Source organism: Actinokineospora sp. NBRC 105648 (assembly GCF_030269645.1).
GTDB lineage: Bacteria > Actinomycetota > Actinomycetes > Mycobacteriales > Pseudonocardiaceae > Actinokineospora.
Genome location: NZ_BSTR01000063.1, coordinates 1 through 41,683, shown reverse-complemented (window position 1 = coordinate 41,683; position 41,683 = coordinate 1). Strand labels below are relative to the sequence as shown.

The window sequence follows — 41,683 nt, the reverse complement described above, 5'->3', positions numbered from 1 at the left end:
ACTGGGTGAACTGGCGACGCACCCACCAAGCACGCTCACGCTGGTTCCACAAACGCACCAGACTCGCCCGCGACATCGAGAACACCCAGGTCAGCTAACAAATGGCGGCTGCCGTACTAGGCGACCGCGTGGGGAAAAAGCGTGGGGAGAAGGGCATCCCCACCACAGGTCAAGTTTAGCGGTCGCCTCCCCCCACGCGAAGGCAGTCCACCCAATCGAGCATGTCCGTAGCGGGTGTTGCGTTCCAGCGGGCTTGGGATTTAGGGATTTCGAGATTAGGGATTAGGAGATTGTGGCCGGGAGCCGGGAGCCGGGAGCCGGGAGCCGGGAGCCGGGAGCCGGGAATGGAATTGGGGCAGCGGGCCGGGACTGGAGTTGGGGCAGGGGAGGGGGCCGGGGCGGGGACTGGAGTTGGGGCTAGGGCTGGAGTGGGAGTTGGGGCTGGTGCTGGGTTCGGTGTCCGTCGGAGCCGATGTCAGCCGACTGTGCGGCGGGTGGTGGCTTCTGTTTCGGCTACGCCTGCTCGGATGCCTTCCAGCTGGTCCGCGAGCGCGGTGATCAGGTCGTTGTCGTCTTCGGGGAACTGGTCCGCTGTCGTGGAGAGCTCCACGACTCGGGCGACTAGGCCTTCCAGGCCGAGGGCGCCGGATTCCAGTTGTGCCAGGAGTTTTCCGTGTGCGCTGGAGAGTCGTCGGTGTACGTCGAGTTGGGCGCGGACTGACTCCAGGGATCGGTCCAGTTCTTCGTGCAAGTCTGGGTCGGCTGTCTCGCGGACCTTGGTGAGTCGGCGTTCGTCGCGTTCCAGCGTGGTCGAGTCGACTCGGGCGGTGGCTCGGCCGGTCATGGTTGCGCGGCCTGCGAGGCGGTGGAGGGTTCGGACGGTCTCGTTGATGCCGTCGGCCATGCCGGAGACCTGTTCGGCCAGGGGGCCCGCTACGAGGGAGCCGGCGATCGCGTCGAAGTCGGACTCGGCGGCGGTGGCTCGGGTGAACCAGGTGGCCTCGGGGGTGCCGGGGTCGACGGTGATCTTCGTGGCGGTGCTGGTGTTGGGCTCTTCGTCGCCGCGGGTGAGGCCGCCGACCAGGGCGCGGGCGGCCAGCACGACCACGCCGACGCCGACGGTGGCCGCCACCGGCAGGTGGATCGCCCAGGCGACCCCGGCGGAGCTGGCCGCCAGCAGCAGACCCCACGGATCCGCCAGTTCTCTCGCGTAGCCCATGCCATCTCTCAGAAGCCGCGGTAGTCGTGTCCGCAAATCCTAGGCGTTCCCGCGACGCCCGTGGGCGTACTGAGGACTGGTGTTGCTGTTCGGATACTCGGGCGTGCTGCCGAGGGCGGGGCGGGCGCGGCTCTGGGTGGCGGTTGATCACTGCTCGACCACTGGCTGCTCCCTGGCAGACCACGGCAGCCTGGGGGACGGCGGTAGCGTGCCGGTGTCTTTCGATCGACCTCGCGGAGCGCCTTCCGAATGTCCGACCGGCACACGATCATCGACGTGCACGTCCTCCTCGTCCGCCGAGGGCAGGTGCTGCTCACGCAGCGCCGTGGTGGCTACGGCGGCGGTATGTGGCACCTGCCCTCGGGCAAGCTCGACGCCGGTGAGTCAGTGCTCGCCGCGGCCGCCCGCGAGGCGTTCGAGGAGGTCGGCGTGATCATCGACCCGGTCGACCTGCGGCACGTGCACACCGTGCACGTCGCGGACTCGGGTCCGGTGCCACGGTTGGGCCTGTTCTTCGAAACCCCGCTGTGGCGTGGTGAGCCGGAGAACCGCGAACCGGGTAAGTGCTCGGCAGTCGAGTGGTTCGCCCTCTCCGCGCTCCCGGACGAGGTGATCCCGTATCCGCTCGCGGGCATCCGCGGCTACTTGGACGGGACTTCGTTCCACGCCACCGGGTGGTGACATCCACCCGCTCGCGTCCGCGGTGTCCAACTGGCGAGACACGAACAGCCGCCGCCGCACGGCGCCGACTGCGCCGGTGGGCAAGCGGGGATCACTGGTAGGTGGTCAACGCGGTCCTGCGGATGGGTGCGCCTTGGCGTGGCTCGCCGGGGCGGTGTGGGTCGTGGAAGGCGGCGCGTGAGCGGTCGCGGCTGTGTCCTGCGGTCTGCTCACCGAGGTTGTCTCGCGGCGGACGCCGCCGACCCAGCCTGCCCGACCCAGCCTGCCCGACCCAGGGCGACCCGCCGCGGGGCCGCGGCGGATCAAGGCAGGGGGTGGGGCCGGGCGCCGGTACCCGGTCGGGCGAGGCGTTCGCCGACCCGAAGGTCGCCGAGCTGCAGCGCACCGCCACCGACGTGCAGCGGGAGCTCGCCGACCTGTCCGACCGGGTCCGCGCCGTCGAGGATGAGCTGGCCCCGGTCGCGTGGCCGGGTGTACGAGCGCCGCGGGTGCCACCGGGGTGCTGCGGGTGCACCGTGCTGGGCCGGGGTTGGGTCAGAAGTTGGAGATGACGGCGGTGAAGACCTGGTCGATGGTGTCGGGTTTGGAGGAGTCGTAGGCGGCTGCGTTGGTGGACTCGGCGATGCGCTTGAGGACCGACAGGTCCGCGTCGCCGCCGTAGGCGATGGTGAAGAGGCGGACCGACGCGGTGGCGTCCTCGGACTGGAGCTTGGCCAGGAGGTTGTCGATGTCCAGGCCACCAGCGTCCTCGTTCTTGCCGTCGGTGAGGACGACGACGGCGTTGATGGCGTTGGGGTCGAGGTTGCGCTTGAGGTACTCGTGCGCGGCCAGGGACGTGTCGTACAGGCCGGTGCCCGCGGTGGGGACCAAGCCGTCCAGGCGGCTGCGCAGCGGTTCGCGGTTGGTGGTCATCGGGCCGACCGGGACCAGTTGCAGGTAGTCCTCCTGGCCGTTGAGCTTGGTGGAGAACATCCAGAGCCCGACCTTGTCGGTGTCGGCGAACTGGCCCAGTGAGCTGATCGCGGCCTGTTTCGCCAGGTCGAGGCGGGTCTTGCCGGTGCCCTCCACCGCGCCGCCCATCGAGCCGGACACGTCGACCACGAGCAGCACGTTCGCGGGTTTGCGCAGCTGGGCCCACGAGGTCAGCAGCTTGTCCAGCACCGGGGGAGCGGGCGGGGTGAGCGCGTTGAGGGTGACCTCGGGCAGGGCGCCGTTGTCCTTGGTGACCTGCCCGGACGCCTTGCCGTCGAAGGAGCGGAAGCCCTGGTCGGCGAAGCGCTTCTGCGCCTCGGCGCCGCGCAGGTAGCCCAGGAAGTCGGCGGCCACCTGCTTCTTCACCTCGTCGGCCCAGGCCAGCACGGTGAACGGGTGGTCGGAGACCAGGGTGCCGTCGCTGGGGTAGATGGCGGCCAGCGGCACCTTCGGCTTGCCGTGCTGGCCGAGCGTGGTCGGGTTGCCGGTGGGGTTGCCCTGGTTGTAGGCGACCAGCGAGTTCTCCTCGACCGCGACCGCCGAGATGTAGGACAGGGCCGCGCCCCGGTCGTCGGCGCGCTGCAGGTTCGACAGGAACGTCAGCGTCGTGTCGCCGTAGTGCACGATCGACTGCTCGACCCCGCGCACGAACGACTGCACCTCGGGCTTGGCCAGCACCGCCTCGGTCAGGTCGGACGAGGTGCCGGTGGCGGCGAAGTAGGCGCCGATGGTGGCGTTGAGGCCGGAGGTGGACAGGTTCGGGTTGGTCTTGCCCAGCCGGAACGCGCCCCACTCCGGGTGGCCGTACTTGGCCCAGCCCGCCGGGTCGGTGGCCAGCGCGGCCAGGTCGCGCCAGCCCAGCGGCTTGTCCGGCCAGCCCAGTGCCTCGGCCATCGGCTTGGGCATGGCGATCACCAGCGGCGCGGTGACGATCGAGGCGGGCTTGTCGGCGGTGAGCACCCCGGACTTGTCGCTGGCGGTGAGCCGCTGCTGCAGCAGGGTGACCCAGCCGGAGGCGGCCGGGGTCCACACGTCCGGGCGCGGGCCGTCGACCGACTCGTCCCAGCCCTTGGCCAGCGCCTGCATGGCCGCGCCCGAGCTCTTGGACTTGACCAGCACGTCGACGCACTTGCCCGCCACCGTGCGGCCGCTGTAGTCCTTGGCCAGCTGCTCGACCAGGCCCACCTTCTCCGGCGAGGACGCGACCCGCAGCTGCACCGCGTTCTCGGTGCACTTGACCTGCTCGGCCCCGTCCTCGTCGGAGGACGAGGTGATCGCGCGCAGCCCGAGGATCAGCCCCAGCGCGACGGCCGCGGCCACCACGAAGGAGATGATCTTCCCTCGGTTCGAGCTTGCCATGTGGTCCTCCCCTGCTCGACCGCCATTATGGGCTGGCCGCGATCAAGCGCGGGGGGAGTTGTCCACATGTGGTCCGTCAGGACCAGTCCGGGCCCCGCTTGCTCCACGACCAGGCGTAGCGCGGGTCCTCGCTGTCGGCGGCGGCCTCGCCCAGGTCGAGCGGGCGGAAGGTGTCGACCATGACCGCGGTCTCGTCGAAGTAGTCCGCGCCGATCGAGGCCTCGGCCGCGCCGGGCTGCGGGCCGTGGGTGAACCCGGACGGGTGCAGCGACAGCGAGCCGACGGCGATGCCGGAACCCTTGCGCGCCTCGTAGTCGCCGCCGACGTAGAACATCAGCTCGTCGGAGTCGACGTTGGCGTGGCTGTAGGGCACCGGGATCGAGTCCGGGTGGTAGTCGACCTTGCGCGGCATGAACGAGCACACCACGAAGTTCGGGCCCTCGAAGGTCTGGTGCACCGGCGGCGGCTGGTGGATCCGGCCGGTGATCGGCTCGAAGTCGGTGATGTGCATCGCCCACGGGTACAGGCAGCCGTCCCAGCCCACTACGTCGAACGGGTGGTTCGCGTAGGTGAACCTCGTCAGCCCGGCGCGGTGGCGGACCAGGACCTCGACGTCCTCGCCCTCGACCAGCAGCGGCTCGGTGGGGCCGCGCTGGTCGCGCTCGCAGTAGGGCGAGTGCTCGAGGAACTGCCCCTTGGCCGAGAGGTACCGCTTGGGCGGTCCGATGTGCCCGGCCGCCTCGACGATGTAGAGCCGGAGCTCACCGTCGGGCACCACGCGGTAGGTGGTCGAGGTGGGGATCACCAGGTAGTCGCCGTCGGAGACGCGCAGCGCGCCGTAGATGGTCTCCACCGTCCCGCTGCCGCCCTGGACGTAGAAGAGCTCGTCGCCCACCGCGTTGCGGTAGAGCGGGCTCGGGGTGTCCGCGACCACGAAGGCGATCACCACGTCGGCGTTGCCCAGGAGGGTCCGCCGGTTGGTGACCGCGTTGGCCCCGGCGGACCACTTGAGGGCCTGGGAGCGGAAGTGCCGCGGCTTGAGCGGGTGGTTGGGCACCAGCGGGCCGCGGAAGTCGGGTACGACCTCCGCGTCGACGATCGCGGTGGGAAGGTGGCGGTGGTAGAGCAGAGCCGAGTCGGAGGAGAAGCCCTCGACGCCCATCAGCTCTTCGGCGTAGAGCTTGCCCTCCGGCGACCGGAACTGGGTGTGCCTCTTGCGGGGGATCGCCCCGACGCTGCGGTAGTGCGGCATTACTCCTCCGAGAAAATGTCCGTCTAGCGGACATCTTTGTTCAGTTGGCGGTACGCTACTAGCGTGTCAGCCGTGTCAAGCGCAGCTCCTCTCCCAGCGCCCGGTCCTCGAGGCATCCCGCCGCTCTTCGCGCGGCTGGTCGACGACGCCGCCCTCTTCCCCCCAGGCAACGCGACCATGCCCGACGCGGTGCGCCTGCACCTCGCGGGCCGCGAGGGCGACCACGCGGGCGTGATGGGCCTGTTCCTGTGTCAGGCGTCCCGCCTGCCCGAGCTGATCACCGAGTTGGTGAAGGCGAAGCCCACCAAGCCGGTGGCGCTCTCGCTGGTGATCGACACCGGGCTGGGCGGCGTGCCCAAGGCGCTCTCCATCGTCGAGTCGCGGGCCGAGCTGCTCGCGCTGCGGATGGTCGAGATGCCCGCCCCGGCCGACGTCGACGACGTCTGGCTGGAGCGGGTGAGCGAGTTCGTGCCCGAGGACGTCATCCGGGTCGTCGAACCGCGCCGGGGCGGTGTCGAGTGGCTGGAGGGCATCCGCCGGGTCGTCGCGCACGGCAGCTGGCCCAAGATCCGCTGCGGCGGGCTGAGCCGGGAGACCTTCCCCAGCATCGACGAGGTGGCCGACTTCCTGGCGGTGATCAGCGCGGGCGAGGCCTCGTTCAAGGCGACCGCCGGGCTGCACAACGCCGTGCGGCACACCGACGCCGAGACCGGGTTCGTCCACCACGGGTTCCTCAACCTGCTGGTGGCCACCGCCCGGCTGCTCTCCGGCGGCGACGTGCGCGCCGCGCTGGCCGAGACCGACGGCGCCAAGCTCGCCGAGGAGGCCGCGGCGCTCTCCGACCAGGCCGCGCACGCCGTGCGCGCGGTCTTCGGCTCGTACGGGTCGTGCTCGCTCAGCGAGCCGGTGGCGGATCTGGAAGGGCTGGGCCTGCTGTGAGCTGGATCGACGACCCCGCGTTCGCCGCCGACAAGCCGTTCGGGCCGCAGACGCTGCCCTACGGCGTGGTGGAGACCGCCGACGGACCCGCCGTCGCCGTGCGCGTGGGTGACCACGCGTTACCGCTGCGCCCGATCGCCGACGAGTTCAGCCAGGAGCTGGCCGAGCTGGTGTCGGCCGACTCGCTCGACCCGCTGCTGGCCGCGGGCCGCCCGGCCTGGTCGGCGCTGCGGGCCCGGCTGCACGAGCTGGTGACCGCCACCGCGGCTCCCGACGGCGCCGAGCTGCTGCCGCTGGCCGAGACCCGCACCCGCCTGCCGTTCACGGTGGGCGACTACGTCGACTTCTACTCCTCGCGCAACCACGCGGAGAACGTCGGCAAGATGTTCCGCCCGGACGGCGACCCGATCCTGCCCAACTGGTCGCACCTGCCGGTCGGCTACCACGGCCGCTCCGGCACCGTCGTGGTCACCGGCACCGACGTCGAGCGCCCGTCCGGCCAGCGCAAGGGCGACGACGGCCCGGTGTTCGGCCCGAGTGTCCGGCTCGACATCGAGGCCGAGATCGGCTTCGTCTGCGGCGGTCCGGTGGCCCGCCGGGTGTCCACCTCGAACGCGGCCGACCACGTCTTCGGCGTGGTCACCGTCAACGACTGGTCCGCCCGCGACATCCAGGCCTGGGAGTACGTGCCGCTCGGCCCGCACCTGGGCAAGTCGTTCGCCACCTCGGTCGGCGCCTGGATCACCCCGTTGGAGGCCTTCGCGGCCGCCCGCGTGCCGGTGCCCGACCCGGGCCACCCGCGGCTGGACTACCTGGTCGAGGACTCCTCGTGGGGCCTGGACATCGACCTGGAGGTCCGCTGGAACGGCACCGTGGTGTCGCGCCCGCCGTTCGCCGGGATGGCGTTCTCCTTCGCCCAGCAGCTGGCGCACATGACCGTCAACGGCGCCACCGTGCGCCCGGGCGACCTGTTCGCCTCCGGCACCGTCTCCGGCCCGGAGAAGCGCCAGCGCGGCTCGTTCCTGGAGCTGAGCTGGGGCGGCAAGGAGCCGCTCACCCTCGACGACGGCAGTGAGCGCACCTTCCTCCAGGACGGCGACACCGTCGTGATCACCGCGACCGCCCCCGGCCCGGACGGTTCGGTGATCGGCCTGTCCGAGGTCGCCGGGACGATCGTGGGGGCCTGAGGTGCCTGGCATACGGTCCACGGGGCCGGTCACCAGGGCCGCGACCCCGGTGGCCAAGGAGAGCTCGCTGACCCTCGACCGGGGGCTGGCGCTGCTGCAGGCGGTGGCCGACTCCGACACCGAGGCACCGACGATAAGCGACCTCGCCGCCTCGATCGGGGCGAGCCGCGCCGCGGTGTACCGGCTGCTCGTGCCGCTGCAGGCCCGCGGGCTGGTGCGGCGCGAGGGCTCGAAGGTCCGGCTGGGCCTCGGGCTGCTGCAACTGGCGGCGAAGGTGGCCCCTCAGCTGCGGGTGGCGGCGCTGCCCGCGCTGCGGGAACTGGCCGAGGCCGTCGGGGCGACCGCGCACCTGACCGTCGCCGACGGCGACGAGGCGCAAGCCGTCGCGGTGGTCGAGCCGTCGTGGACGGCCTACCACGTCGCCTACCGGGTGGGCACCCGGCACGCGTTGCACAAGGGCGCGGCGGGCAAGGCGATCACGTTGCGCGCTGATGATCCCGGCTGGATCGGGACGCTCGGGGAACTGCAGCCCGGCGCCTACGGGATCGCGGCGCCGGTGCGCGGAGTGCCGGGGTTGCGGGCGAGTGTGGGCGTGGTGACGTTCGAGCCGTTGGAGGGGGCGGTGGTGGGGCCGAAGGTGGTCACCGCCGCTGCCCTGATCGCTGATTCCTTGCGTTGAGCGCGTTGGCTCGGCTTTCTTTCTTTGAGGTGGCACCCGTGTGTGCCCACAAGTAAGAGGTGGGCTCGATCTGGTGGACTGCCTTTGCGTGGGGCCCCTAGGGACCCTGCGTGGGGAAAAAGGGAGGGGTGAAGGGATCCCCACGCCACAGCGAGTTTGCAGGGTCCCCCACCCCACACAAAGGCAGTCCACCAGATCGAGCAGAGAACGTCGGGGGCCGCCGGTACCAGCGGGGTCGGCTTTCTTCAAGAAAAAGGCCAAAGGGTTCCTAGCCCCAGATGGCCTCGTACAGGGCTAGTAGGGCGAAGGCGGCGAAGACCACTCCTGCGACGCGTTGGATCAGGTGGGGCTTGATCCTTGCGGCGATCTTGCTGCCGACCAGTACCGCGATGCCCGCCACGGTGACCAGTGCCAGCCAGGCGCCCAGGCCCACCCAGATGGGTTCGGCGTATTTCGCCGTGAGGCCTGCCGTCGCGATTTGGGAAGCGTCGCCCCATTCCGCCGCGAACAGGACGCCGAACGAGGTCAGGGCGGCGCGGCGGAAGCTGACTGTCGGGTTTGCCGCCGTGTCCTCGGTTTCGTCTTCTTCTTGCTTGGAGAAGCCCTCTTTCAGCAGGAAGAAAGCGCCCAGGGCGAAGAGGAGCGCTACTACGGCGGCGACTACCTGGTCCGGTAGCAGCGTCAGTACGCCGCCGAAGGCTGCCGCGATCACGCATTGGACCGCGAAGGCCGCGCTCACGCCCAGGAACACCGGCCAGGGGCGGTAGCGGGTGGTGAGGATGAGCGTGGCCACCAGGGTCTTGTCCGGCAGTTCCACGGCTAGTACCAGCGCGAACGCGCTGGCGAAGGCGATCAGGGCGGTTCCCACATCAGTCCTCTGCGTCCGGGCCCGGACGGAGGAAGGCGAGTCTTCTCCGACCGGGCATGTCTCAACCCGGCCGGAGGTCTCGTTCGCCCGCGCTGGACGCGGGTGAGGCACCGGACTCTCGCGAGTCAGTATGTCGATGTCCTCGCCGGGCCGCAGGATCACGGCCGCGGGAACTACTCCCCTCAGGCCCGACGATCCTAACCCGGTTCGTGCCCGGTGGGCACGTGGGTCCGCTCACGGGACCTACGTCCCGTTCGGACAGGACCGGGGCACCTGCCGCGCTGGTCGGGATCGGCGGATCGTTCCCGGTGTGGACGTACTAGACCTCGCGCGGTGGCAGTTCGGGATCACCACCGTGTACCACTTCCTGATGGTCCCGCTGACCATCGGGCTGTCCGTGCTGGTGGCGGGCATGCAGACGGCGTGGGTGCGGACCGGGGACGTCAAGTACCTGCGGATGACGAAGTTCTGGGGGAAGTTGCTGCTGGTCAACTTCGCGATGGGCGTGGTGACCGGGATCGTGCAGGAGTTCCAGTTCGGGATGAGCTGGAGCGAGTACTCGCGGTTCGTGGGCGACGTGTTCGGGGCGCCGCTGGCGATGGAGGGGCTGGTCGCCTTCTTCGTGGAGTCGACCTTCCTGGGGTTGTGGATCTTCGGCTGGGACCGGCTGCCGAAGCGGGTGCACCTGGCGTGCGCGTGGGCGTTCAGCCTGGCCACGGTGGCCTCGGCGTACTTCATCCTGGCGGCGAACTCGTGGATGCAGCACCCGGTCGGGGTGGAGCTGGTCGACGGGCGGCCGCGGCTGACCTCGATCTGGGCGGTGCTGGGCAACAACACCGCGCTCACCGCCGTCCCGCACACCGTGGCGGGCTGCTTCGCGGTGGCGGGGGCGTTCCTGGTGGGGGTCGGGGCCTGGCACCTGTGCCGTCGGCGCGATGACGACGGTCCGGTGTGGCGCGCGTCGGTGAAGCTGGGCGGGTGGGTCGGTGCGGTGGCGTTCTCGGCACTGGCGATCACCGGGGACGCGCAGGGCAAGCTGATGTTCGAGCAGCAGCCGATGAAGATGGCGGCCGCGGAGGCGTTGTGCCACAGCGAGTCGCCCGCCGGGTTCTCGATCTTCGCGATCGGCGACGTGGGCAGGCCGGACTGCGAGAACGTCAAGTCGATCACGCTGCCCGCGCTGCTGTCCTTCCTGGCGCACAACGACTTCAGCACCGAGGTGCGCGGGATCCAGGACCTGGTCCCGCAGTACCAGGCGGAGTACGGCACCAACTACCCGGTGGACGAGCGGCTCGGCGAGCTCTCCGGCCAGCCGATCGACTACGTGCCCAACCTGCCGGTGACCTACTGGGGGTTCCGCCTGATGATCGGGTTCGGCGCGCTGTCCGCGTTGGGCGCGGCCGGGGTGCTGTGGCTGACCAGGGGCGGACGGGTGCCGCGGGGGAAGTGGTTCCCGCGCTTGGCGTTGGCGGGCATCGCGACGCCGTTCCTGGCCAACAGCTTCGGGTGGATCTTCACCGAGATGGGTAGGCAGCCGTTCGTGGTGGCGCCCAACCCGTCCGGTGTGGACGGTGTGTGGCTGTTCACCGCGCGCGGGGTGTCCGGGTTGTCCGTCGGTGAGGTGTGGACGTCGCTGGTGGCGCTGACGCTGGTCTACGCCGTGCTCGCCGCGGTCGAGGTGTTCCTCATCGTGCGCTACACCCGGGCGGGGGTGGCCGGGGTGCTGCCGCCCGACAAGCCCGACTCTGGCGCTGGCTCCGGCGCTGACTCTGGCTCTGGCTCTGGCTCCGACTCTGGTTCCGACTCGGACGAGCGTCCGCTCGCCTTCGCCTACTGAGGAGGTCGTCGTGGATCTCGCCGTCGTCTGGTTCTGCGTGATCGCCCTGCTGTGGCTGGGCTACCTGTTCCTGGAGGGGTTCGACTTCGGTGTCGGCATGCTGCTGCCGGTGCTGGCGGCGGACGACACCGAGCGGCGCGTCCTGGTCAACACCATCGGGCCGGTGTGGGACGGCAACGAGGTGTGGCTGATCGTCGCGGTCGGGGCGACCTTCGCCGCGTTCCCCGGCTGGTACGCGGCGCTGCTGAGCGCGATGTACCTGCCGGTCCTGCTGGTGCTGCTGGGACTCATCGGACGCGGGGTCGCGTTCGAGTACCGGGGGAAGGTCGACTCCGAGCGCTGGCGGCGCACCTGGGACCGGGTGATCGTCGCCGGTTCCCTGCTGCCCGCGCTCGGGGTCGGCCTGCTGGTGTCCACGACGGTGTTCGGCCTGCCGCTGGACGCGGCGGGCAACCGGGTCGGCTCGCCGTTCGCGGCGATCAGCGGCGCGGGGGTGCTGGGGGCGGTCGCGCTGGTGGGGTTCGCGCTGGTGCACGGGGCGGTGTTCGTCGCGCTGAAGACCGACGGCGACATCCGGCACCGGGCGCGGGCGCTGGCCGGGCGGTTCGGGCCGTGGGCGCTGGTCCCGCTGGGGGCGTTGCTGGTGCTGGCGCAGCTGGCGTCCGGGTCGGGGTGGACCTGGGGCGCGGTGGGGGTGGCACTGGCGGCGGCGGTGGTCGCGTTCGCCCGGCTGGGGGTCGGGCGAGAGGGGCAGGCGTTCGCCGCGCTGGGGGTGCTGGTCGCGGCGTCGGTGGTGGCGTTGTTCGGGGCGCTCTACCCGGACGTTCTGCCGTCCACTGTAGACCCGGCGTACTCGCTCACGGTGGCGGGTAGCGCTTCGAGCCCGTACACGCTGACGGTGATGAGTTGGGTGGCCCTGTTCGGGACGCCCGCGGTGCTCATCTACCAGGGGTGGACGTACTGGGTGTTCCGCAAGCGGGTCAGCACCGCGCACATCCCGCCGGTGCGCGTGCCGTGAGCACACCGCAGATGAGCTCTCCCGGGCGGTCACGACCCGCCAGTCGGCCCGGGAGGGGCCCGCTCGGCGCGCTGCCGGGGTTGTCCCCGTCGGCGCGCCGAGCGCTGGTCCTCTGTGGAGTGTTGGCGGTCGGCACGGCCGTGGCGCTGGTGGTGCAGGCGTGGGCGCTCGCGGTGGCGTTGACCGAGGGCCGGCTGGTGGCGGTGTTCGCCGGGGCGGTCGTCGTCCGGGCGCTGCTGGGGTGGGCGACGCGGGTGGTCGCGGCCCGGGCGGCGGCCGGGGCGAAGGCTGAGCTCCGGGCGGTGCTGCTGGACCGGGCACTGGCGCAGGGGCCGGAGTGGATCGAGGAGCGGGGGCCTGGGGAGCTCACCGCCCTGGCGACGCGCGGTCTTGACGCACTCGACGCGTACTTCGGCGTGTACCTGCCCGCGCTGGTCACAGCGGCGGTGACGCCGCTGGGCGTCGGGGCGGTGCTGCTCGCCGTGGACTGGCCGTCGGCGGTGGTGGTGGCGTTGACGGTGCCCCTGATCCCGCTGTTCGCGATCATCATCGGGCGCTACACCGAGGACCGGGTCGGGCCCGCCGCAGCGGCGGTCGAGCGGCTTTCGGGGAGCCTGTTGGAGCTGGTCAGGGCATTGCCGGTGCTCACGGCGTTCCGTCGGGCGGCTGCTCAAGGGGAGACGGTGCGGGCTGTGTCGCAGGCGCACCGGCGCAGCACGCTCGGGGTGCTGCGGGTGGCGTTCTCGTCGGCGTTCGCGCTGGAGTTGGTGGCGACCCTCTCGGTGGCCCTGGTGGCGGTGGTGATCGGACTGCGGCTGGTGTCGGGGGACCTGTCGTTGGCAGTGGGGCTGTTCGTGCTGATCGTGGTGCCGGAGTGCTACTTGCCGTTGCGGGCGGCGGGGGCCGCGCACCACGCGAGTGAGGAGGGGCTGGAGGCGGTTCGGCGGGTGGCCGAGGTGCCCGTCGCCGAGCCTGCCAGTGGTCTCGCGGTGGCGGACTTCGCCGAGCTGAAGATCGAGAACCTGCGGGTGCGGCGTCGGGACCGGTACGCCCCGGACGGCCTTTCGCTCACGGTCCGCCCGGGCGAGATCGTTCGACTGGACTCCCCCAGCGGCAGCGGCAAGTCCACCCTCTTCTCGGTCCTGCTCGGCTTCGTCTCCCCCGCGGCGGGCTCTGTGTCGGTCAACGGAATCCCCCTATCAAATATCGATATAACGTCATGGCGACAAATGGTGGCCTGGCTCCCCCAGCGGCCGACTTTCGCTTCCGCGACGGTCGCTGAGGAGATCGAATCGTCGGATAGTTCACTCGTTCACCTGTCTAACCTTTCACTTGTTCACTTATTGAATAGTAGGATCGTTGAACAATCGGTCGGCGAACAGCAGCGAGTGGCGCTGCTGCGGGCGCTGGCGCGGTCGGGCACCCGGCTGCTGCTGCTCGACGAGCCCACCGCGCACCTGGACCCGGTCACCGCCAGGCGGGTGATGGCGACGATCCAGCGGGTCGCCGACAGCGGGGTCGCGGTGATCATGGCGACGCACCGCGAGGTCGAACCGGTTGTCCAGCAGGTTCCGGTGGGTGAGGTCGTGGCGGTCGGCGAGGCGCAGTACGCGCCTGGTTCGGGGCTGCGCGGACTGGTCAGCGGTCGGACGGTCGCCGGGGCGGCGCTGGGGGCGGCGGCGCTGATGTGCGGGGTGCTGTTGACGGCGCTGTCCGCGTGGCTGATCGCGAAAGCGGCACAGCAACCGCCGATCCTGGTGCTCTCGGTCGCCGTCGTCGGGGTGCGCGCGTTCGGCCTCGGGCGCGCCGCACTGCGCTACGTCGAGCGGTTGGCATCGCACGACGCCGCCTTCCGCACGGCCACCGACCTGCGGGTCCGGTTGTGGGACGCACTGGTCCGGCTGGGCCCGGCGCGCACCTTGGCGCTGCGCCGGGGCGAGGGTTTGCGCAGGCTGGTGGACGATGTTGACACCGTCCGCGACCTCACGCCCCGGGTGATCGCGCCGCCGTTGGTGGCCTTGGGCGCCTGCGTCGCCGCCGTCGCCGTGGAGACGGTGATCTTGCCCGCCGCTGGTGCCGTGCTTGCGGTGGCGGTCGTCCTGGCGGGGGTCGGCGCGCCACTGCTGACCATCGCCGCCGAGCGGCGGGCCGCCGTCGCGCTCGCTGAGGGCAGGCGGACCGTTGCCACGACCGTGCTCACCTTGCTGACGGGCGCCGCGGACCTGATCGCGTTCGGCAGGCACACGTCCTACCGCGCCGCCGTCGCCGCGGCCGACGCAGACCTGACCGCCCAGGGCAGGCGCGAGGCGTTCGGTGCGGGGGCGGGCCAAGCCCTGGTCACGCTGCTGCTCGGTTTGGCGGCCGCAGGCAGCGTGCTCTGCGCCACGGGCCTGGACCCGGTGCTCGTCCCGATCGTCGCCTTGGTCCCGCTCGCCCTCGGCGAGGCGCTGGCACTGCTACCACCCGCCGCCACCCACCTCGCCGTGCTCCGGGCCGCGTACGGCCGACTCACCGCCGTGTGGGACCAGGACGCGTCACCGGAGCAGGAACCCACGCGCAGCGATCACCTGCGGCTGAACGGCGTGACCGTCCGCTGGCCAGGAGCGGCGCGGCCCGCGTTGTCCGATGTGGACATCGACATCGCACCCGGCACCCACCTCGCCGTCGTCGGGCCGTCGGGTGCGGGCAAGTCGACTCTTTTGGCCCTGTTGCTGGGATTCCTGACGCCAGAGCGAGGCACGGTGGCCCGGCCGCCGACCGTCGCCTGGTGCCCGCAAGATCCGATGCTGGTCTCCACCAGCGTCCGCGAGAACCTCCGCTTGGCCGCCCCCACCGCGACCGACGACGACCTGCGGGCCGCCCTGGTCCGCGCGGGCCTGCCCGGCTTCGACCTCGACGCCCGCGCCACCGCCGTCTCCGGCGGGGAAGCCCAGCGGATCGCACTGGCCAGGGCACTGCTCGCCGACGCCGACGTGGTCCTGCTCGACGAACCCACCGCGCACCTCGACGCGCCCACCGCCGAGAAGGTCCTCGCCGACCTGCGCCGAACGCTCGCGGGCCGCATCGTGGTGCACGTGACCCACCGCCCCGAGGAAGCCGCTGCCGCCGACGTCGTGCTGGAGGTCTCCGGCCGGACCGTGCGACGGCGTGAACCGGTCGGGGCCTAACCTGGGATGCACCTCATGGACCCCACCCTGGCCGCGCGGACCCTCACCGCGTCCACCGAAATCGCCACAGCGGCGCTGTCCGGCCAAGACCCGGACGCGGTGCTGCACCTGGTCGTGCGCGCCGCCGCCGAACTGGCCGAGGCCGACCTTGGCCTGGTCATGGCAGGCGCAGGCGAAGGCTCGCTGACCGTCGAGGCCGCACACGGCGCCCGCGACTTCGACCCGGTCGGCCTGGTCCTGTCCCAGCGCTCCTCCGCGGCCCGGGTGGCCCGCAACGGCATCCCGATCGTGGCCGACGACGTGATCACCGATCCGCGCACCGCGCCTTACGTGCCGCAGGAACTGCGCGGGTACGGCCCCTTCGCGGCGGCCCCGTTCGGCACGCGCGAGAGCCGACTCGGCGCACTCACCGTCTACCGGCGTCGGAACGGGAAACCCTTCACCAGCACGACTGTGGACGTGCTCACCGCCTTCGCCGCACAAGCGGGACTGGTGCTGGCCCTGGCCGAGGGCACCGCGGCCAGGGCCCGCCTCGGCGTCTACGAGGAACGCGAGCGCATCGCCCGAGATCTACACGATGTGATCGTCCAACGCCTCTACGCGGCAGGGATGCAACTGGACCTCCTCGCCCGAAGGCCCACCAAGAAGCTCGCCAAACCCGACGCCACCCGCCTCGGCGAAGCCGTGGACCAGCTGGACGCGGCCATCGCCGATGTCCGCTCCGTCGTCCGCACCCTGCGCAACCCAGACCCGGTACAACCCACCGACCTCGCCGAATCCGCCCGGGCCGAGGTCGCCACGGCCCGAGAACTCCTCGGCTTCCAACCAACCTTCGAGATCATCGGCGACCTCACCGACCTCCCGGTAGCGGTCGCCGACCACCTCCGCGCGGCCCTGCGCGAGGCACTGTCCAATGTGGTCCGACACGCAGGCGCAGGCCGAGTCGCCGTCCGCCTCCGCCGCGACCCGGACCGAGTCCGCCTGACAGTCGCCGACGACGGTTGTGGAATTCCGCAGGGCGTCACCCAACGCGGCCTCAAGAACCTCCGAGAACGCGCGGAACACAGCGGCGGACATTGCGAAGTGAAGTCATCACCACGCAGCGGAACAACAGTAAGCTGGGAAGTCCCAACCTGATGAAGGCTCATTTGACCTGGCGCTAGATGGCCTTTCCTCAGCTCTCCTTCTGCGCTCTACCTCTGTCTCCCTCTGTCTTTCCCTGTCCACCCATCAAACCGCAGCGGTGAGGCCGACCCGGCTGGAAAGCAAGTCCCGTTACGGATGCTCGATCTAGTGGACTCGCTTCGTGTGGGGGGAGAGCGCCGCTAAACTTGCCGTGGGTGGGGATGCCCTTACCCTGCCCTTTGCTCTCCACCGCGGTGCTCTAGGGGCCCCGCACGAAGCGAGTTCACTAGATCGAGCCCCTATCTTTTCCTCGGGCAACCCAAGCGACGAGCCACCGTAGAAGGTCGACCGTAGGTCGGCGTGCGGCACACCCCACGAGCTGCCCGAGTAAGAGCGGGGCTCGATTGGCTGGACTACCCTCGCGCGGGGCCCCTAGAGCACCGCGGTGGTGAAAAAAGGGCGGGTGAAGGGCATCCCCACCACACGGCAAGTTTAGCGGTGCTCTCCCCCCACACGAAGGCAGTCCACCCAATCGAGCACAAACGTAACGGGTGTTGCGTACCAGCGGGCTCGGCATTTAGAGATTTCAAGATAAAGTCGTAGATTGAGCCTGGGGGCTCGGGTTGGGCTTCAGGTTGGGGATTGAGGTTGAGATTGGGACTGCGGTTGGCGGGGGGAGGGGGCGGTGATTGTGGGCTAGCCGAGTTCCCTTTTCTGCTTAGGGTTTTCTGCGTGCGTACCAAGCGACTGCCTGGGTTCTGCGTTCCATGCCCAGTTTCGCCAGCACCGACGTCACGTAGTTCTTCACCGTCTTCTCCGCCAGGAACAGTCGTTCCGCTATCTCCCGGTTGGACATGCCCTCGCCCACCAGTTCCAGCACTGATCGTTCGCGGTCGGTCAGTGTGGACAGTTCGTCGGTCTCGGCTGTGCGGCGCATGCGGTCCAGGACTCGGGCCGTTGTGATCGGGTCGAGTAGTGAGTGGCCTGCCGCTACTTCTCGTACCGCGTTGACCAGGTCTTGGCCGCGTACCTGTTTGAGCAGGTAGCCCGCTGCGCCGGCCATGATTGCCTCGACCATGGCTTGTTCGTCGTCGAACGCCGTCAGCACCAGGCAGGCGGGTGGGGTGGGTAGGGCGCGCAGGGAGCGGCACAGTGAAACCCCGTCGCCGTCCGGGAGGCGGATGTCGATGACGGCCACGTCGATGTCGGTCGCCCGGACCAGGGCCTCGGCGACGCTGCCCGCCTGTGCGATGACCGCTATGCCTTCCTCGCCGTCCAGCAGATCGCGCAGGCCGCGTCGGACGACCTCGTGGTCGTCTACCAGCAGTACCCGGATCACGGGGTCAGAGCTTACGGAGTCGGACGCGCGTGATCCGGTGGTCCGGGCCCTTGCGCAGGACCAGGGTCGCCCGGGGGCGGGTGGGCAGGATGTTGGTGACCAGGTTCGGCTCGTTGATCTGCTTCCACAGCCGGGTCGCCTCGGTCTGGGCCTCCTCGTCGGTCAGGCCCGCGTAGTGGTGGAAGTGCGATGCCGGGTCGGCGAAGGCCGTGTGCCGCAGGGCCAGGAAGCGGTCGATGTACCAGCGTTCGATGTCGTCGGAGTGGGCGTCGACGTAGATCGAGAAGTCGAACAGGTCCGAGACCGCCAGCCGGGCCCCGGGCTGGAGCACGTTGAGGCCCTCGACGATCAGGATGTCCGGCCTGCGGACCACCTGCTCCTCACCGGGCACGATGTCGTAGGCCAGGTGCGAGTAGACCGGCGCGCGCACCTCCTCGGCGCCGGACTTCACCTCCGAGACGAACCGGAGCAGCGCTCGGCGGTCGTAGCTCTCCGGGAAGCCCTTGCGGCCCATCAGGTCGCGGCGGGTCAGTTCGGCCTTGGGGAACAGGAACCCGTCAGTGGTGACCAGGTCGACGTGCGGGTGGTCCGGCCAGCGGGCGAGCAGGGTGCGCAGCAGGCGGGCCGTGGTGGACTTGCCGACCGCGACGCTGCCCGCGACGCCGATGACGAAGGGGACCTTGTCGGCGGCCTTCACGTCCTCGCCGAGGAACTCGATCGTGGAGGCGTAGAGCCGCTGCCGGGCGGCCACCTGCAGCGAGATGAGCCGGGACAGCGGCAGGTAGACGTCGACGACCTCCTCGAGGTCCACCGGGTCGCGCAGACCGCGCAGCCGCACCAGTTCCTCGAGGGTCAGCGGGAGCGGGGTGGACTTGCGCAGTTCCCGCCACTGCTCGCGGCGCAGTTCCACGTACGGGCTGAGCTCGCGCACCCGCGCCATGTGCGGACTCCTCGCGCCGGGGTGTGGTGGGCGTACCTGCGTCAACGTAGGTGCTCCGAGGGGTTTCGCGCTGTGACCGAATGCACCGATCGGGGGACAACAGGTGTGGCGCACATGACGTCGCGTTGAACGCCGTACCCGTGAAACAGTGTCTGACCTGCTCAGACGCCGAAGACCTCGTCCCACGCCGCCGCCAGCTGGCGGGCGCACACCTGCGGCGGGACCTGCCCGATCCCGGTGCCCAGGCCCGGCATGGCGACTGTGGTGACCACCGACCGGACCGGCCTGCCGTCGTCGAGCACGCCGTGGCGCCACAGCCGGAACACGGCGCGCGCGGCGAGGTAGGGGTGGACGGTCTCCGGCGCGAGCGTCTCGCTCGGTTCGCGCATCGTCGGCGCGGTGATCAACCAGGCGGGCTCGGCCACCTCGGTGGGCACGATCAGGGCCTCGCCCACCGGGAGCTCGCCGCCGTGGAAGGCGAGCACCGCGCTGCGCACCCGCTGTTCGATGGCCGGGAAGGAATCCGCGTAGACCGCGTCGACGCCGCCGCGCATCCAGCCGTAGGAGTTCGCCGGGGAAACAACGGCTTGCGCGCGAACGTCCAGTACGGAACCGCGGTGGACCCGCAGCTCCGGTCGGCCCGCCGCCGCGCTGTCCCAGGCGGTCGCCAGCGGCTCGGATACCGCGCACAGGACCAGTTCGAGCGCGCCGGATGCCCGACGGGGCGCCGCCGCCGTCCCGGTTTCCGAATCCGCGGTCACCGTCCCAGCATGGCATCTTGAGGACACTCGGGGTAACCGCCGTTTGGTAACCGCCGCCACATCCGGGGGGCTCGCCGGGCGGTGCGTACTGTGGGCCGGGTGCCGAGAATCGCCTACTTCGGGCCCAGGGGAACGTTCACCGAGCAGGCCGCCAGGGCACTGCTGCCCACCGCCGAGTTCGTCGCGGTGCCCACGATCCCCGAGGCCGTCGCCCAGGTGCGCGGGGCGCGCGCCGAACTGGCCTGCGTGCCGATCGAGAACTCGGTGGAGGGCGCGGTGTCGGCCGCCATGGACACCCTCGCCGCCGACGACGTGCCGGTGCTGGCGATCGCCGAGCACCTGCTGCCGATCCGGTTCTCCGTCCTGGTGCGGCCCGGCCTGACCGCCGCCGACGTGCGCACCGTGGCCAGCCACCCGCACGCGCTCGCCCAGGTGCGCCGCTGGGTCGAGGAGAACCTGCCGAACGCGGTCACCCGGGTGTCCGACTCCACCGCGAGCGCGGCGGTCGGTGTGCTGGAGGGGACCTTCGACGCCGCGGTCACCGCGCCGGTCGCCGTCGAGCACTACCCGCTGGAGGTGCTGGCCACCGGGATCGCCGACGAGCCGGACGCGATCACCCGCTTCCTGCTGCTGGCCCGCCCCGACCAGCTGCCCGCGCCCACCGGCGCCGACCGCACGTCGGTGATCGTCGTGGTGTCGCACCGGCCGGGCGAGCTGGCCGCGATCCTGACCGAGCTGGCCACCCGCGGGATCAACCTGACCCGGATCGAGTCGCGCCCGCTGCGCAACCGGTTCGGCGAGTACCGGTTCTACCTCGACTTCGACGGCCACGTCGCCGAGCGCCGGGTCGGCGAGGCGCTGAGCGCGCTGCGCAGGCGCAGCCAGCGGGTCGTGTTCCTGGGCTCCTACCCCAAGGCGGAGGGCGTGGTCTCCCCGGTCACCGCGCCCAACCGGGACGCCGACTACGCCGAGTCCGCCGAGTGGCTGGCCGCCATCCACCGCGGGGAGGACGTGTGACCGCGCGGCTGATCCTCGCCCGGCACGGTGAGACCCCCGCCAACGTGCGGCACGAGCTCGACTCCCGGCCACCCGGCCCACCGCTGACCGAGATGGGCCGCAGGCAGGCCGACGCGCTCGCCGAGCGGCTCGCGGGCGAACCGGTGGTGGGCGTCTACGCCAGCGTCGCCGTCCGCGCCCAGGAGACCGCCGAGCCGGTGGCCAAGCGGCACGGCCTGTCCGTCGAGGTCGTCGAGGGCATCCACGAGATCCAGTGCGGCGACCTCGAGGGCCGCTCCGACGCCGACGCCCTGCGCGCTTTCGGCGAGGTGTACACGAGGTGGACCGAAGGCGACCTCGCGGCGACGATTCCCGGTGGTGACAACGGAGAACTCCTCCGGGCGCGCTACCTTCCCGCGATTGAGCGAATTCTGGCGTGCCACGACGACGGGCTGGTCGTGGTCGTCAGCCACGGTGGGGTGATCCGGTTGGCCGCGGAGTGGATGGCCGACAACGTCGGTCCGCAACTGGCCTACGCCCAGCTGTTGCCCAACACCGGCCATGTGCTGCTGGAGAACCGGGGCGGCGGCTGGCACGCGCTGGAGTGGACCGGAGTCGATCTCTGAGTCACCGCCCCCGGTTGTCGATCCACCATCCGGGGGACGGTCCGCTTTGCGAAAATCGCACCGGGTTGTCACCCGTCGGGTCTACCCTGCGAGGCCGTACTCATTCGGACTATGCCAGGGAGGGCACATGCCCCCGCCCGCGTCCTCGATCGCCGTGCGCGCGGAAGCGTTGGTCAAGACCTTCGGGTCCACCCGCGCGCTCGACGGTGTCGACCTCGAGATCCCCGCAGGCACGGTGCTAGGTCTGCTCGGCCCCAACGGGGCAGGCAAGACGACCACCGTCCGCATCCTCACCACCCTGCTGCGCCCGGACTCCGGGCGCGCCTTCGTCGCAGGCCACGACGTGATCGCCGACCCGGACGCGGTGCGCCGCTCGATCGGGCTCTCCGGTCAGTACGCGGCTGTCGACGAGCACCTCACCGGCTACGAGAACCTCTACATGGTCGGGCGGCTGTACGGGAAGAACCGCACCGACGCCACCGCGCGCGCCCGGGAACTGCTCAGCCGCTTCCGGCTGCAGGACGCCGCGGACCGGCCCGCCAAGACCTACTCCGGCGGCATGCGCCGCAGGCTCGACCTCGCGGGCGCGCTCGTCGCCGAGCCCGCGGTCGTGGTGCTCGACGAGCCGACCACGGGTCTCGACCCGCGCGGGCGGCTCGACACCTGGGAGGTCATCGGCGAGCTCGTCGCCGACGGCGCCACGGTCCTGCTCACCACCCAGTACCTCGAAGAGGCCGACCAGCTGGCCAACACCATCCTGGTGATCGACCACGGCAAGGTCATCGCCAGCGGCACCGCCGACCAGCTCAAGGGCCAGGTCGGCGGCGAGCGGCTGGAGATCGTCGTCGGCGAGCCCGCCGAGCTGGCCGCGGTGTCCCGGGTGCTCGCCGAGGTCGGCTCGGACGAGCCGACCACCGACGAGCAGCACCGGCGCGTCCAGGTGAAGGTCGACACCGGCCCCAAGGCGCTGGTCGAGGCGCTGCGCAGGCTGGACCAGGAGAGCGTCGCGGTGCTCGACGTCGCCCTGCACCGGCCGACGCTCGACGACGTGTTCCTCTCGCTCACCGGCCACGCGGCCGAGGACGAGCCGGAGGTCGAAACCGAAGGCAAGCGCAAGGGCAGGAAGGCGAAGTCCCGATGAGCGTCATCACGGCAGGCACCCGCGACAGCGGCGTGGTCACCTGGCGCAACCTGATGAACGTGCGCAGGCAGCCCGATCTGCTGCTCGGCGCCACCCTGCAGCCGATCATGTTCGTGCTGCTGTTCGCGTTCGTCTTCGGCAACAGCATCGGCGACGACCCGGGCGCCTACCGGGAGTTCCTGATGGGCGGCATCTTCGCCCAGACGGTGGCGTTCAACTCCGCGTACACCACCATCGGCATGGCCGCCGACCTGGAGAAGGGCGTGATCGACCGGTTCCGCTCGCTGCCCATGTCGCGGGCGGCCGTGCTGATCGGGCGCACCACCTCCGACCTCGTCGTCAGCGCGCTGGGTCTGCTGGTCATGTCGGTCTGCGGGCTGCTGGTCGGCTGGCGGATCCGGGGCAGCGTGCTGGACGCCGTGTTCGGCTACGGCGTGCTGCTGCTGTTCTCGTTCGCGGTGTCCTGGGTGGGCGCCTGGGTCGGCATGGTCTCCGGCAGCGTCCAGGTCGCGCAGAGCGCGGGCTTCATCTGGATGTTCCCGGTCACCTTCATCTCCTCGGCGTTCGTCTCCGCCTCCAGCATGCCGGGCCCGCTCAAGGCGTTCGCCGAGTGGAACCCGGTGACCGCGGTGGCCGACGCGGCGCGCGAGCTGTTCGGCAACAAGCGCGCGGGCGTGCTCGGCCAGTCCGACGCGTGGCCCGCCCAGCACTCGGTGCTCTACGCGACCCTGTCGTGCGTGGTGCTGCTGGTCGTCTTCACGCCGATCGCGGTGGCCAAGTACCGCAAGGTCGCCAGCAAGTAGCCGATCGAGCTCCAAGGGGCGGTGCCGGGTTCCGGTGCCGCCCCTGCCTTTTGCGCCTCCCCTTACGCCGCGGTGGCGCTCTCGCCCGCGATCGGCTCGACGACGGGCTCGTCCAGGGTGTCGATCTCGTCGTGGTGCCGGGCCAGCGCCACCCACACCCACCCGGCCAGGGCCAGCTGGATGCCCGCCGACAGCGCGAACACGGCCCGGGTGCTCAGCCACGCCGCCAGCACGCCGCCGAGCAGGGCGCCGATCGGGATCGCGCCCCACACCGCGGTGCGCCACACGCCCAGCACGCGGCCGAAGAGGTGCTCGGGGACCAGGGCGTGCCGCAGCGACCCGACGATCACGTTGATCGAGACCACCGAGGCGGCGAACAACCCGAACAGCAGGCTCGCCGCGACCGGGTCGGTCACCGCGCTCATCCCGCCGAAGCCCGCCGCGCAGCCCACGACCGACCAGGTCAGCACGTTCCGGCGGGACATCAGCCGGGTGAGCCGGGGCGCCACCGCCGCGCCGAGCAGCCCACCCGCGCCGCCGACCAGCGCGAACACGCCGAACGCGGCCTCACTCAGGCCCAGGTCCTGCAACGCGTAGAGCACCAGCAGCGCCTGGGCCAGCTCCGAGGCCAGCGCCAGGGACGCGGCGAACACCACCAGCTGCACCATCAGCGGCCGCCGCCGCACCCAGCGCAGGCCCTCGGCCAGCTGGACCCGCAGCCGCGGCGGCGGGCCTGCCACCCGCTTCGGCCGGTACTTCCCGCGCAGCGCCAGCAGCAGCGCCGCGGCGATGGCGAAGCCGACCGAGTTGAGCAGGAACGGCAGCGCCGCGAACGCCGCGAACGCGAGGCTGCCCAGCGGTCCGCCGAGGAAGGTCTGCCCGACGATCTCGGCCGACTGGAGCTTGCCGTTGGCCGACTCCAGCCCGGCCCGGTCGACCACCGCGGGTACCAGGGCCTGCGCGGCGCTGTCGGCCACCGTCTCGACCGTGCCGATCAGCAGGGCCGCGAGGTAGAGCAGCCAGATGCTCGCCGCGTCGAGGAGCACCAGCACCGACAGGCCGCCGACGATCACCGCGCGGGAGGCGTTGGCCACCAGCACCGCCCGCCGCCGGTCGACCCGGTCCACCAGCGCGCCGCTGAGGAGGGCGAAGAGCAGCCACGGCAGGAACGCGGTCGCGGACAGGCCCGCGATGAGCACCGGGTCGCGGGTGAGGCTCGCGCCCAGTAGCGGGACGGCCACCTTGCCGATGCCGTCGCCGAGGTTGGACAGCGCGCTGGAGCCGAGCAGCCAGCCCAGCCGTCGGTCGGTCCCGGTGCTCACGCCGCGACCTCCGTGGGCGCGTCGGGTAATCGTGCCCCCGTCATGCCCGCGACGCTACTTCCGCTCCGGAGGGGCCTCTAGCCCCGAACGGGCGGCAATTCTTCCCAGGTCACCCCTATCGTGTGAACCACCAGCGGTAGCCCGCCGGGCCGTGTACGGCCACCCGGTACCGGCCGCCGACGATGGGCAGTCGCTCCTCGTGCGTGCCGAGCACGTCGACGTGCACCGGGGGAGTGCGGTCACCGCCGTACCGGTGAATCGCGAAATGCGACCCCCGGGCGCCGTTGTCACGCAGGGTGATGATCAGCTCGTGGCCGCGCACCTTGGCGGTCGCCGTCGGCCGGTGCGGGAGCGGCCTGCTCGGCCGGGTGCCCGGCTCCTGCCGCGGCCGCTCGCCCACCGCGGGCGGCTGCGCTCGCCAGCGCGGCACGGCCGCGGGCACCGGGGCGGGCGTGGTGAGCGCGGGCCGGGTGGCGGGCCTGCGGAAGTCGAACGCTGACAGCAGGTCGCCGGACACGGTGCGCCGCCACGGGCTGATGTTGGGCTCGCGCACCCCGGTCCAGCGCTCCAGGAACCGGACGACCGAGGTGTGGTCGAAGGTCTCCGAGGAGACGTAGCCGCCGATGCTCCACGGCGAGATCACCGTCATCGGCACCCGGAAGCCCAGGCCGAGCGGCTTGCCCTCGTAGAACTCCTCGGTGCGCGAGCGCGGCGGCACCGGCGGGGCGACGTGGTCGAAGTAGCCGTCGTACTCGTCGTAGGTCAGGAACACCGCGGTGCGCGCCCACACCTGCGGGCTGCTCGCCAAGGCGTCGAGCACGTCGTAGACGAGGGCCGCGCTGGCCGCGGGCGAAGAGGCCGACGGGTGCTCGGAGTCCACAGCGGACGGAACGAGGTAAGAGACCTTCGGTAGGCGCCCCGCTTCAACATCCGCGCGGAAGCTGGACGCGAGCGTGCCAGGCGGTGTGCGGCGAAGACCCCGTCGGTAGAGCTGCCGTTCGGCCAAGGGGAGTGTCTTAACGCCGTTGTCCAGCTCTGCCAGCAACTTCTCCCGTTCGGCGGGTTCGGCAGCGCCAACGGCCTCGTAGAACGAAGTGAGGCTCTTGAACTTACCGCCGAGGGCTTTGCGAGCGATCGCCTTGAACGAGGCGAAGAACTCGATGCCGTTGTCCTGGTAGTTGTCCCACTCCTGGTAGGTCTGCCAGGACACCCCCGCGCGTTCGAGCCGCTCAGGGTAAGAGGTCCAGGTATATCCGGGGTGGTTGTCCTCGTCGTAGGCGTCGTTGCCGACAACCCGCCTGCCGTCGGCCTCGAAGCCGACGTTCCCGCTCCACAGGTAGAGCCGGTTCGGGTTGGTGGGGCCGAACATCGAGCAGTGGTAGGCGTCGCACAGGGTGAACGTGTCCGCCAGCTCGTACTGGAACGGGATGTCCCGGCGGTCGTAGTAGGCCATGGTGGCCGCCGACTTCGCCGCGATCCAGCCGTCGTTCCAGCCGCCCGCCCAGGCCTGCTGGCCGTCGGTCCAGCCGTGCGGCAGCGACCCGAGGTACTGGATGTCCGACCCGGGCCGGTTCGCCTGGGCGGCGGCCGCCCGCGCCGAGAACGGCAGGATTGTCTTGTCCCCGTTGGGTTGCGCGAACACCGGCTGCCCGTTCGGCAGCTCCAGCGCCGACCGGTCGCCGAAGCCGCGCACACCGCGCAGGCTGCCGTAGTAGGTGTCGAAAGACCGGTTCTCCTGCATGAGGATCACCACGTGCTCGATGGCGTGCAGGCCACCGGGGCGCGCGGGCTCGGCGACGGCCGCGAGCACCGACGGTGGTAACAGGGAAGAGGCGGCCACACCACCCGCGGTCGCGGCGGTCAGACTGAGCAGGCGGCGGCGGGACAGTTCGCTCACGAACGGCAAGGCTGCCTCCCGCGCGGCCCGGATCACAACCGATCCGGCGTGTACCGCAGGCGAACGTTGGGAACCACACCGGGTGGCGTCTAGTTGGCGATTAGCCCATTGTTGACCAAGAACGTGGATTCTTGACGAGTGGAGGTCATCATGCGCAAGGCAGTCATCGCGGGCGGGTTCGCGCTGGTAGCGCTGGTGGCGGGCTGCGCGGGCAAGGACACCGCTACGCCGCTCGCGTCGTCGCTACCACCCTCGTCCGCCACGGTGGGATCGCCGACCACGACCGATCCCAGCGCCGTGCCGACGACCAGCCCGACCGCGGTCCCCGAACAGCCCGCGACCACCCAGCCCGAAGACGGGGTGGGTAGCGCCAACGACTGCAAGGCGGCTGAACTCAAACTGTCCATCCGCGACGGTGACGGCGCAGCGGGAACGGTCTACCGCAAACTGGTCTTCACCAACGCCGGTACGCGTACCTGCGTGATCCAGGGCTTCCCCGGGATCTCTTACGTCGCAGGCGAAGACGGCCACCAGGTTGGCCCGGCCGCCTTCCGCGTGGGCACCAAGGGCGCACCCGTCACCCTCGCGCCCGGCGCGTCGGCGAGCACGGACGTCGGGTTCGTCAATGTGCAGAACTTCGACCCGGCCGTGTGCAAGCCGACTGATGTGCGCGGCCTGCGCGTGTACCCGCCGCACGACACCGCGTCGATGTTCGTCGCGGTGACCGGCCAGGGCTGCGCGGGCACCCCGCCGGGCAACCAGCTCACCGTGAAGACGGTCGTCTAGGAAAGACCGGGAAGACTGGGAAGTAGGAAGACTGGCAAGACAGCGCCTAGCCCACGTCGGCCATCAGCCCGGTCCGCCACGCCCACGCGGCGATCTCCACCCGGTTCCGCGCGCCGACCTTGGCCTGCACGGCGGCGAGGTGCGTCTTCACCGTCGAGAGCGACAGGAACAGCTCCGTGCCGATCTCGGTGTTGGTGAGCCCCCGAGCCGCCGCCCGCACCACGTCGGTCTCGCGTTCGGTCAGGTTGTGCCGCACCGGCCGCGGTGCCGACCCGGCCGCGAAGTGCTTGAGCAGCCGCACGGTGATCTGCGGCGAGACCAGCGCGTCGCCCCGGGCCGCCGCGCGGACGGCCTCCATCAGCAGCGCTGGGCCCGCGTCCTTGAGCAGAAACCCGCTGGCGCCGTTGGCCAGCGCGGTGTGCACGTACTCGTCGAGGTCGAAGGTGGTCACCACGACCACCCTGAGCGGGTCGGCGACCTCCGGGCCCGCCAGCGCGCGGGTGACCGCGAGACCGTCCATGCCGGGCATCCGGATGTCCAGCAGGCACACGTCCGGGCGCAGCTCGCGGGCCTTGGCGACCGCGCTGACCCCGTCGGCGACGTCGGCGACCACCGCCATGTCCGGCTGGGTCTCCAGGATCATCCGGAAGCCCGCGCGCACCATCTCCTGGTCGTCGGCGATCAGGACGCGGATCACGGTTCATCCCTTCGCAGCGGCAGTCGGGCGTCGACGACCCAGCCCGCCACCACGCCGGGCCCGGCCTGGAACCGGCCGCCGAGCAGTTCCACCCGCTCGCGCATGCCGACCAGACCGTAGCCGCCCGCGGCGGCGGGCGGCCGGACCTCGGGCGCCGGGGCGTCGTCGGCGACCCACACGTGCAGCTCGTCGCCCGCTGGCTCGATGGTGATCCGCACCGCCTCCGCCCCGGGGGCGTGCTTGCCGATGTTGGTCAACGACTCCTGCACCACCCGCAACACCGACCGGCCCACCTCGGGCGCCAGCGCGTCGGGCAGCCGCACCGCGAGCTCGACGGTGGGTCCGGTGACGTTGTCGGCCAGGCTCCGCACGTCGGCGGCCAGGTCGGTGGTCGCCTGGCCCTCCGCGCCCGCCACCGCCGCGCCGCGCATGCTGCCAACCAGCGTCCGCATCGCCGCCAGCGCCTCGGTCCCGCTCCGCTCGATCCGGGCCAGCGCCTCGGTGGCCGCCGCCGGGTTGCCCTCGGCCACCATCCGGGCCGCCTGGGCCTGCACGACGATCCCGGTGACGTGGTGGGCGACGACGTCGTGCAGCTCGCGGGCCAGCGCCAGCCGCTCGGCCTGCTGCGCCCCGGTGACCGCGACCCGGACCGACTGGTTGCGCTCGCGGTCGCGGGACCGGAAGTACTGGCCGGTCGCCACCGAGACCACCAGCAGGAACGCCGCCACCAGCAGGAAGTCCGCCGACCCGGTGCCCACCCGGACTGTGCTGAGCACGGCGAGCAAGTCGGCCCCGACCAGGCAGGCGACGCCCACCGCGGCGGACCGCCGGTCGGCCTGGCGGACCACGAAGGCTACCAGCGCCATGTGCGCGCCCGCGATGCTGGTCGACACCGGGAACCCGCGGTTGCCGGAGAACAGCGCGTCGATCGGCACCAGGGCCAGCGAGGCGGCCGACATCAGCGCGGCCGCGGTGACGGCGTACCGCACCGGCGCGCGCGGGGCCAGCACCGCGCAGTACGCGGTGCCGAGCATGAGCAGCAGCGGCAGCAGGAAGACCACCGCGCGGCTGTCGAGCGAGTACAGCGAGCCGCTGAGGTCCAACATGATCAACAAAACCAGCGCCCCGGCCAGCGGCCACTGCCCGCGCAGCAGCGCGCGGACGTCCGCGGGCATCCGGCGGTCGTCGTGCGCGCGCAGGGTGATCCCGGCGACGCACCCCGCGAGCAGCACGATCAACCCCGTCAGCAGGACCTCGCGGCCGTTGCCGTAGAGCCACTGGTGGTCCGGCGCCCGCAGGAAGACCCCGACACCCGCCGCGACTGTCATGGCCGCGACCGCCCCAGCGGCCACCAGGCCCCCGCACCGCCACACCACCAGCGCGATCAGCCCGGCACCGATCACGGTCTCCGATAGCAGCACGGTCTCGACGCCGAAGCCGCCACCGGGCGGCTGGTCGGCGACGCGCAGCAGTCCGGAGGTGACCAGGAAGGTCCCCGCACCCGCTAGGGCACCCGGCAGCGGCCGGTGCACGGCCAGCAGCAGGCAGGCCGCCAGCGGCAGCGGTGCGAATGGGACCAGGGTCTCCGACGACCGCAGGTAGAGCACATCGAACAGGTAGGCCACACCGACCATGCCCGCCAGCCAGCGCCGCGCGGGCGCGAGGAGACCCATGTCGGAGAACGTAGGGCGGATCGCCCGCGCCCGCCTCGGCCGACCGGCGCCACCCCATCGGCCGATCGGTCCGTTCCGGTGACCACGGCCGTAGCCGGTTGGCCGGGGGCGTTCACCTCCGTGGCCGATCCGCGCCGGGGGGTGCCGGGGCGACCCTGGTAGCAGCGCAAACAACGGGAGGACGTGATGGTGATGGTGGTGCTGGTGTGGATCGGCGCGGTGCTCGGGCTGGGCCTGCTGCTGGTGATGGCCCTGGGTCCGCTGATCGTGGACCTGGACGCACGCGGTGGCGGTCCGCGCGCTGATCGTTGATCATGGATGGTGCCAGCCGCCGAACCCAGGGGGTCCCATGCGCGTGCTCGCCACCATCCTCGCCACTGCCGTCGCCGCGGCCCTGTCGACCGCCCTGGTCGGCTGCGGCCCGAACGACCCGTCCCCGGAGATCCCGACGCTCGCGCCGCCGAGCGCGTCGGTGAAGTCGGCCACCGTGCCGAACGTGGTGGGGATGGTCCACCAGGACGCCCAGGACGCCATGCAGAAGGCGGGCTTCTACTACCTCACCGAGGAGGACGCGACCGGCAAGGGCAGGCTGCTGGTCGACGACCGCAACTGGGTGGTCGTCGAGCAGACCCCGGCGGCGGGCGCGGTGGTGCCGCAGTCGGACAAGGTCGTGCTGCGCTCAAAGAAGAAGACGGACTGATGCGCTCAAAGAAGAAGACGGACTGATGCGCTCGAAGAAGAAGACGGACTGATGCGTTCCAAGAAGAAGACGGACTGATGACGCTCGAAGAACTCGCCGCCCGGCAGCGCGCCTTCGCCCAGGCCCGCGACTGGGAACCGTTCCACACCCCGAAGAACCTGGTCATGGCGCTGACCGGGGAGGTGGGGGAGCTGACTGAGCTGTTCCAGTGGCTCACCCCGGACGAGGCCGCCGCGGCGACCGCCGAGCCCGCGCTGCGCGCGAAGGTGCACGACGAACTGGCCGACGTCCTGCTGTACCTGGTCCGGCTGGCCGATGTGCTGGACGTCGACCTGATCGAGGCGGCCAACGCCAAGATCGACCGCAACGAACACCGCTTCCCACCGAAGGTGGGCAAGGCGGCCCTCGACCGCCACTGACCCGCGGCACCGGCGATGAGTTGTCCCGATCGGCACGGCCTCGCGGTGCCTCGAAGTCGCGCCTCGGTGCGCACTGACTCGCCGCCGAACGAGATGGCCGCGCGCGTCGGTGTGCCCATCGACCTGTCCACCCCGGTGGGATCGCCCCGCCTGCCGTGGTCCGTCCCCCTCGGACGGGCCACGGCAGGCGATCTCCCGCCCCGGGAGTGGCGATCCCCCTCGATCCCCCTCTTCCCCCCACGCCCGCCACGGTCCGTCCCTCCCCGAACGGGGCCGCGGCGGGCGGGTCTCAGTGCCGCGCCAGCGTCTTGCGCAGCCGGTTCAGCGCCCGGTGCTGGGCGACGCGGATGGCCTCGGCGGTGGTGCCGACGACCTCGGCGGTCTCCTGCGCCGACATGCCCAGCACCACCCGCATGATCAGGATCTCGCGCTGGCGCGGGGTCAGCGTGCGCAGCAGGGCGCCGGTCTGCTCGACCAGCTCGTAGCGCAGCGCGCGCTGCTCCGGGCCGTCCTCGAGGCTCATCACGTCCGGGGTCTCGGCGATCGGGTCGGACTTGTCCCGGGAGTTGGCCCGGTGCACGTCGGCGATCTTGTGCGCGGCGATGCCGTAGACGAAGGACAGGAACGGCCTGCCGAGCTGCTGGTAGGTCGGCAGCGCGCGGAACACGGCCACGCACACCTCCTGCGCGACGTCGTCGGCGCTGCTGAACGAGCGCGGCAGCCTGCCCAGCTTGGCCCGGCAGTAGCGCACGACCAGCGGCCGCAGGAAGATCAGCAGCTGCTCGGTCGCGCTCGCGTCGCCGCTGATGGCGGCCGAGACCGCCGAGTCGAGGTTGTCGCGCTCCACCCGGGTGGGCGTGCGGGGGCCGAACCGGGCCGGTTCCCGGACGTTGGTCAGCGACGCCTCAAGGGCGGCAAGCTCGTCGTCCAGCTCCACCGTGCACGTCATCGCGTTCCTCCTGCGCCCTGGGCGTGTCTCTCACCCCTAACAGAGCGCGGGGGTCGGCGCGAAATACAGGACAACCGGCCCTATTTTCCATCGGCGGCGATTTTTTTCCGATTGGAGCCGCATCGTGCTCGGTCGGTCACTCAGGGGAGTGGGCGGTCCAGGCGGTACAGGTCGTGGTCGCGCATCACCCGGATGACCTTGGCGGCGTAGTCCGGGTCGGTCGCGTAGTGCTTGGCGACCTCGGTGGCGAACGCGTCCGGGTCGTGCGCCAGCGGCAGGGCGGCGGCGTAGTAGTCGCTGGTCGTCATCAGCCGCCCGTAGTCGCGGAAGGACGCGGTCATCGAGTCGTACACCCGGAACAGCGCCTGCACCTGCGTGCACGCGTCCGGGTGCGCGGGGTCCAGGCCGCACTCGGTGGTCGGGTAGTCGTGGCAGCCGACGGCCATCGGGCCCGGCCCCGACGCGGTGCACTTGAACCCGAAGTAGTTCCGGTCGTTGACCGCGAGCCTGCTGCTGCCCCAGGCCGACTCCAGGATCGACTGCCCGGCGGTGACCGAGGCCGGGATGCCGAACTCCCCGGCGACCGCCCGGGCGGCGGGCTCGGCGGCGCGCAGGTACTCGTCGTCCACCTGGCCCAGGGCTTGGTGCCGGACCTGGTCTTGGTCGACGCGGGCGGAACTGTCGGCGGCGGCCGGGCCGGGGGTGAACAGGAGCAGTGCAGCCGCCAAGCCGGTCGTGATGCGGTGTCTGCGTCTCATCGACCGAGGGTCGGCTGCGGCAGGCGGGCCTGCAATCCGATCATCACCCGGCCGAGCTAACCCGGCCGAAACAAACCTGCGGCGCCTAGATGGCCAGGCCGGTCTCCCGGACGCACAGGTCCCACAGCGCCTTGCGGTCGGCCGGGTCGTCGTGCTGCCAGGGCAGGTAGTGGGTGGGGCGGACCCGGCGGTCGTGCCAGAACTCGCCGGTCGAGTGCCCGGCCGCCGGTGCCGCCGCCAGCCAGACGATGGTGTCGGCGCCCTGCTCGGGGGTGCGCAGCAGCGGACCCATGACCTTGTTGAAGCCCGGCAGCGAGGACGTCACGCCGGGGGTGTCGGCCCAGCCGGGGTGGGTGCTGTGCACGGAGACGCCGTCGTCGGCCAGCCGCTGCGCCCACTGCTCGGCCAGGACCACCTGCATCCGCTTGGTGCGCGCGTAGGCCTTGCTGCCCGAGTAGTCGCCCTTGCGGTACTGCGGGTCGTCACTGTGCAGGCGCGCGGCGTACATGCCGCCCGAGGTCACGAAGATGACCCGTCCCTTCGCCGCGGCGAGCGCCGGGCGCAGCAGGCCGGTGAGCAGGAACGGGCCCAGCACGTGCGTCGCGAGGGTCATCTCGTTGCCCTCGGGGGTCTCCTGGCGCGCGGGCGGCAGGGCGCCCGCGTTGTGGATGAGCACGTCGAGGCTGCCGTGGTCGCCGGTGAACCGCTCGGCGAACGCGCGCACCTCAGCCAGGTTCGACATGTCGCACTGCTGCAGCTCGAGGTGGGCCCCGGGTACCTGCTCGGCGATCTCCAGGCGCGCCCGCTCGCCCTTCTCGACGTTGCGGACCAGCATGTGCACGGTCGCGCCGAGCTGGGCCAGCGCGGCGACCGCCGCCTTGCCCAGACCGGAGTTCGCGCCGGTGAGCAGCACGGTGGCACCCTCCAGCGCGCCCGGCGCCGGGTCGGCGGGCCAGAACCGGCTGCGCACCGAGTAGCCGATCTTGGTGTAGCCGGGCACGACCGCGCGGTCGAGCACGGTGTCCAGGATGTTCGTGGCGGTGCTCATGCGCCTGACGCTAGCCGCCGGTCGAGCGGGCCGCCGGGTGTCCACAAGGGACGGCCGATGATCGAGCCCTTGACAAGGTGGCCCAGCTCACGTCAACCTGGACGCGAGGTAACTGTTACCGGACGTAACACTGGTGGCGACGCGGCCACGGAGGGTGGGGCAGTGATGGCTCGAGTACTGCGACCGAAAGACCCTGAGCAGGTCAGCGCCAGGTTGCTCGAGGCATCCGTCCGCACCACCTACGACCCGTTCCTCGACATCGACTGGGACGCCCCGCTGGATCCCGACAAGGCCTACATGCCGCTGGAGCGGGTGTCCCTCTACGGCACCGACCTCTGGCGGGGCCTGAGCCACGAGCAGCGGATCGAGCTGTCCAAGCACGAGATAGCCAGCATCGCCGGGGTCGGCCTGTGGTTCGAGATCATCCTGATGCAGCTGCTGGTCCGCTACGCCTACGACCTGGACCCGCGCAGCGCGCACGCGCAGTACGCCCTCACCGAGGTGGGTGACGAGACCCGTCACTCGATCATGTTCGCCAAGGCGATCTCCCGGTTCGACGCGCCGAACTACGGCCCCGGCAGACTCCTGCACAACCTCGGCCGCGTCTACAAGGCGATCGCGGGCGGGCCGTCGATGTTCGCCTCGGTGCTGGTGGCCGAGGAGGCGACGGACCGGCTGCAGCGGTCCACTATGGACGACACGACCATGCAACCGCTCATCCGCATGGTGAACCGGATCCACGTGATCGAAGAGGCACGGCACGTCCGGTACGCGCGCGAAGAGGTCTTGCGCAGCGCACCGAAGCTGAACCGCGCGGAACTGGAGTTCCACCGGCTCGCCACCGCCGGGACCGCGCTGGCGGTGATGGACGCCCTCGTCAACCCCCGCGTCTACCGCGCGGTCGGCATCGCACCGCGCGTCGGCCGTGAGGCGGCGTTGGCCAACCCGAACTTCCGCGAGACCCGGCGCTGGATGACCGAGAAGGTCGTCGAGTTCCTCCAGGAGACCGGCATGATCGGCGGCCCGACCAAGGCCCTGTGGCGCCGCGCGGGCTTGCTCGGCTAGGCGCTGTGGATAACTGTTCGTGCGATCGACTCCGGTTCTCTAGCCTTTGATCCATGGCAGCGACGACGATCCCCGGCACGCACGTCGACATCCGGCTCTGGGCCCAACCGACCTCGGTCGAGGACCAGGCCATGCGACAGCTGCACAACATCGCCGCGCTCCCGTGGACCTTCAAGCACGTGGCCGTGATGCCGGACGTGCACTACGGCAAGGGCGCCACGGTCGGCTCCGTCATCGCGATGCGCGACGCCGTGTCCCCGGCAGCCGTCGGCGTCGACATCGGCTGCGGCATGACGGCGGTCCGGACGTCCCTGCACGCCAACGACTTACCGGCCACCCTCGCTCCACTTCGGACAAGGCTGGAGCAGGCGATCCCGGTCGGCTTCGGCGCTCACAAGGAGGCCGCCTTCGGCGACCGCGACGCGTCCGACTGGGCACCGTTCTGGAAGGCGTTCGAAGACCTGACCCCCACGGTCAAGGCGGACAGCAAGCGGGCCGTCCAGCAAATGGGCACCCTCGGCGGTGGCAACCACTTCATCGAGATCTGCCTGGACACGGCCAAGCGGGTCTGGGTGATGCTGCACTCGGGTTCGCGCGGCATCGGCAACATCCTCGCCCAGCACCACATCGAGGTGGCCAGGGGCCTGGCCCACAACGCCGAACTGCCCGACCGGGACCTGGCCGTCTTCCTGGCGGGCACCCCGCAGATGGCCACCTACCGGCACGACCTCTACTGGGCCCAGGACTACGCCCGCCGCAACCGCGCCGTCATGCTCCGCCTCATCTGCGACGTGCTCAAGGCGGACTTCCCCATCATCGAGTTCGACGACCCCATCTCGGTGCACCACAACTACGTGGCCGAGGAAACCCACTTCGGCGAGGACGTGCTGGTCACCCGCAAGGGCGCCATCCGAGCGGGCAAGGGCGACCTGGGCATCATCCCCGGCTCCATGGGCACCGGCTCCTACATCGTCCGAGGCCTGGGAAACCCTGACTCCTTCGAGAGCGCCTCCCACGGCGCAGGCAGGCGCATGTCCCGCACCAAGGCCCGCAAGCGCTACACCCGAGACGACCTCGCCAACCAGACCAAGGGCGTCGAATGCCGAAAGGACACCGGCGTCGTCGACGAGATCCCGGCGGCCTACAAAGACATCGACGAGGTACTGCGGGAGCAGGACGACTTGGTGGAGATCGTCGCCAAGCTCAAGCAGGTCATCTGCGTGAAGGGCTGAGCGAACGAAGAGTGGGGAATTGAGAGCGAGCGAATAAGAAGCTGATCCCGCTCCCGCAGGTACCGCAGCAGAGAAGCCGACCCCACCAGCACCCAAGAGAACCCCGTCCCCCCAGCTAACCGCAGCGGATAGGCCAATCCCGCTGGCACACAACAAGATCCCTACCCAGCTGGTACCGCAGCGGATAGCTCGACCCCACCAGCACCCCAGTGAGCCCAGTCCCCCAGCTAACCGCAGCGGATAGGCCGACCGCGCTGGTACGCAAGTCCCGTTACGGATGCTCGATCTAGTGGACTCGCTTCGTGTGGGGGGAGAGTGCCGCTAAACTTGCCGTGGGTGGGGATGCCCTTCACCCGCCCTTTTCTCTCCACCGCGGTGCTCTAGGGGCCCCGCACGAAGCGAGTTCACTAGATCGAGCCCCCGCTTTTACTCGGGCAGCCCAAGCGATGCGCCACCGCAGACGGTCGACCGTAGGTCGGCGTGTGGCACACCCCACGAGCTGCCCGAGTAAGAGCGGGGCTCGATTGGCTGGACTGCCTTCGCGCGGGGCCCCTAGAGCACCGCGGTGGGGAAAAAGCGTGGGGTGAAGGGCATCCCCACACACGGCAAGTTTAGCGGTGCTCTCCCCCCACACGAAGGCAGTCCACCCAATCGAGCACAAACGTAACGGGTGTTGCGTTCCAGCGGGCTTGGGATTTAGGGATTGAAAGATTAGGGATTAAGAGATTGTGGCCGGGAGCCGGGAGCCGGGAGCCGGGAGCCGGGAGCCGGGAGCGGAATTGGGGCAGCGGGCCGGGGCCGGGGCCGGGGCGGGGACTGGAGTTGAGGCTGGGGCTCGGGCTGGGCTGCGCTGGGGGAGGAGAGAGGGCTTGTTGCGCTCGCTGGAAAGTCAGGCGCGGTGGTCTCTTGGGTCCGCTAGGGTGGTTCCCATGTTCCAGATCTACTACCTCTGAGTGGCCCAGCGCCCACCCACGTCCAGGTGCGTGGGTCGCGTTGTCGTGTCCGCCAACGGTTCTAGTGTTCTGGAGTTCCCTTGTCACGTCACATCGCTTTCATGGCCGTGCCCGCTCACGGGCACGTCAACCCAAGCCTTTCCCTCGTGGCCGAGCTCGTCCGGCGGGGTCATCGGGTCAGCTTCGCCATCAACGATGAGTTCGCCGGTCTTGTGTCCAGTGCCGGTGCTGAGGTCGTTCGCTACACCTCCACTTTCCCGTCCGAAAAGGACGGTCGTAGCACTTGGCCGGATGACGCCGTTGGTGCGCAGCGGCTGTTCCACGACGAGTTCCTCGCCGTCACCCCGCAGGTCGAGGCCGCCTATTCCCGCGATCTTCCGGATGCCGTGGTCTACGACATCGGTGCTTGGCATGCGCCGGTGCTCGCCAAGCGCTGGGGTGTGCCCGCTGTGCAGTTGTCGCCGACCTTCGTCGCCTACGACGGGTGGGCGGAGGACTTCGGGGTGGACCTGAGCGCTGAGCCCCTGCCCGAGGCCAAGGCGATGGATGAGGAGTTCGCGGCCTTCGTCGCTCGCTACGCCACTGGCATCGATACGGTTGAGATCAAGTATCAGCCGCGACGGTGTGTCGTCACGATCCCTCGTGCGTGGCAGTTGCGGGGGGACACCGTCGACGAGCGGTACACCTTCGTCGGTCCCAGTGTGGACGAACGGCAGGGTGCCTGGACGGCACCTGCCGATCGCAAGACCCTGTTGGTCAGCCTCGGGTCCGCCTACACGGATCAGCTCGGCTTCTACCGCGACTGCGTGGCGGCGTTCAGTGGGCTGGGGTGGCACGTGCTGCTCTCCGTCGGGCGCTTCGTGGAGCCGGCCGATCTGGGGGTGGTGCCGCCGGATGTCGAGGTGGTCCAGTGGGTGCCGCAGGTGAGCGTCCTGTCCCAGGCGGCCACCTTCGTCACGCACGCGGGTATGGGCTCGACCATGGAGGCGCTGTACTTCGGCGTGCCGATGGTGGCCGTCCCGCAGGCTGTCGACCAGCACATCAACGGTGCCCGGGTCGCTGAGCTCGGGCTCGGTGCGCACCTGCCCGCCGACGAGGTCACGCCGGAGCGGTTGCGGGCCGAGGTCCTGCGGGTCAGCGCCGACCCGGACATCGCGGCCAACCTCGCGCGGATGCGTGCCGAGGTGCGTGCGGCCGGTGGGGCGCGGGCCGCCGCCGACGTGGTGGAGTCGCTGCTGGGCTAGCCCCAGCCGAGTTCGTGCAGGCGGGCGTCGTCGAGGCCGAAGTGGTGGGCGATCTCGTGCACCACCGTGATCACCACCTCCTCGACGACGTCCGCCTCGGTCTCGCAGATGTCCAGGATCGCCTCGCGGTAGACGAAGATCCGGTCCGGGAGCTCGCCGCTGTAGTGCGAGGTGCGCTCGGTCAGCGCGATGCCGTGGTAGAGGCCGAGCAGGGACGGCTCCTGCGGGTCGCGGTCCTCGACCAGCACCACGACGTTGTCCATCGCGCGGGCGAAGCCGGGCGGGATCATGTCCAGCGCGTCGGCGACCAGTTCCTCGAACCGGTCGCGGGTCATCTCCACCGGGTCAGCCCCCAGGAGCCGACGTGGTGGTGCTCGAACCGGACACAGTGGACGAGGGTGACACAGTGGACGAGGGCGACGCGGTGCCCGAAGTGGACGCGGTGCCCGAGGTGGAGGCCGCCGGGCCGGTGGCGCGCACGCTGCCCCGGATCGGGGCCAGCCCGGAACCGTCCGGCAGCTTGGCGCCCACCTTGCAGTCCACCTTCCGGGAGCCCGCCGCCCAGCTCTCCGGCTTCAGGGTGTCGGAGTACGGGGTCAGGTTCTTCGCCGCCAGGTCTGCCTTGCCGGTGTAGGCGTCGGTGACCTGCGTGCACAGCTCGGTGGCCTTCTCCGTCTGCGCCTGGTCGGCCGGGTACTCGCTCGGGAACGCCTGGCCGAGGTCGACGTTGCCGACGATCTCGAAGGCGTGCGCGGTGCCGCAGTCGATCGGGTCGCCGATGGTCTGCCCGTCCAGGGTCAGGCAGGTGCCCGGCTCGTGGATGTTGGACTGGTCCTGGTTCGCGGCCGTGCCGGTGCTGGTGATCAGCCCGCCGGACGGGCCGGTGCGCTGCAGGCCGCAGCGCAGCTTGCGGTCACCGTCCTGCCACTGCGCGTCACTGGGCTTGAGGGCGTTGACCTTGTACCGCCCGTACGGGTCGAGCTTGCCGCCCAGGTAGCTGGTGGCGCCGGGGGTGCACTTGGCCTCGGCGATCTCGCGCCAGCGCTGCACGTCCGGCGGTGGGGCCGACTCGGGGTAGTCCGCGCTGATGTCGACGTTGCTGGTCACCTCGAACAGGTGCGGCGCGGTGCAGTCGACCCGGCGCATGTTGCCGCCGTCCGGCGGCGTCCAGTCCAGGCAGCTGCCCGCGGGCGAGTCGAACGCGGCCTCCCGCTCCTGCTCGGCCGTGGGCACCCCGCCACCCACCGCCACCGGCCAGGAGAAGACCGTGCTGGTGGCCAGGAGCAGCAGCGAGCCGACGAACGCCCCGGCCATGATGAGCCGGGTTTTCGCCGTGCTGTCATTCGACCGAAACCAGTCGCCGCGTTGAGACATCTACTCCATGATGCCGTGTCCACCACAGGGGCGCGGCCACGGGAGCGAAACGGGGGTGGCGCAGGTTGCGATCAGGACAAACAACCGACGTCAACGGGTGGCCGTCGGCTAGGGTTCGCGCCGGGAGTGGTTCATGACTGACAACGACAAGCCGAAGGGCCAGGGCGAGCAGCCTGACTCCGCCGCGGAGCAGGCACCCGACCAGGTCGCGCACGGCAGCAGCGACGTGACCGGCGCACCGGACGCACGGGACCCGGCGACCGCCGGGAGCCCCGCCGTGCCCGCCTACGAGCCGGAACCGCTGCCCGAGCCGGAGCGCAAGCGCGGCTCGGTCAGCTTCCAGGACGAGTCGACCCGCGCGAAGGAGCCCACGCTCGCCGAGCAGCGGGCCCGCCGGGAGGCCCTGCGCAGGCAGCGCGAGGAAGAGGAAGCCGAGCTGCAGGAGGTCGAGCGCAAGCGCAAGCGGCGCAAGCGCATCCTGATCGGCTCCGGGGTCACCGTCGGCGTGGTCGCGCTGGTGGCTGTGATCTACGCCGCGTCCACTCCGGACGAGGTCGTGGCGACCTGCACCGACAGCAGCGGCACCGTCGTCGACGACGACTACTGCGACGACTCGTACGCCAGCTCCCACGGCGGCTACTCCAGCGGCGGGTTCATCTACATCGGCGGCAGCTCCTACCGCTACAACTACGGCGGCTCCGGCTCCGTGGGGCAGAAGGTCACCGGGGGTAGCTACGTGTCACCCTCGAGTGGCACCTCGGTCAAGACGCAGTCCGGCAAGTCCGTCTCCCGCGGCGGGCTGGGCGTCAGCAGCGGCGGCAAGAGCGGGGGCAGCTGAGTTGCGCCGAGACCGGTCCGAACCCCGCCCCGACTGGCGCAAGAAGATCGAGGCCCAGGGCCTCGTCTTCGGCACCCCCGCCCGCTACGGCGGCGGCGGGTCGCGCCCGTACTGGGACGAGTCGGTGCACTACGTCTTCGAGATGGACGAGATCCTCTCCCTCGAGGCCGACGTCGAGCTGCTGCACTCGATGTGCCTGGAGGCCGTCGACAACATCGTGCTCACCGAGCGCTACCGCGACTTCGGCATCCCGGAGTGGGTCTGGCCGCACATCGCCGAGTCCTGGAAGCGCCGCGACCCGCACGTCTACGGCCGCTTCGACCTGCGCTTCGACGGCTCCGGCCCGGCGCGGCTGCTGGAGTACAACGCCGACACCCCGACCTCCCTGCTGGAGGCGGCGGTCGTGCAGTGGTACTGGAAGACCGAGGTGTTCCCCGACGACGACCAGTGGAACTCGGTGCACGAGAAGCTGGTCGAGCGCTGGACCGAGATCGCCGAGACGCTGCCCTCGAGCGAGGCGCACTTCACCTGGTCGGGGGCCGACCCCTCCGGTGAGGACCACATCACCACCGCCTACCTGCAGGAGACCGCGGCCGAGGCGGGCCTGAACACCATCGGTCTGGCCATCGAGGAGGTCGGCTGGGACGAGGTGCTCAACCGGTTCGTCGACCTGGCCGAGTCGCCGATGCGCACGGTGATGAAGCTCTACCCGTGGGAGTGGATGGTCGGCGAGGAGTTCGGCAAGCGCGTCGTCGAGTCCATCCCCAGCACGCTGTGGGTGGAGCCGCTGTGGAAGATGCTGCTGTCGAACAAGGCGATCCTCGCGGTGCTGTGGGAGATGTACCCCGGGCACCCGAACCTGCTGCCCGCGTTCCTCAACGAGCCGGGCCTGCTCACCGAGTACGTGCGCAAGCCCATCCTGGGCCGTGAGGGCGCCAACATCCAGATCGTGGCCCCCGGCTACGAGACCCAGACCAGCGGCGTCTACGGCGCCGAGGGGTACGTGTACCAGGCGTTCGACCCGCTGCCCGAGTTCGACGGCTACCGCCCCGCGCTGGGCGCCTGGGTGGTCGGCGACAGCGCCGCGGGCCTGGGCATCCGGGAGACCGCGGGCCTGGTCACCGACGACGGCGCGGCCTTCGTCCCCCACCGGATCCCGCAGTAGCGCAACGACCAGCCAACCGCGATCAACCGCTCGCCCTGTACGTCCATGGAGGACCTGTGACCAGTCATCTCGCCGCGGTGTCGAATGTCGCGTTGCCCGCGGGCTTCGGCGCCGACCTGGGCAAGGGCATCGGCGCGATCGCCCTCTACGCGATCATCGGCCTGGTCCTGATGCTGATCGGCTTCTACGCCATCGACTGGACCACCCCGGGCAAGCTGTCCGACCTGGTCCGCACCGGCAAGCCCAACGCGGTGATCGTCACCGCCTCCGGCATGCTGAGCATGGCGCTGATCATCGTCGTGGCGATCTTCTTCTCGGCCAGCGACCTGACCGCGGGCCTGATCACCTCGGTGGTCTACGGCCTGATCGGCATCATCGTGCAGGTGCTGGCGGTGCGGACGCTGGAGTGGGTCACCAAGCTCGACGTCGGTGCCACCATCGAGAGCGAGAAGTTCGCCCCGGCCAGCGTCGTGGTCGCCGCGGTGCACATCGCGCTCGGCCTGATCGTCGCCGTCGCCATCTCCTAATACTCCAGCCGCACTTGGTGATCTTCGTGGTGTAGGTTGTCGATCTTGTGTTGACTGATGAGGATCTTGACGCCTGGGTGGCCGGGTTGGATGAACTGTTCGCCCAGGTGGCGGGCCGGTTCTACCG

Annotated in this window: 39 protein-coding genes; 23 read left to right on the top strand and 16 right to left on the bottom strand. The window is 70.7% G+C overall.

Annotation, left to right across the window (positions count from 1 at the left end):
• Window positions 1–475 precede the first annotated feature (475 nt).
• Complete coding sequence (locus tag QSK30_RS33200; protein WP_285509065.1) at window positions 476–1,219, bottom strand: hypothetical protein; 744 nt, start codon at window positions 1,217–1,219, stop codon at window positions 476–478.
• Between the two features lie 249 nt (window positions 1,220–1,468).
• Here QSK30_RS33200 and QSK30_RS33195 point away from each other — a divergent pair, with 249 nt between their 5' ends.
• Both QSK30_RS33195 and QSK30_RS33190 read left to right on the top strand, forming a co-directional pair.
• Window positions 1,469–1,900, top strand: coding sequence for an NUDIX domain-containing protein (locus QSK30_RS33195; RefSeq protein ID WP_285509063.1), 432 nt, complete (start codon window positions 1,469–1,471; stop codon window positions 1,898–1,900).
• A gap of 314 nt (window positions 1,901–2,214) precedes the next feature.
• Window positions 2,215–2,451: a hypothetical protein gene (locus QSK30_RS33190; RefSeq protein ID WP_285509062.1), complete on the top strand. Its 237-nt coding sequence runs from the start codon at window positions 2,215–2,217 to the stop codon at window positions 2,449–2,451.
• On the opposite strand, the gene QSK30_RS33185 is transcribed toward QSK30_RS33190, so the two are convergent.
• A complete protein-coding gene (locus QSK30_RS33185) occupies window positions 2,435–4,231 on the bottom strand; it encodes a substrate-binding and VWA domain-containing protein (RefSeq protein WP_285509061.1) in 1,797 nt (598 codons plus the stop codon). The genes QSK30_RS33190 and QSK30_RS33185 overlap by 17 nt on opposite strands.
• A 76-nt stretch (window positions 4,232–4,307) precedes the next feature.
• Window positions 4,308–5,483: a homogentisate 1,2-dioxygenase gene (locus QSK30_RS33180; protein ID WP_285509059.1), complete on the bottom strand. Its 1,176-nt coding sequence runs from the start codon at window positions 5,481–5,483 to the stop codon at window positions 4,308–4,310.
• A 72-nt stretch (window positions 5,484–5,555) separates the two neighbouring features.
• On the opposite strand from QSK30_RS33180, the gene QSK30_RS33175 reads away from it, so the two are divergent.
• Genes QSK30_RS33175 through QSK30_RS33165 form a run of 3 tightly spaced genes read left to right on the top strand, consistent with a single transcriptional unit; the run spans window position 5,556 to window position 8,288 of the window.
• Complete coding sequence (locus tag QSK30_RS33175; RefSeq protein WP_285509071.1) at window positions 5,556–6,422, top strand: hypothetical protein; 867 nt, start codon at window positions 5,556–5,558, stop codon at window positions 6,420–6,422.
• The gene (gene fahA, locus QSK30_RS33170; protein ID WP_285509057.1) at window positions 6,419–7,609 is read left to right on the top strand and encodes a fumarylacetoacetase; all 1,191 of its coding nucleotides are present in this window, start codon (window positions 6,419–6,421) and stop codon (window positions 7,607–7,609) included. The genes QSK30_RS33175 and fahA overlap by 4 nt, the downstream gene beginning before the upstream one ends.
• A gap of 49 nt (window positions 7,610–7,658) precedes the next feature.
• Window positions 7,659–8,288, top strand: coding sequence for a helix-turn-helix domain-containing protein (locus QSK30_RS33165; RefSeq protein ID WP_285509070.1), 630 nt, complete (start codon window positions 7,659–7,661; stop codon window positions 8,286–8,288).
• Between the two features lie 268 nt (window positions 8,289–8,556).
• Here the strand turns inward: QSK30_RS33165 and QSK30_RS33160 are convergent, their stop codons facing one another.
• On the bottom strand, window positions 8,557–9,156 hold the full coding sequence (locus QSK30_RS33160) for a TMEM165/GDT1 family protein (protein WP_285509055.1): 600 nt from the start codon (window positions 9,154–9,156) through the stop codon (window positions 8,557–8,559).
• 310 nt (window positions 9,157–9,466) lie between these two features.
• Here QSK30_RS33160 and QSK30_RS33155 point away from each other — a divergent pair, with 310 nt between their 5' ends.
• The 4 genes from QSK30_RS33155 to QSK30_RS33140 are packed head-to-tail and all read left to right on the top strand — an operon-like array spanning window position 9,467 to window position 16,315.
• Window positions 9,467–10,993 (top strand): cytochrome ubiquinol oxidase subunit I, encoded by a 1,527-nt coding sequence (locus tag QSK30_RS33155; protein WP_285509054.1) that lies wholly within the window; start codon window positions 9,467–9,469, stop codon window positions 10,991–10,993.
• 10 nt (window positions 10,994–11,003) lie between these two features.
• A complete protein-coding gene (cydB, locus tag QSK30_RS33150; RefSeq protein WP_285509052.1) occupies window positions 11,004–12,011 on the top strand; it encodes a cytochrome d ubiquinol oxidase subunit II in 1,008 nt (335 codons plus the stop codon).
• 11 nt (window positions 12,012–12,022) lie between these two features.
• Window positions 12,023–15,178: a thiol reductant ABC exporter subunit CydD gene (gene cydD / locus QSK30_RS33145; RefSeq protein ID WP_285509069.1), complete on the top strand. Its 3,156-nt coding sequence runs from the start codon at window positions 12,023–12,025 to the stop codon at window positions 15,176–15,178.
• Between the two features lie 15 nt (window positions 15,179–15,193).
• Entirely contained in the window at window positions 15,194–16,315 is a 1,122-nt protein-coding gene (locus QSK30_RS33140) for a GAF domain-containing sensor histidine kinase (RefSeq protein ID WP_285509051.1), read from the top strand.
• Window positions 16,316–17,021: 706 nt separating this feature from the next.
• On the opposite strand, the gene QSK30_RS33135 is transcribed toward QSK30_RS33140, so the two are convergent.
• The 3 genes from QSK30_RS33135 to QSK30_RS33125 all read right to left on the bottom strand — a co-directional run bounded on the left by QSK30_RS33135 (window position 17,022) and on the right by QSK30_RS33125 (window position 19,343).
• Window positions 17,022–17,639: a response regulator gene (locus QSK30_RS33135; RefSeq protein ID WP_285509068.1), complete on the bottom strand. Its 618-nt coding sequence runs from the start codon at window positions 17,637–17,639 to the stop codon at window positions 17,022–17,024.
• Window positions 17,640–17,646: 7 nt separating this feature from the next.
• Window positions 17,647–18,582 (bottom strand): type I pantothenate kinase, encoded by a 936-nt coding sequence (coaA, locus tag QSK30_RS33130; RefSeq protein WP_285509048.1) that lies wholly within the window; start codon window positions 18,580–18,582, stop codon window positions 17,647–17,649.
• A gap of 161 nt (window positions 18,583–18,743) precedes the next feature.
• Window positions 18,744–19,343 (bottom strand): macro domain-containing protein, encoded by a 600-nt coding sequence (locus QSK30_RS33125; RefSeq protein ID WP_285509046.1) that lies wholly within the window; start codon window positions 19,341–19,343, stop codon window positions 18,744–18,746.
• Window positions 19,344–19,442: 99 nt separating this feature from the next.
• Between QSK30_RS33125 and pheA the strand changes: the two genes are divergently transcribed.
• The 4 genes from pheA (at window position 19,443) to QSK30_RS33105 (ending at window position 22,909) form a co-directional block, all read left to right on the top strand.
• Window positions 19,443–20,360 (top strand): prephenate dehydratase, encoded by a 918-nt coding sequence (gene pheA, locus QSK30_RS33120; RefSeq protein ID WP_285509044.1) that lies wholly within the window; start codon window positions 19,443–19,445, stop codon window positions 20,358–20,360.
• Entirely contained in the window at window positions 20,357–20,965 is a 609-nt protein-coding gene (locus QSK30_RS33115; RefSeq protein WP_285509042.1) for a histidine phosphatase family protein, read from the top strand. The genes pheA and QSK30_RS33115 overlap by 4 nt, the downstream gene beginning before the upstream one ends.
• A gap of 127 nt (window positions 20,966–21,092) precedes the next feature.
• Window positions 21,093–22,106 carry an ATP-binding cassette domain-containing protein gene (locus QSK30_RS33110; RefSeq protein ID WP_285509040.1) on the top strand — a complete coding sequence of 338 codons (1,014 nt, stop codon included), beginning with the start codon at window positions 21,093–21,095 and terminating at the stop codon, window positions 22,104–22,106.
• Window positions 22,103–22,909 carry an ABC transporter permease gene (locus QSK30_RS33105; protein WP_285509039.1) on the top strand — a complete coding sequence of 269 codons (807 nt, stop codon included), beginning with the start codon at window positions 22,103–22,105 and terminating at the stop codon, window positions 22,907–22,909. The genes QSK30_RS33110 and QSK30_RS33105 overlap by 4 nt, the downstream gene beginning before the upstream one ends.
• Window positions 22,910–22,971: 62 nt before the next feature.
• Here QSK30_RS33105 and QSK30_RS33100 read toward each other — a convergent pair whose 3' ends face one another.
• Window positions 22,972–24,231: an MFS transporter gene (locus tag QSK30_RS33100; protein ID WP_285509038.1), complete on the bottom strand. Its 1,260-nt coding sequence runs from the start codon at window positions 24,229–24,231 to the stop codon at window positions 22,972–22,974.
• Between the two features lie 115 nt (window positions 24,232–24,346).
• A complete protein-coding gene (locus QSK30_RS33095) occupies window positions 24,347–26,128 on the bottom strand; it encodes a phosphocholine-specific phospholipase C (protein ID WP_285509037.1) in 1,782 nt (593 codons plus the stop codon).
• A 150-nt stretch (window positions 26,129–26,278) separates the two neighbouring features.
• Between QSK30_RS33095 and QSK30_RS33090 the strand changes: the two genes are divergently transcribed.
• Window positions 26,279–26,914, top strand: coding sequence for a DUF4232 domain-containing protein (locus QSK30_RS33090; protein ID WP_285509035.1), 636 nt, complete (start codon window positions 26,279–26,281; stop codon window positions 26,912–26,914).
• Window positions 26,915–26,960: 46 nt separating this feature from the next.
• Here QSK30_RS33090 and QSK30_RS33085 read toward each other — a convergent pair whose 3' ends face one another.
• Together QSK30_RS33085 and QSK30_RS33080 are read right to left on the bottom strand one after the other, a co-directional pair.
• Window positions 26,961–27,611: a response regulator gene (locus QSK30_RS33085; protein ID WP_285509033.1), complete on the bottom strand. Its 651-nt coding sequence runs from the start codon at window positions 27,609–27,611 to the stop codon at window positions 26,961–26,963.
• A complete protein-coding gene (locus QSK30_RS33080) occupies window positions 27,608–29,284 on the bottom strand; it encodes a sensor histidine kinase (RefSeq protein ID WP_285509031.1) in 1,677 nt (558 codons plus the stop codon). Before QSK30_RS33080 ends, QSK30_RS33085 begins: the two co-directional genes overlap by 4 nt.
• Before the next feature lie 186 nt (window positions 29,285–29,470).
• Here QSK30_RS33080 and QSK30_RS33075 point away from each other — a divergent pair, with 186 nt between their 5' ends.
• The 3 genes from QSK30_RS33075 to QSK30_RS33065 all read left to right on the top strand — a co-directional run bounded on the left by QSK30_RS33075 (window position 29,471) and on the right by QSK30_RS33065 (window position 30,403).
• On the top strand, window positions 29,471–29,596 hold the full coding sequence (locus tag QSK30_RS33075) for a hypothetical protein (protein ID WP_285509028.1): 126 nt from the start codon (window positions 29,471–29,473) through the stop codon (window positions 29,594–29,596).
• A gap of 37 nt (window positions 29,597–29,633) precedes the next feature.
• Window positions 29,634–29,984 carry a PASTA domain-containing protein gene (locus tag QSK30_RS33070; protein ID WP_285509026.1) on the top strand — a complete coding sequence of 117 codons (351 nt, stop codon included), beginning with the start codon at window positions 29,634–29,636 and terminating at the stop codon, window positions 29,982–29,984.
• A 77-nt stretch (window positions 29,985–30,061) separates the two neighbouring features.
• Entirely contained in the window at window positions 30,062–30,403 is a 342-nt protein-coding gene (locus QSK30_RS33065) for a nucleotide pyrophosphohydrolase (protein WP_285509024.1), read from the top strand.
• 289 nt (window positions 30,404–30,692) lie between these two features.
• Here QSK30_RS33065 and QSK30_RS33060 read toward each other — a convergent pair whose 3' ends face one another.
• The 3 genes from QSK30_RS33060 to QSK30_RS33050 form a co-directional block, all read right to left on the bottom strand.
• Window positions 30,693–31,352, bottom strand: coding sequence for a sigma-70 family RNA polymerase sigma factor (locus QSK30_RS33060; RefSeq protein WP_285509022.1), 660 nt, complete (start codon window positions 31,350–31,352; stop codon window positions 30,693–30,695).
• A gap of 140 nt (window positions 31,353–31,492) precedes the next feature.
• Entirely contained in the window at window positions 31,493–32,110 is a 618-nt protein-coding gene (locus QSK30_RS33055) for a glucosaminidase domain-containing protein (RefSeq protein WP_285509020.1), read from the bottom strand.
• A gap of 85 nt (window positions 32,111–32,195) precedes the next feature.
• Complete coding sequence (locus QSK30_RS33050; RefSeq protein WP_285509018.1) at window positions 32,196–33,158, bottom strand: SDR family NAD(P)-dependent oxidoreductase; 963 nt, start codon at window positions 33,156–33,158, stop codon at window positions 32,196–32,198.
• A 165-nt stretch (window positions 33,159–33,323) separates the two neighbouring features.
• Between QSK30_RS33050 and QSK30_RS33045 the strand changes: the two genes are divergently transcribed.
• From QSK30_RS33045 to QSK30_RS33035, 3 genes are all read left to right on the top strand, one after another.
• Complete coding sequence (locus tag QSK30_RS33045) at window positions 33,324–34,223, top strand: AurF N-oxygenase family protein (RefSeq protein ID WP_285509017.1); 900 nt, start codon at window positions 33,324–33,326, stop codon at window positions 34,221–34,223.
• 53 nt (window positions 34,224–34,276) lie between these two features.
• Entirely contained in the window at window positions 34,277–35,455 is a 1,179-nt protein-coding gene (locus tag QSK30_RS33040; RefSeq protein WP_285509016.1) for an RtcB family protein, read from the top strand.
• A 1,054-nt stretch (window positions 35,456–36,509) separates the two neighbouring features.
• Window positions 36,510–37,652, top strand: a complete 1,143-nt coding sequence (locus QSK30_RS33035; protein WP_285509014.1) for a macrolide family glycosyltransferase — start codon at window positions 36,510–36,512, stop codon at window positions 37,650–37,652.
• On the opposite strand, the gene QSK30_RS33030 is transcribed toward QSK30_RS33035, so the two are convergent.
• Together QSK30_RS33030 and QSK30_RS33025 are read right to left on the bottom strand one after the other, a co-directional pair.
• Window positions 37,649–37,987, bottom strand: coding sequence for a metallopeptidase family protein (locus tag QSK30_RS33030; protein ID WP_285509013.1), 339 nt, complete (start codon window positions 37,985–37,987; stop codon window positions 37,649–37,651). The two genes, QSK30_RS33035 and QSK30_RS33030, sit on opposite strands and share 4 nt — an antisense overlap.
• 10 nt (window positions 37,988–37,997) lie before the next feature.
• Window positions 37,998–39,026, bottom strand: a complete 1,029-nt coding sequence (locus QSK30_RS33025) for a septum formation family protein (RefSeq protein WP_285509012.1) — start codon at window positions 39,024–39,026, stop codon at window positions 37,998–38,000.
• Window positions 39,027–39,159: 133 nt separating this feature from the next.
• On the opposite strand from QSK30_RS33025, the gene QSK30_RS33020 reads away from it, so the two are divergent.
• The 3 genes from QSK30_RS33020 to QSK30_RS33010 are packed head-to-tail and all read left to right on the top strand — an operon-like array spanning window position 39,160 to window position 41,556.
• Complete coding sequence (locus tag QSK30_RS33020) at window positions 39,160–39,864, top strand: hypothetical protein (RefSeq protein WP_352231660.1); 705 nt, start codon at window positions 39,160–39,162, stop codon at window positions 39,862–39,864.
• Between the two features lies 1 nt (window position 39,865).
• On the top strand, window positions 39,866–41,029 hold the full coding sequence (locus QSK30_RS33015) for a glutathionylspermidine synthase family protein (protein WP_285509011.1): 1,164 nt from the start codon (window positions 39,866–39,868) through the stop codon (window positions 41,027–41,029).
• A 56-nt stretch (window positions 41,030–41,085) separates the two neighbouring features.
• On the top strand, window positions 41,086–41,556 hold the full coding sequence (locus QSK30_RS33010; protein WP_285509010.1) for a DUF350 domain-containing protein: 471 nt from the start codon (window positions 41,086–41,088) through the stop codon (window positions 41,554–41,556).
• The last annotated feature ends 127 nt before the right edge of the window (window positions 41,557–41,683 follow it).

What these genes read in the sequence shown, in the direction of transcription:
- QSK30_RS33200 (WP_285509065.1), bottom strand. Translation starts at nt 1,219, where the DNA reads ATGGGCTACGCGAGAGAACTGGCGGATCCGTGGGGTCTGCTGCTGGCG.
- QSK30_RS33185 (WP_285509061.1), bottom strand. Translation starts at nt 4,231, where the DNA reads ATGGCAAGCTCGAACCGAGGGAAGATCATCTCCTTCGTGGTGGCCGCG.
- QSK30_RS33045 (WP_285509017.1), top strand. Translation starts at nt 33,324, where the DNA reads ATGGCTCGAGTACTGCGACCGAAAGACCCTGAGCAGGTCAGCGCCAGG.
- QSK30_RS33180 (WP_285509059.1), bottom strand. Translation starts at nt 5,483, where the DNA reads ATGCCGCACTACCGCAGCGTCGGGGCGATCCCCCGCAAGAGGCACACC.
- QSK30_RS33035 (WP_285509014.1), top strand. Translation starts at nt 36,510, where the DNA reads ATGGCCGTGCCCGCTCACGGGCACGTCAACCCAAGCCTTTCCCTCGTG.
- QSK30_RS33050 (WP_285509018.1), bottom strand. Translation starts at nt 33,158, where the DNA reads ATGAGCACCGCCACGAACATCCTGGACACCGTGCTCGACCGCGCGGTC.
- QSK30_RS33070 (WP_285509026.1), top strand. Translation starts at nt 29,634, where the DNA reads ATGCGCGTGCTCGCCACCATCCTCGCCACTGCCGTCGCCGCGGCCCTG.
- QSK30_RS33080 (WP_285509031.1), bottom strand. Translation starts at nt 29,284, where the DNA reads ATGGGTCTCCTCGCGCCCGCGCGGCGCTGGCTGGCGGGCATGGTCGGT.
- QSK30_RS33195 (WP_285509063.1), top strand. Translation starts at nt 1,469, where the DNA reads ATGTCCGACCGGCACACGATCATCGACGTGCACGTCCTCCTCGTCCGC.
- QSK30_RS33055 (WP_285509020.1), bottom strand. Translation starts at nt 32,110, where the DNA reads ATGAGACGCAGACACCGCATCACGACCGGCTTGGCGGCTGCACTGCTC.
- QSK30_RS33105 (WP_285509039.1), top strand. Translation starts at nt 22,103, where the DNA reads ATGAGCGTCATCACGGCAGGCACCCGCGACAGCGGCGTGGTCACCTGG.
- coaA (WP_285509048.1), bottom strand. Translation starts at nt 18,582, where the DNA reads ATGGCGCGGGTGCGCGAGCTCAGCCCGTACGTGGAACTGCGCCGCGAG.
- QSK30_RS33020 (WP_352231660.1), top strand. Translation starts at nt 39,160, where the DNA reads ATGACTGACAACGACAAGCCGAAGGGCCAGGGCGAGCAGCCTGACTCC.
- QSK30_RS33110 (WP_285509040.1), top strand. Translation starts at nt 21,093, where the DNA reads ATGCCCCCGCCCGCGTCCTCGATCGCCGTGCGCGCGGAAGCGTTGGTC.
- cydD (WP_285509069.1), top strand. Translation starts at nt 12,023, where the DNA reads ATGAGCTCTCCCGGGCGGTCACGACCCGCCAGTCGGCCCGGGAGGGGC.
- QSK30_RS33140 (WP_285509051.1), top strand. Translation starts at nt 15,194, where the DNA reads ATGGACCCCACCCTGGCCGCGCGGACCCTCACCGCGTCCACCGAAATC.
- QSK30_RS33060 (WP_285509022.1), bottom strand. Translation starts at nt 31,352, where the DNA reads ATGACGTGCACGGTGGAGCTGGACGACGAGCTTGCCGCCCTTGAGGCG.
- QSK30_RS33025 (WP_285509012.1), bottom strand. Translation starts at nt 39,026, where the DNA reads ATGTCTCAACGCGGCGACTGGTTTCGGTCGAATGACAGCACGGCGAAA.
- QSK30_RS33090 (WP_285509035.1), top strand. Translation starts at nt 26,279, where the DNA reads ATGCGCAAGGCAGTCATCGCGGGCGGGTTCGCGCTGGTAGCGCTGGTG.
- QSK30_RS33030 (WP_285509013.1), bottom strand. Translation starts at nt 37,987, where the DNA reads ATGACCCGCGACCGGTTCGAGGAACTGGTCGCCGACGCGCTGGACATG.
- QSK30_RS33065 (WP_285509024.1), top strand. Translation starts at nt 30,062, where the DNA reads ATGACGCTCGAAGAACTCGCCGCCCGGCAGCGCGCCTTCGCCCAGGCC.
- QSK30_RS33075 (WP_285509028.1), top strand. Translation starts at nt 29,471, where the DNA reads ATGGTGATGGTGGTGCTGGTGTGGATCGGCGCGGTGCTCGGGCTGGGC.
- QSK30_RS33040 (WP_285509016.1), top strand. Translation starts at nt 34,277, where the DNA reads ATGGCAGCGACGACGATCCCCGGCACGCACGTCGACATCCGGCTCTGG.